The organism is Burkholderia sp. L27(2015) (assembly GCF_009765705.1).
In the GTDB taxonomy this organism is placed as follows: Bacteria; Pseudomonadota; Gammaproteobacteria; order Burkholderiales; family Burkholderiaceae; genus LMUX01.
In genome coordinates, this window is sequence record NZ_LMUX01000016.1 from 1,150,109 (window position 1) to 1,202,498 (window position 52,390).

The 52,390-nt window shown below is 60.3% G+C and carries 47 protein-coding genes; 25 read left to right on the forward strand and 22 right to left on the reverse strand.

The window, feature by feature from the left end:
• Positions 1-569 (forward strand): serine hydrolase (locus GSQ77_RS13120; RefSeq protein WP_158902695.1); only part of this gene is annotated, 569 nt, incomplete at its 5' end.
• Between the two features lie 74 nt (positions 570-643).
• On the opposite strand, the gene GSQ77_RS13125 is transcribed toward GSQ77_RS13120, so the two are convergent.
• Positions 644-1,450, reverse strand: coding sequence for an alpha/beta fold hydrolase (locus tag GSQ77_RS13125; protein WP_254067615.1), 807 nt, complete (start codon positions 1,448-1,450; stop codon positions 644-646).
• Between the two features lie 540 nt (positions 1,451-1,990).
• Here GSQ77_RS13125 and GSQ77_RS13130 point away from each other — a divergent pair.
• Positions 1,991-3,055 (forward strand): SDR family oxidoreductase, encoded by a 1,065-nt coding sequence (locus GSQ77_RS13130; RefSeq protein WP_158902701.1) that lies wholly within the window; start codon positions 1,991-1,993, stop codon positions 3,053-3,055.
• A 140-nt stretch (positions 3,056-3,195) separates the two neighbouring features.
• Positions 3,196-4,047, forward strand: a complete 852-nt coding sequence (locus GSQ77_RS13135) for an oxidoreductase (protein WP_158902704.1) — start codon at positions 3,196-3,198, stop codon at positions 4,045-4,047.
• A gap of 37 nt (positions 4,048-4,084) precedes the next feature.
• On the opposite strand, the gene poxB is transcribed toward GSQ77_RS13135, so the two are convergent.
• The 3 genes from poxB to GSQ77_RS13150 all read right to left on the reverse strand — a co-directional run bounded on the left by poxB (position 4,085) and on the right by GSQ77_RS13150 (position 7,718).
• Complete coding sequence (gene poxB, locus GSQ77_RS13140; protein ID WP_158902706.1) at positions 4,085-5,809, reverse strand: ubiquinone-dependent pyruvate dehydrogenase; 1,725 nt, start codon at positions 5,807-5,809, stop codon at positions 4,085-4,087.
• 238 nt (positions 5,810-6,047) lie between these two features.
• Complete coding sequence (locus GSQ77_RS13145) at positions 6,048-7,241, reverse strand: PHB depolymerase family esterase (RefSeq protein ID WP_158902709.1); 1,194 nt, start codon at positions 7,239-7,241, stop codon at positions 6,048-6,050.
• Between the two features lie 51 nt (positions 7,242-7,292).
• The gene (locus tag GSQ77_RS13150; protein WP_158902712.1) at positions 7,293-7,718 is read right to left on the reverse strand and encodes a CopG family transcriptional regulator; all 426 of its coding nucleotides are present in this window, start codon (positions 7,716-7,718) and stop codon (positions 7,293-7,295) included.
• A gap of 359 nt (positions 7,719-8,077) precedes the next feature.
• Here GSQ77_RS13150 and cls point away from each other — a divergent pair, with 359 nt between their 5' ends.
• The 8 genes from cls to GSQ77_RS13190 all read left to right on the forward strand — a co-directional run bounded on the left by cls (position 8,078) and on the right by GSQ77_RS13190 (position 18,644).
• The gene (cls, locus tag GSQ77_RS13155; RefSeq protein ID WP_158903025.1) at positions 8,078-9,361 is read left to right on the forward strand and encodes a cardiolipin synthase; all 1,284 of its coding nucleotides are present in this window, start codon (positions 8,078-8,080) and stop codon (positions 9,359-9,361) included.
• A 135-nt stretch (positions 9,362-9,496) separates the two neighbouring features.
• Complete coding sequence (locus GSQ77_RS13160; RefSeq protein ID WP_158902715.1) at positions 9,497-10,759, forward strand: NYN domain-containing protein; 1,263 nt, start codon at positions 9,497-9,499, stop codon at positions 10,757-10,759.
• 135 nt (positions 10,760-10,894) lie between these two features.
• Positions 10,895-12,718 (forward strand): peptidase S10, encoded by a 1,824-nt coding sequence (locus tag GSQ77_RS13165; RefSeq protein WP_254067573.1) that lies wholly within the window; start codon positions 10,895-10,897, stop codon positions 12,716-12,718.
• Between the two features lie 342 nt (positions 12,719-13,060).
• On the forward strand, positions 13,061-14,137 hold the full coding sequence (locus tag GSQ77_RS13170; protein ID WP_254067574.1) for an aromatic ring-hydroxylating dioxygenase subunit alpha: 1,077 nt from the start codon (positions 13,061-13,063) through the stop codon (positions 14,135-14,137).
• Between the two features lie 252 nt (positions 14,138-14,389).
• Positions 14,390-15,061 (forward strand): GntR family transcriptional regulator, encoded by a 672-nt coding sequence (locus GSQ77_RS13175; protein WP_158902721.1) that lies wholly within the window; start codon positions 14,390-14,392, stop codon positions 15,059-15,061.
• A 166-nt stretch (positions 15,062-15,227) separates the two neighbouring features.
• Positions 15,228-16,508, forward strand: coding sequence for an MFS transporter (locus GSQ77_RS13180; RefSeq protein WP_158903029.1), 1,281 nt, complete (start codon positions 15,228-15,230; stop codon positions 16,506-16,508).
• Positions 16,509-16,639: 131 nt separating this feature from the next.
• A complete protein-coding gene (locus GSQ77_RS13185; protein WP_158902724.1) occupies positions 16,640-17,422 on the forward strand; it encodes an enoyl-CoA hydratase/isomerase family protein in 783 nt (260 codons plus the stop codon).
• 1 nt (position 17,423) lies between these two features.
• Entirely contained in the window at positions 17,424-18,644 is a 1,221-nt protein-coding gene (locus GSQ77_RS13190) for a CaiB/BaiF CoA-transferase family protein (protein WP_254067575.1), read from the forward strand.
• A 115-nt stretch (positions 18,645-18,759) separates the two neighbouring features.
• On the opposite strand, the gene lhpI is transcribed toward GSQ77_RS13190, so the two are convergent.
• The 3 genes from lhpI to GSQ77_RS13205 all read right to left on the reverse strand — a co-directional run bounded on the left by lhpI (position 18,760) and on the right by GSQ77_RS13205 (position 21,972).
• Positions 18,760-19,677 carry a bifunctional Delta(1)-pyrroline-2-carboxylate/Delta(1)-piperideine-2-carboxylate reductase gene (lhpI, locus tag GSQ77_RS13195; protein WP_254067576.1) on the reverse strand — a complete coding sequence of 306 codons (918 nt, stop codon included), beginning with the start codon at positions 19,675-19,677 and terminating at the stop codon, positions 18,760-18,762.
• 2 nt (positions 19,678-19,679) lie between these two features.
• Positions 19,680-20,687, reverse strand: coding sequence for a trans-3-hydroxy-L-proline dehydratase (gene lhpH, locus GSQ77_RS13200; RefSeq protein ID WP_158902727.1), 1,008 nt, complete (start codon positions 20,685-20,687; stop codon positions 19,680-19,682).
• A 163-nt stretch (positions 20,688-20,850) separates the two neighbouring features.
• Positions 20,851-21,972, reverse strand: a complete 1,122-nt coding sequence (locus tag GSQ77_RS13205; RefSeq protein ID WP_158902729.1) for a branched-chain amino acid ABC transporter substrate-binding protein — start codon at positions 21,970-21,972, stop codon at positions 20,851-20,853.
• 142 nt (positions 21,973-22,114) lie between these two features.
• Here GSQ77_RS13205 and GSQ77_RS13210 point away from each other — a divergent pair, with 142 nt between their 5' ends.
• The gene (locus GSQ77_RS13210; RefSeq protein WP_158902732.1) at positions 22,115-22,849 is read left to right on the forward strand and encodes a FadR/GntR family transcriptional regulator; all 735 of its coding nucleotides are present in this window, start codon (positions 22,115-22,117) and stop codon (positions 22,847-22,849) included.
• Here GSQ77_RS13210 and GSQ77_RS13215 read toward each other — a convergent pair.
• A complete protein-coding gene (locus GSQ77_RS13215) occupies positions 22,846-23,763 on the reverse strand; it encodes a LysR family transcriptional regulator (protein WP_158902735.1) in 918 nt (305 codons plus the stop codon). The genes GSQ77_RS13210 and GSQ77_RS13215 overlap by 4 nt on opposite strands.
• A gap of 98 nt (positions 23,764-23,861) precedes the next feature.
• On the opposite strand from GSQ77_RS13215, the gene GSQ77_RS13220 reads away from it, so the two are divergent.
• Positions 23,862-24,242, forward strand: coding sequence for a carboxymuconolactone decarboxylase family protein (locus GSQ77_RS13220; RefSeq protein WP_158902737.1), 381 nt, complete (start codon positions 23,862-23,864; stop codon positions 24,240-24,242).
• A gap of 54 nt (positions 24,243-24,296) precedes the next feature.
• Here GSQ77_RS13220 and GSQ77_RS13225 read toward each other — a convergent pair whose 3' ends face one another.
• From GSQ77_RS13225 to GSQ77_RS13240, 4 genes are all read right to left on the reverse strand, one after another.
• A complete protein-coding gene (locus GSQ77_RS13225; protein ID WP_254067577.1) occupies positions 24,297-25,127 on the reverse strand; it encodes an amidohydrolase in 831 nt (276 codons plus the stop codon).
• Position 25,128: 1 nt separating this feature from the next.
• Positions 25,129-26,430, reverse strand: a complete 1,302-nt coding sequence (locus tag GSQ77_RS13230; RefSeq protein ID WP_158902741.1) for an MFS transporter — start codon at positions 26,428-26,430, stop codon at positions 25,129-25,131.
• A gap of 118 nt (positions 26,431-26,548) precedes the next feature.
• On the reverse strand, positions 26,549-27,271 hold the full coding sequence (locus GSQ77_RS13235) for a GntR family transcriptional regulator (protein WP_158902743.1): 723 nt from the start codon (positions 27,269-27,271) through the stop codon (positions 26,549-26,551).
• Between the two features lie 122 nt (positions 27,272-27,393).
• Positions 27,394-28,332: a 2-hydroxyacid dehydrogenase gene (locus GSQ77_RS13240; protein ID WP_158902745.1), complete on the reverse strand. Its 939-nt coding sequence runs from the start codon at positions 28,330-28,332 to the stop codon at positions 27,394-27,396.
• Positions 28,333-28,528: 196 nt separating this feature from the next.
• Here GSQ77_RS13240 and GSQ77_RS13245 point away from each other — a divergent pair, with 196 nt between their 5' ends.
• The 3 genes from GSQ77_RS13245 to GSQ77_RS13255 all read left to right on the forward strand — a co-directional run bounded on the left by GSQ77_RS13245 (position 28,529) and on the right by GSQ77_RS13255 (position 32,536).
• Positions 28,529-29,845 (forward strand): MFS transporter, encoded by a 1,317-nt coding sequence (locus GSQ77_RS13245; RefSeq protein ID WP_158902747.1) that lies wholly within the window; start codon positions 28,529-28,531, stop codon positions 29,843-29,845.
• Positions 29,846-29,907: 62 nt separating this feature from the next.
• Positions 29,908-31,044 (forward strand): peroxidase-related enzyme, encoded by a 1,137-nt coding sequence (locus GSQ77_RS13250; protein WP_158902749.1) that lies wholly within the window; start codon positions 29,908-29,910, stop codon positions 31,042-31,044.
• Positions 31,045-31,105: 61 nt separating this feature from the next.
• Positions 31,106-32,536 (forward strand): NAD(P)-binding domain-containing protein, encoded by a 1,431-nt coding sequence (locus tag GSQ77_RS13255; protein ID WP_254067616.1) that lies wholly within the window; start codon positions 31,106-31,108, stop codon positions 32,534-32,536.
• Positions 32,537-32,641: 105 nt separating this feature from the next.
• Here GSQ77_RS13255 and GSQ77_RS13260 read toward each other — a convergent pair whose 3' ends face one another.
• The 3 genes from GSQ77_RS13260 to GSQ77_RS13270 form a co-directional block, all read right to left on the reverse strand.
• The gene (locus GSQ77_RS13260) at positions 32,642-33,286 is read right to left on the reverse strand and encodes a DUF3304 domain-containing protein (protein ID WP_158902753.1); all 645 of its coding nucleotides are present in this window, start codon (positions 33,284-33,286) and stop codon (positions 32,642-32,644) included.
• Between the two features lie 120 nt (positions 33,287-33,406).
• Positions 33,407-34,495 carry an alpha/beta hydrolase gene (locus GSQ77_RS13265; RefSeq protein ID WP_254067578.1) on the reverse strand — a complete coding sequence of 363 codons (1,089 nt, stop codon included), beginning with the start codon at positions 34,493-34,495 and terminating at the stop codon, positions 33,407-33,409.
• 18 nt (positions 34,496-34,513) lie between these two features.
• Positions 34,514-35,848 carry an MFS transporter gene (locus tag GSQ77_RS13270; RefSeq protein ID WP_174246437.1) on the reverse strand — a complete coding sequence of 445 codons (1,335 nt, stop codon included), beginning with the start codon at positions 35,846-35,848 and terminating at the stop codon, positions 34,514-34,516.
• 404 nt (positions 35,849-36,252) lie between these two features.
• On the opposite strand from GSQ77_RS13270, the gene GSQ77_RS13275 reads away from it, so the two are divergent.
• On the forward strand, positions 36,253-37,554 hold the full coding sequence (locus GSQ77_RS13275; protein ID WP_158902757.1) for a cation:dicarboxylase symporter family transporter: 1,302 nt from the start codon (positions 36,253-36,255) through the stop codon (positions 37,552-37,554).
• On the opposite strand, the gene GSQ77_RS13280 is transcribed toward GSQ77_RS13275, so the two are convergent.
• The gene (locus tag GSQ77_RS13280) at positions 37,544-38,443 is read right to left on the reverse strand and encodes a LysR family transcriptional regulator (RefSeq protein ID WP_158902759.1); all 900 of its coding nucleotides are present in this window, start codon (positions 38,441-38,443) and stop codon (positions 37,544-37,546) included. The genes GSQ77_RS13275 and GSQ77_RS13280 overlap by 11 nt on opposite strands.
• Before the next feature lie 139 nt (positions 38,444-38,582).
• Here GSQ77_RS13280 and GSQ77_RS13285 point away from each other — a divergent pair, with 139 nt between their 5' ends.
• Both GSQ77_RS13285 and GSQ77_RS13290 read left to right on the forward strand, forming a co-directional pair.
• On the forward strand, positions 38,583-39,326 hold the full coding sequence (locus GSQ77_RS13285) for an SDR family oxidoreductase (protein ID WP_158902761.1): 744 nt from the start codon (positions 38,583-38,585) through the stop codon (positions 39,324-39,326).
• 182 nt (positions 39,327-39,508) lie between these two features.
• Positions 39,509-40,951: an MFS transporter gene (locus tag GSQ77_RS13290; RefSeq protein ID WP_158902763.1), complete on the forward strand. Its 1,443-nt coding sequence runs from the start codon at positions 39,509-39,511 to the stop codon at positions 40,949-40,951.
• 64 nt (positions 40,952-41,015) lie between these two features.
• Here the strand turns inward: GSQ77_RS13290 and GSQ77_RS13295 are convergent, their stop codons facing one another.
• A complete protein-coding gene (locus tag GSQ77_RS13295) occupies positions 41,016-42,428 on the reverse strand; it encodes an MFS transporter (protein WP_158902765.1) in 1,413 nt (470 codons plus the stop codon).
• Between the two features lie 246 nt (positions 42,429-42,674).
• Here GSQ77_RS13295 and GSQ77_RS13300 point away from each other — a divergent pair, with 246 nt between their 5' ends.
• On the forward strand, positions 42,675-43,415 hold the full coding sequence (locus tag GSQ77_RS13300) for a GntR family transcriptional regulator (RefSeq protein WP_158902767.1): 741 nt from the start codon (positions 42,675-42,677) through the stop codon (positions 43,413-43,415).
• Between the two features lie 85 nt (positions 43,416-43,500).
• On the opposite strand, the gene GSQ77_RS13305 is transcribed toward GSQ77_RS13300, so the two are convergent.
• Complete coding sequence (locus GSQ77_RS13305) at positions 43,501-43,938, reverse strand: carboxymuconolactone decarboxylase family protein (protein ID WP_158902769.1); 438 nt, start codon at positions 43,936-43,938, stop codon at positions 43,501-43,503.
• Between the two features lie 86 nt (positions 43,939-44,024).
• Entirely contained in the window at positions 44,025-44,516 is a 492-nt protein-coding gene (locus GSQ77_RS13310; protein ID WP_158902771.1) for an Lrp/AsnC family transcriptional regulator, read from the reverse strand.
• Between the two features lie 118 nt (positions 44,517-44,634).
• Here GSQ77_RS13310 and GSQ77_RS13315 point away from each other — a divergent pair, with 118 nt between their 5' ends.
• Together GSQ77_RS13315 and GSQ77_RS13320 are read left to right on the forward strand one after the other, a co-directional pair.
• Positions 44,635-45,666 carry a histone deacetylase family protein gene (locus GSQ77_RS13315; protein WP_158902773.1) on the forward strand — a complete coding sequence of 344 codons (1,032 nt, stop codon included), beginning with the start codon at positions 44,635-44,637 and terminating at the stop codon, positions 45,664-45,666.
• Positions 45,663-46,382 carry a pentapeptide repeat-containing protein gene (locus GSQ77_RS13320; RefSeq protein WP_254067579.1) on the forward strand — a complete coding sequence of 240 codons (720 nt, stop codon included), beginning with the start codon at positions 45,663-45,665 and terminating at the stop codon, positions 46,380-46,382. Before GSQ77_RS13315 ends, GSQ77_RS13320 begins: the two co-directional genes overlap by 4 nt.
• Here the strand turns inward: GSQ77_RS13320 and GSQ77_RS13325 are convergent.
• On the reverse strand, positions 46,334-47,269 hold the full coding sequence (locus tag GSQ77_RS13325) for a LysR family transcriptional regulator (RefSeq protein ID WP_158902775.1): 936 nt from the start codon (positions 47,267-47,269) through the stop codon (positions 46,334-46,336). The genes GSQ77_RS13320 and GSQ77_RS13325 overlap by 49 nt on opposite strands.
• 170 nt (positions 47,270-47,439) lie before the next feature.
• On the opposite strand from GSQ77_RS13325, the gene GSQ77_RS13330 reads away from it, so the two are divergent.
• From GSQ77_RS13330 to GSQ77_RS13340, 3 genes are read left to right on the forward strand one after another with little or no spacing between them, the layout of a single operon-like run.
• Entirely contained in the window at positions 47,440-48,639 is a 1,200-nt protein-coding gene (locus tag GSQ77_RS13330; RefSeq protein ID WP_254067580.1) for a CaiB/BaiF CoA-transferase family protein, read from the forward strand.
• A gap of 13 nt (positions 48,640-48,652) precedes the next feature.
• Positions 48,653-49,597, forward strand: coding sequence for a hydroxymethylglutaryl-CoA lyase (locus GSQ77_RS13335; RefSeq protein WP_158902777.1), 945 nt, complete (start codon positions 48,653-48,655; stop codon positions 49,595-49,597).
• A 31-nt stretch (positions 49,598-49,628) separates the two neighbouring features.
• Positions 49,629-50,954: an MFS transporter gene (locus tag GSQ77_RS13340; RefSeq protein WP_216854888.1), complete on the forward strand. Its 1,326-nt coding sequence runs from the start codon at positions 49,629-49,631 to the stop codon at positions 50,952-50,954.
• Positions 50,955-51,025: 71 nt separating this feature from the next.
• On the opposite strand, the gene GSQ77_RS13345 is transcribed toward GSQ77_RS13340, so the two are convergent.
• Together GSQ77_RS13345 and GSQ77_RS13350 are read right to left on the reverse strand one after the other, a co-directional pair.
• Entirely contained in the window at positions 51,026-51,202 is a 177-nt protein-coding gene (locus tag GSQ77_RS13345) for a hypothetical protein (RefSeq protein WP_158902779.1), read from the reverse strand.
• Between the two features lie 101 nt (positions 51,203-51,303).
• Positions 51,304-52,390, reverse strand: a 1,087-nt coding sequence (locus GSQ77_RS13350; RefSeq protein WP_216854889.1) for an FUSC family protein, incomplete at its 5' end; no start/stop codon positions are given.

Below are 52,390 nucleotides of genomic sequence, written 5' to 3' on the forward strand. Positions count from 1 at the left end.
AAACGCCCGGCACGTACTGGGAATACAACGACGTGCGCATCAACCAGTTCTCGCTGGCGCTGCTGCACCTGTTCGGCCGTCCGTTGCCGGAGGTCTTTCGCGAAGCGATCATGCAACCGCTCGGCGCCAGCGATAACTGGCAGTGGGTGGGCTACGACAATGCGTGGATCGAGCTGGGCGGGCGGCGCGTGCAGTCGGTGCCGGGCGGTACGCATTGGGGCGGTGGTTTGTCGATCAGCGCTAACGATCAGATGAAGGTGTCACGCTTGTTCCTGGATCAGGGCAAGGTCGACGGCCGTCAGATCATCTCGCGCGAGTGGTTGGAACGCATGGTGACGCCGTGTGCGCTTGCGCCGTTCTACGGCTATCTGGTGTGGCTCAACCACGAGGGCAAGGTGTTTCCCAGCGTGCCGGCGTCGAGCTACTTCGCCATCGGTGCGGGCAGCTCGTTCATGTGGATCGAACCCGAGCGTCGCTTGTCTGTCGTCGTGCGCTGGCTGGACCCGGCCCATGCGGATGAATTCTTTGGCTTGGTGTTCAAAGCGATCGACGCGAATCGGGCGGCCTGATCCGCGATCAGACAGAACGCAGAAGACAGGACCCATAGGCCGATCCCGCTCGAGCGCTAACTGAGTCGCATCGTTCAGCTCTTCAAGAACTCCAGCAGATCGGCATTGACCTTATCTTCCATGGTCGTGCACATCCCGTGCGGTGCGCCTGAATAAATTTTCAGCGTGGCGCTCGGGATGATTCTTGCTGACAGCATGCCTGCGTCGGTAATTGGCACGATCTGATCGTCATCGCCATGCATGACCAGCGCGGGCACGCGGATCTTGCGCAAGTCCTCGGTGAAATCGGTCTCGGAGAACGCCTTGATGCACTCGTACTGGGATTTCATCGAACCGGTCATGCCCATCAACCAGAACTGATCGATGACGCCTTGCGATACCTTGGCACCCGCACGGTTGTACCCATAGAAGGGCAGTGCGAAATCGCGGTAGAACTGCGCGCGGTTGCTCGCCACGGACGCGCGAATACCATCGAAGACGGAAAGCGGCAGGCCACCGGCATTGTTTTCGGATTTCAGCATGATGGGCGGCACGGCGCTGATCAGCACCGCCTTGGCTACTCGCTGGGTGCCATGTCGGCCGATATACCGGGCGACTTCGCCGCCGCCTGTCGAATGGCCCACCAGGGTCGCCTTATTCAAGTCGAGCGTGTCCATCACCGTTGCAAGGTCATCGGCATACGTGTCCATGTCGTTGCCACGACCTGGCTGGCTCGATCTGCCATGGCCGCGCCTATCGTGGGCAACGACGCGGTAACCGCGCTCGCTCAGGAACAGCATTTGCGAATCCCATGCGTCCGCGTCGAGCGGCCAACCGTGCGAGAAGACCACGACCGGGCCTTCGCCCCAATCCTTGTAATAGATTTGCGTGCCGTCCTTCATTGCGATGTGGTCGGTAAGCTGCGTTTCCTTGTGCGTCGGCGGCGGGTTTGGATGAGCCTGAGGCTTGGTCGCTTTTGTCGCAGCCTCAACGGTGAACGATACCGAGGCGGCTGCCGCTGCCACGCCTGCACCGGCAATGATGGCCTTGCGGCGTGAATTCGAGGGGGCTGAGGGTGGGCTTTTAGAGGTCACTTGAGGCTCCGTGCAGTGTTTGATGAAACCCGGCCGATCGAAAGACCGTCTAACACCATACGCCCAGGCATAACGAGGTCTGGTCGGAAGCGCACACTGCGTGTGCTTCTTGTTCGTTTCCTGACTTGTTTCCTTGAATATTGCCTTACACATTGCAAGGTGCCGCGGCCTTTGCGTATTCGGCAAGAAATCGCGTTCGCCAGTAGACTGGCGTCAGAACCTGCTGTGGATTGCAGCATCAAACCGTGCAACGTCAATGCGTGCAGCACGCGCTTCGCTGTGCACGCCGCGATATTTTTTTTCGCGCGATACGCGAGCGTTTCTGTCGCTCTTATGGAAGGTGTTTTTATGCAAAAAGGTACCGCTCTTATTGTCGGGGTGACCGGCGTTTCCGGCCACAATTTAGCGAATGTTTTGGTCGCCAGCGGCTGGACCGTTTACGGATTGGCACGCCATCCGCTCACGCAGGAGGGTGTGATCCCGGTCGCGGCGGATTTGCTCGATGCCAATTCGACCAGCGCCGCTTTGGTCGGCTTGCCCATCACGCATGTGTTTTTCTGTACGTGGACGCGGCGCGCCACCGAACGAGAGAACGTCGAGGCGAACGGCGCGATGATGCGCCATCTATGCGATGCCTTGTCCGCAGCGCCGCTGCGGCACATGGCGCTCGTTACCGGCACCAAGCATTATCTGGGCGCATTCGAGAACTACGGGAGCGGAAAGGCAGAGACGCCGTTTCGCGAAAGCGAGCCCCGTCAGCCCGGCGCAAACTTCTATTACACGCTGGAAGACTTGTTGTTCGCCGCCGCCAAGCAGCATGGTTTCGGTTGGAGCGTGCATCGCTCCCACACGATGATCGGCCGCGCTCGTGGCAGCAACGCCATGAACATGGGTGTGACCTTGGCCGTATACGCGTCGTTGTGCAAGGAGACTGGCCAGCCGTTCGTGTTCCCGGGCTCCCGTGCGCAATGGGATAGTCTGACCGACATCACCGATGCCGGATTGCTCGGCCGCCAGCTGGAATGGGCAGCACTGTCGCCGGCGGCACGCGATCAGGCCTTCAACACCGTCAATGGCGACGTGTTTCGCTGGCGCTGGATGTGGGGCGAAATTGCGGCGTTCTTCGGTCTGGAGGCTCAACCGTATCCGCAGCAGCCCGTACCGCTGGAAGCCAGGCTGAAGGACTCGGCGCCCGCACAGTGGACGAAGTTGGCCGAAAAATATGGTTTGGTCGAAGCGGATGTGAACAAGTTGGCGTCCTGGTGGCATACCGATGCCGACCTGGGGCGCGAGATCGAATGCGTCAACGACATGACCAAGAGCCGCGATCTGGGCTTCCTCGGCTTTCACGATAGCCGGGCGTCCTTCCTTGAGTTGTTTACTGCGCTAAGAGCTCAACGCGTTATTCCTTGACGTCGACTCATGTGCGGCTCATGTGCGGCTCATGTGCGGCTCATGTGTTGCTCATGTGTTGATTTTGTGCTGATTTTCTCCTCGTTTTGGCCTCATTTGGCCAATTCGGGGCCGCGACCCTAACATCAGGAAACTCAACGATGACCGTAGATACCTCCCCAGTTTGGTTTATCACAGGATGCTCGTCAGGCTTCGGCCACGAACTCGCGAAGCTCTTGCTCGCTCGGGGCACCCGAGTGGTGGTTACGGCCCGCGACAAAGCACGGCTCGCCGATCTGGTCGCGGGTGCCGAAGAACGGGCGTTGGCGCTCGATCTCGACGTCACCGACTCCAAGCAGATCGCCGCTGCCGTGCAGCAAGCGCAGACGCGCTTCGGCAGTATCGACGTGCTGGTCAACAACGCGGGCTACGGGTATCAGGCATCGGTGGAAGAAGGCGAGGATGCCGAGATCCGCGCGCAATTCGAGGCGAATGTGTTCGGCTTGTTCGCCATGACGCGTGCCGTATTGCCCGGGATGCGAGCGCGCCGTAAGGGGCACGTGATCAGCATCAGCTCGGTGGCCGGCTTCATGGGGTTCCAGGGCTCCGGCTATTACGCCGCGTCCAAGCACGCGGTCGAAGGATGGTCGGATGCTTTGGCGCTGGAGGGCAAGCCGCTCGGCATCAAGGTCACCTGTGTCGAGCCGGGACCTTTTCGCACCGATTGGGCCGGCCGCTCATTGCGGCAGACGCCCAGCCGCATCGCCGACTATGCCGAAACCGCAGCTAGTCGCATGGCGATGACCACGCAGCGCAGCGGCAATCAGCCCGGCGATCCGGTGCGTGCCGCCCAGGCGATCATAGACATCGCGGCGCTCGATAATCCACCGCGCCACTTGGTGCTCGGTGCGATCGGCATCGAAAACGTGACGCAAAATCTCAACACGAGACTGGCGGAAATCGAGGCCTGGCGCGAGGTCGGGATAGCGACCGATTTCCCGACAGCGCAGTAACCGGACCTACCGCGGGCCCGGGTTCAAAGTCTCAGGTTCAAAGCCGCAGGTTGGTCTTGGCGAGCTCCACCACCTCGTCGCCCCGGCCATTCAGTATCGCCTTGAGCATGTACAGGCTGAAGCCCTTGGCCTGTTCCATCTGGATCGCCGGCGGCGTCACGAGTTCGTACGTGGCGGTCACGACATCGACCAGCGCCGGCCCGTCGTGCGCGAGCGCTTGCCGTAGTGCCTCCTTCAGATCGTCCGAGCGCTCCACGCGCAAGCCCAGCACGCCCATGGAATTGGCCATCGCGGCGAAGTCGGGGTTCTTGAGGTCGGTCCCCGTATCGAGGTAGCCGCTCGCCTTCATTTCCATCGCGACAAATCCGAGCACGCTGTTGTCGTACACAATCACCTTGACCGGCAAGCCCAGTTGCACGAGGGACACAAAATCGCCCATCAGCATTGTGAAGCCGCCGTCGCCCGACAGCGAAATCACTTGCCGTTCCGGGAACGCCGCCTGCGCGCCGAGTGCTTGTGGCATCGCGTTGGCCATGGACCCATGATTGAACGAACCGATCAGCCGCCGCTGGCCATTCATCTGGAGGTAACGTGCCGCCCAGACAGTGGGCGTGCCGACATCGGCCGTGAATATCGCGTCGTCATCGGCTAGTTCGCTGACCAAGCGCGTCAAATACTGCGGATGAATGGGACGGTTCGCGGGCGCGGGCATGGCCAGGTCATCGAGGCCTTTACGCGCTTCCTGATAATGCTTAAGGGCGGCCGCGAGAAATTTTCGATCCGTTTTTTTCTGCAGCTTAGGCAAGAGCGCAGCTAGCGTTTCAGTGACTTCGCCCACTATGCCAAGGTCTAGCTTGGCGCGCCGCCCCAGCGATTCAGGCGCAATATCGATTTGCACGATTTTTGCATTGGTCGGGTAAAAATGGCGATACGGGAAGTCGGTGCCCAGCATGACCAGCGTGTCGCAGTTGAGCATTGCGTGATAGCCCGAGCTGAAGCCGATGAAGCCGGTCATGCCGACATCGAACGGGTTGTCCCATTCGACGTGTTCCTTGCCGCGCAAGGCGTGCACCACCGGTGCGGCCAGCTTGTCGGCGAGCGCCACCACTTGATCATGTGCGCCGGCGCAACCGCTGCCACATAAGAGCGTAATTGCCGAGCTGTTGTTCAGTAAGGAGGCGAGCAGCGCAATATCCGCGTCCTGCGGGACTACGCGCGGCTGCCTCAGTACCGGCCAATGGTCGGCGGGCACGCTCGCTTCCAGCAGTGCAACGTCGCCGGGAATCACGATCACGGCCACGCCTCGCCTGAGAATGGCGGTGCGCATGGCGCGATGCAATGCCTGTGGCATTTGCAGCGGATTCGTGACCAGCTCGACGTAGTAGCTGCATTCCTTGAATAATTCCTGCGGATGGGTCTCCTGGAAATAACTGAGCCCGATCTCCGAGGAGGGAATCTGGGCTGCGATCGCCAATACCGGCACATGATTGCGGTGGGCGTCGAACAGGCCGTTGATCAAGTGCAGGTTGCCCGGGCCGCAACTGCCCGCGCACACCGCGAGTTCACCGGTAACGGCGGCGTCTGCGCCAGCGGCGAAGGCCGCGACTTCCTCATGGCGCACATGCATCCATTCGATGGTTTCCATTTTGCGCAAAGCGTCGCTGAGCCCGTTGAGGCTGTCGCCGGTCACGCCCCAGATCCTCTTGACGCCCGCGTGCTCTAGCGTTTTCGCCAGTTGCGTGGCGATATTCTGATTTGCCATGTGTCAGCTCCGGTTGTTGGAGAATGCAATGTCGATCGCAAGGTGGATCGCGGGGTGTTCGGCTAGGCTTGCTTGCTTCTCGGCTCGATCTTCAGCTTGATGTGCGGGGGCACTCGGCTGATTCGGTTTTTCCCCCAGCTTTGTATTCTAGGAAATGCAGACACGCTCTGCCGCGTTTTACTTTACAGCGTCTTATTTACACCTGTTAATTGCGCGTGCGCAGCGCAGCGGGCATTGATTACCGCATAGGATGCGCAAGGAAGAAGCGCATCATCTCGGCACTAGCGTCGGGGCCTTTCGGGTCCGTATAGCTACCGCTCGCGCTGCCGCCGCTCCATGCATGAGGAGCACCGTGTATCACCCACAGTTCCGCATCGTAGCCCTCGGATGATGTCAGCCATTTGACAGCGCACGCGCGTTGGTTCGGCTCGGCGGGCGGTGTGGCGCTGCCGGTCGCTACTTTTTCGTCATAGCCCTCTACCAATTGCAAGGCATTCGACAGGTTCACGGTAGTGTCGGCGTCGCCGTGAAATACGATCAACGGTCGCGTGGGCGTATAGACGCTCTGCGGTTTTGTCTGCGCAAGCGCTTGCGCCATCCGCCGGCCACCTTTCATCGCGGCGAGCGCGGACGGCAGATCGTGTGCACTGCCGTAGGGCAGGCCGGAATGCACGCCCGCGGCGGCGTATATGTCGGGATAGCAACGAATCATGATGTCGGCCATTGCGCCGCCAGCCGAAAGCCCGGCCACATACACACGAGCGGGGTCGACGTTGTGATGCGCCATCACTTCGCGCGTGATACCGGCGATCAGCGAGGGCTCGCCTTTGTCGCGATGCTGATCGGCGGGCGTGAACCAGTTCCAGCACTTCGACATGTTCGCCTTCTGCGGCTGTATGGGGTAGGCGACGATGCACGGGTGGCGCTCGGCCAGCGCATTCATCTGCGTTCCGGCGGCGAAATCGTCGGCGTCTTGCGTGCAGCCGTGCAACATGACGATCAAGGGCAGCGGGCCGCCCGGGTTGGTGTCCGGTATGTAGAGCTTGTACTGGCGCTGGCCTGCTGCGTTGGAAAAGGTGTGCGTGGTGAAGTTGCCACGCTCCGGTACGTCAGGGCGAATCGGCGTGGGTGCAGGTGCGGGCGCTAAGTCGGCCACGGCGGCCATCGCCTCGGTAAAGCGGTCCAGATGCTGCTGCACTTGGGTTTGCACACGCATTTGCGCCTGCATTTGCGGCTGAGTCGACGCTGGCTTCTGTGCCTGCGTCTGGCGCTGTGTTTCTGCCGTTGTCTTTAAAGCCTCGGCATCGTCTGCAGCGTTCTTGTCGCCACACAGCGCCCGTTTGATTGCCTTCGTCGCTTCGACAGGGCCATTGTTACGAAGCAATGTCATGGCTTCGCGCATCGAGCTTAAAAAACCGTCGTTCAATTTCATCATCAGTATCCTGTTATGCGTTTTATCGGGTCCGGGGGGGGGGCTCGCGGACTAGCCGATTCGGTCGGCGAGCGCAGCCTTTACGGCGGGTGTCGCGTGAAAGGCGCCAAGCACGACAATCGAATTGATCGTCGCACGCGCCAGTTCGGGCGAAACATCGGCGGCGATGCTCGCCAAGCCCAGCACTTGAACGTCCAGTTGTTCATTTGCCGCCCGTATCGCCTCGAGGTCCGTCTTGGAAAAATGCTGCAGGCCGAGAACAAGCGCTCGGCGCACCACGGATTCCTGCACGACCTGTGCATGTATGGCTAGCTGGTTGCGAATTGCCGTGCGTATCAGATCGGTGCGATTCGAATAAAAACCTTCTTCCACGAGCAAATCGATTTGCCCCAGGTCGATCGGCCCAAGATTGATCGTGATCTTTTCAGTCTCGCCCCCCTTGGGTCGAAGCATCGCTAGAACCTGTTGTTCTTTCATAAAACACTCCATATACCATCCATATAGATGGTTATAGGCTGGTAAATAGGCTGCGTCAATGCCAACTTTAAGGGTCAAACGGGGGCGTTTTGGGTCAACGATCCTATCGCCCGAGCGCGTGCAGGCGCAGTCCGCGCCCAAGGCGCCGCGCTGGTCGGTCGATCTACGGCTGGACCGAGCGAGAAAACGTCGGCGTAAGATGTGTGCAATGGAACGAGTCGCCGATCGTGGGGTCGGACATTGCGAGAGGCAAAGACGGAAAAGGCAGATTCGAATCGAACCGTCGGCCCATGCAACGCCATACGGAACTAAGACCATGGATTTCGCCGATTTGCATTCCCAAGCCGACTGAAGTGCCTATGCTTGCGCTCACGGTTGTCGTTACGCTCACGGTCGTCGTTACGCTCATCGTCGCTTTGGTCGTCGCGAATTTTTCCAGTGGCGAGAAAAAGGTCGAGCACAACATCGATCGACTGTATTCAAGCGACGATCCGCAGTTCGTCCGCTCGATGGGTTTGCTGCTCGGGCCACCCGTAACGTCTGGGAACCGCTACGAAGTGCTTTTGAACGGCGACCGGATTTTTCCTGCCATGCTGGAAGGCATACGCTCGGCGACCCGGACCATCACCTTCGAGACCTTCATCTATTGGTCGGGAGAAATCGGTCAGCAATTTGCCGATGCACTGGCTGACCAGGCACGCGCCGGAATCGCGGTGCATGTGCTGCTCGACTGGGTGGGATGCTCAAAAATGGATCATCGCTACCTGGACCAACTCAAGCGAGCGGGCGCCGAGGTCATCCAATATCACCGGCCGCATTGGTCGGGCCTGGGGCGTATGAACAATCGCACGCATCGCAAGCTGCTGATCATCGATGGCCACACCGGTTTTACAGGCGGCGTGGGCATTGCCGAAGAATGGACTGGCGATGCGCAGGATCCGCAGCACTGGCGCGATACGCATTTCCGCGTGGAAGGTCCGGTGGTGGCACACATGCAATCGGTGTTCATGGATAACTGGATCAAGGCGAGCGGCAACGTGCTGCACGGGCCTGCGTATTTTCCGGCGATCGCGGAACGCGCCGATAGCGGCGAGGGCGTGGCGCATATGTTCGGTAGTTCGCCCACCAGCGGCAGCGACGACATGGAGTTGATGTACCTGATGTCGATCACGGCCGCCACGCATTCGATCCATTTGGCGAGCGCTTATTTCGTCCCGGACGGCCTGGCCATCAATGCGTTGGTGGAGGCCGCGCGGCGCGGCGTGAAGGTGAGGATCGTCACGCCGGGCAAGCGCATCGATACGCATACCGTGCGCGAAGCCTCGCGTGCGTGTTGGGGCGACCTATTGAAAGCGGGCGTGGAAATTTTCGAGTATCAGCCCACCATGTTCCACTGCAAATTACTGGTCGTCGACGAGTACCTCGTTTCGGTCGGTTCGACGAATTTCGACGCCCGTTCGTTCAAGCTCAACGACGAAGCCAATCTCAACATCTACGACCGCGAGTTCGCTCGGGAGCAGGTTGCGATCGTCGAAGCGGATATCGCGAAGTCGCAGCAGGTGACGCTCGAAGCCTGGTTGCACCGTCCGTTGCCGGAAAAGTTGATCGAGAAAGCGGTGCCGTTGATCGATTGGCAGTTATGATGCGGCGTGCCGGTCGGACTTTTGCGCGCAGCTTGAGAGCGGGGATTTAAAGCGGGAATTTTCGCCAGCTTTTGCGCGAGTTTTGTGGCAGGCCACGCACTGTAAATACAACGCCTGGACTTCATTGGAGACAACATGGCTTCCCCACCGGAAAAAGTCAGCATGGCGCTGTTCTGCGACTTCGAAAACGTCGCACTCGGCGTGCGCGACGCCAACTATGAAAAATTCGACATTGCGCCGGTGCTCGAGCGCTTGCTGCTCAAAGGCAGCATAGTCGTGAAGAAGGCCTATTGCGACTGGGAGCGTTATAAAGGCTTCAAGGCCGCGATGCACGAAGCCAATTTCGAACTGATCGAAATTCCGCATGTGCGACAGTCGGGCAAAAATTCGGCCGACATCCGGCTGGTCGTCGACGCACTTGATCTTTGCTATACGAAGTCGCATGTCAATACCTTCGTGATCATCAGCGGCGACTCCGACTTCTCGCCGCTGGTGTCCAAGTTGCGCGAGAACGCCAAACACGTGATAGGCGTGGGGGTGAAGCAATCGACGTCGGACCTGCTGGTGGCCAATTGCGACGACTTCATCTTTTACGACGATCTGGTGCGCGAGATGGCGCGTGAGACGGGGCGCGGTTCGGCCAAACGCGAAACGCGTGAAACCCAGCCTGCCGCCAAGCGCACGCCCGATGAAGAGAAGCGCCGCAGGCAGGAGGCGGACAACCGCAAGAGCAAAGGCGTGGATATTGCCGTGCAGACATTCGATGCGTTGCTCTCCGAGCGCGGCGATAGCGGCAAGATTTGGGCGTCGGTGTTGAAAGACGCGATCAAGCGACGCAAGCCGGATTTCAACGAGTCGTACTATGGCTTCCGCGCGTTTGGCAATCTGCTTGAAGAGGCTCAGCGGCGAGGGTTGCTGGAGATCGGGCGCGACGAGAAATCGGGAGCGTTTGTTTTTCGCAATAGCGCCGGGGATGCGCAGAGTGAGGACAGGGCTGAACAGCGCGTGGCGCTAGAAACCGTATCCGGCACGTACAGCTTGGACGCTGCGGAGGTCGCGAATGGCTCGGACGCTTCGGCGCCTGGGTCGTCGACATCTGTGTCATCGGCGCCCGGTGCATCGAGCGCAGCGGAAGGCCAGCAGAAGGCGGCTCGAAAAACGCGCGGGGGCCGCAAACCGGCCGTGAAGAAGCCAAAAGCGGGTGGGGCGCAGGAGAGTGGTGTGCCGTCGCAGGAGCTGCAGGCACCTACGCCTGCGCTCGCACCTGCGTCTGCACCCACAGCCGAATTAGCGGCCGCGCCGAAAGCGCCCGCTGAAGGGGCTGCCGCCAAGAAGCCACGGACCTCTGCTGCGCGTAGCCGTCGACCACGCAAGGCAGCGCCACCGCCAGAGGCTTGACGGGCCAGGGCGGTCGGACTGTATTCGTTGGGCCACGGCGATTGGGCTGCAGCGATCGGAGTGCAGCAGATAGGCCGCAATGAAAGGGGAGCTGTCGCGCACTAGCGCGATGGCGTCATCGACACTGGAGGTTCGATGATGAAACGACACACGTCAGAGGGGCCGCGCAATAACATGCAGCGGCGCTTCTATCCTCGCTTCTATCTTCATTTCAATCTTCCTGCGCATCGCTTGATCATGACGGCGCTGCTAAGCGGCTTGTTTGCGGCTGGCGCTCAATGCGCCGCTATGGCCCAAACTCCCGGCACGCACGATGCCGCGGAGCCCAGCGATGCAATCGGGGACGCCGCCGCGTCGACGCCTGCCGCACCCCGCCGCCCGCGCGGCGACACGGCCAACAATCCCCATGCCGAGGCGCGGGCGGACACCGCCAACAATCCTCATGCCGAGGCGCGGGCGGACACCGCCAACAATCCTCATGCCGTGGCGCCAGCGGACACCGCCAACAATCCCCGTGCCGAGGCGACGGCGGATACCGCGATACCCGTGCCGCCGGAGACCACGTCGGTCACCCGGCACGCGATCCACGTAGGCGGACACAAGATCGACTACACCGCGACCGCCGGCAACTTGCTTCTGCGCAACACCTTGGGCCAACCTGAGGCGAGCGTGTTCTATGTCGCCTACACGGCCGACACGAAATCCCCGGCTGGCCGGCCTGTGACATTCCTCTTCAATGGCGGCCCCGGCGCGGGCACGGTCTTCCTGTTGATGGGCTCGATCGGGCCCAAACGCACGCTTACGTCCAGCCCGGCTATTACCGGCCCTGCACCCTACGTCGTCACCGATAACCCGGAGAGCCTCATCGACAAGACCGACCTGGTTTTTATCGACGCGGTCGGCACGGGTTATTCAAAGATCGTGGGCCATGGGACTGCGAAGCGTTTTTTTGGCGTCGACGAAGACCTCAGCGCGTTCGAGCGCTTCATCGAGCGCTATCTGACGGACAATCAGCGCTGGAATTCCCCCAAGTATCTGCTGGGCGAATCCTACGGAACCGCGCGCGCGGCCATGCTGGCATATCGCTTGAGCGAGGACAACATCGCGCTCAATGGCGTGATACTCCTGTCTTCCGTGCTGAATTCAGCCGGCCAGGCGCCGGGCTACGATTTGCAATATGAACATTACCTGCCGACCTATGCGGCCATCGCCTGGTATCACGACAAGATCGTGCCCAAGCCGCCCAGCTTGCCGGCCTTGCTCGACGAAGTACGCGCCTACGCAATGGGGCCTTACGCCCATGCGCTTGCCGCGGGCGATGCGCTATCCGATGCCGAGCGCGATGCCGTTGCTGCCCGCGTCGCACACTACACTGGCCTCGATGAATCGTACGTCAAGCAAAGCCGATTGCGCATTTGGCCGGCGCGATTTCGCAAACAATTGCTCAGAGACGAGTCGCGCAATGTCGGCCGCTACGATGCACGCTTCGAAGGCATCGACTACGACGACATCGCGGACCGTACCGACTACGATCCTTCGGTGACCAGCGTGGCAAGCGCATTCGACGCGGCGCTGCATCAATATCTTGCGCAAGACTTGCACTTCACCACGCCGGACCGGTATCGCGTATTCAACGACGAGGCGCTGAGGCAATGGAATTGGAAACATCGCGAGTGGTGGGGCGAGGAGCTCGCCGAACCGTATGCGGGCGGCGACCTCGCCGAGGCGATGCGACAGAATCCACAGCTACGCGTACTTTCGTTGAACGGCTATTTCGATGTGGCGACGCCGTTTTTTTCCACCGAATATGATGTGTCTCATATGGGACTTGATCCATCGCTACGCGCCAATGTGCAACTCAAGTATTATCAAACCGGGCACATGGTTTATCTGGACGATGGCGCATTGAGCGCTTTGAAAGCGGATTTGGCGCGTTTCTTTGATACGGGAGCACGCTGATTCCATCATGACGATCCGCTGCGATAGTTGGGCGGGATGTAGCGCATGGAACGCGGCGCACGCGATGCAGCGCATGGAACGTAGCGCAGGAATGTTGCGCATGCGTGGCGGTCTGATTCGATTTTAGGCGTATAGTCGTGCTGGATATTTGCTGCATCATGGATATCGCGCGACCCACAGATTACCCCAACCCGTTCTGAAATTGCCTGAACCGCGGGAACCCGCCGCAGTCTCTGCTTGTCAGCAAGGTACGGGCGGGTCCACCAGGCAGACCAGTCAGCGTAACCGGAGGTGCGAATGCATGCAGATTTACCCCAAGCTGTCACAAACGATTTATCCGACATGGATGCCGAAAGCGCGCCCAAGCATGACTTGCGCCGCGTGGATGCTCACCCCGATCATTGGTACCCGGTTGCCTGGTCGCGCGAAGTAAAGCGCGGCAAGGCAGTCGGCGTGCGCTTTGCCGGGGACCCTATCGTCCTGGTGCGAACGGAGTCGAATGCGGTCTTCGCGCTCGAGGATCGTTGCGCACACCGACAGGTGCCGCTGCACGCGGGCGTGGTGGAGGGCGAATCGATCAAGTGCTGTTACCACGGTTGGACGTACGACTGCAGCGGCCGTTGCATCGACGTGCCTTATCTCGGTCGCGAGCGTTTGCCCAACGGCGTGCGTGCCTATCCGTGCCGCGAAGAGGAAGGGTTGATCTTCGTGTTTCCGGGTAATGCCGCGCTCGCTGCCGAGGTGCCGTTTCCCAAGCTCGGTTCGGTCGGCAACAAGGCCTACAAGACGCGTCGCTTCGGGCGTGAGGTGCAGTGTCATTACACCTTCATGCACGAGAACCTGATGGACATGAACCACCAGTTCATGCATCGCAAGCAAATGGGTCAGATGCGCGCGCGCATGCTCGCGCGCCGACGCGGCGACGGATGGCTGGAGGTGGACTACACGTTCGCGCGCCTGGGCGGCAAGCAGCCCATCGGCGAGGCGATCGTCTTTGCCAAGAAGCCGAACGAGAACCAGAACGACAGCGATGTCATGACGGTGCGCACCGAGTACCCGTACCAGACGCTGAAGATCGTCACTTCCTCGGGCAAGATGGTGATGGATCTCTGGATTGCGTACGTGCCGCTCGACAAAGCGCAGCGGACCAATCGCACCTTCGGTCTGTTGTCGATTCAGCGGCCGGGCATACCCGGTTTGCTCGATATCGCATGGCCTTTGTTGGTGTGGTTTACCGAACGTATTTTCAAGGAAGATCGGTGGATCGTCGAACGCGAGCAGGAAGCGCATGATCGGCAAGGTGGCGACTGGAACCAGGAAGTCTTTCCTATCATCAAGGAACTGCGCAAGTTGCTTGGCGAATGCGGTGTGCCGAGCGTGTCCGATCGTAGCGCCACCATACGCATAACCCCGATATGAAGGCTGGATACCGGCACTAGAGCAGCGGCATTCTTTCCGACGAGCGCGCCATCCTTCGGCGCGCTCCATTTCTCTCCTGTACCTCATACCTTCTCCGTGAATCTCCCAGTAGGAGCCATCGCGTTGATGAATTCCGTTCCTCTTTTCTCCGGTACTTCGTGTATTTCCCAATAGGGTAGTCACCACATTGACGCGTCGAAAGCTGTCGTCTATTGTCTACAAACCGAATACATACACGAAAGCGTCGCTCCGATGTCGAAACTTAGCCCCGCGTCGCTGGTCGATCTGGCAGCGGATGCCTTGCGCGAGCGCATCCTTTCCGGTGCCTTGAAGCCCGGTGAGCGTTTGCTCGAAGAGCAACTGGCGGCCGAGCTCGGCATTAGCCGGCCGCCGCTGCGTGAGGCATTAAGACTGATCCAGAGCGAAGGCCTGGTGCAATCGCTGCCGCGTCGAGGCATGATCGTGGCGCCTTTGGACGAAAAAGACGCATGGGAAATCGCGACGCTGCGCTCGGCTCTGGAGCGTACCGCCATAGAGCTCGCGTTGCCGATTCGACAGCCCGAGCAGTTGACCGAGTGTCGCCACGCCTTGAGCGCGATGTCTGCCGCAGCCGCATCGAATAGTCGGGGGCCGTTTATAGAGGCGTCGTTCCGCTTTCATCTGGCGGTCGTTCAGCTCGCGCGTCACGACCGGCTCACGGCGGTCTTCAAGTCACTGTCTCTGCAGATGCACTTATGCATGGCGCTCAACGTGCGCACGCGAGAAGAGCAGTTGGGGGAATCGTTGAAAGCCAACGTACAACGGCACGAGGTGCTGTTGGACTTGATCGAGGTCGGCAATCTGGAAAAAGTTTTGGCGGCATTCGTGGCGCACGGCGAACGGTCTTTTTTGACTGAAATAGCCCATGCAGGTGCGCGCACGTAAGGACGTTCCGTACGGATGTAGCACGCACGGATGTAGCACGGACGTAGTCGAAAATAGGATAAGTAACCCGCAAGAGAAAGAATCGATGTCTAAACGTTAGATCTTGGATCAGCGGACGTTCGAGCCGCGCACACGGAGACAGGCCATGACAGCCATGAAGATCCCGATGTTCCGTCGGGCCACCACGCGCGTGTTGTTTCTGCTATGCGCGATGTATTTCATCACGTATATCGATCGAGTCAACGTCAGCACGGCCGCGAGCCAGTTCGGCGCGGAGCTCGGGCTGTCGCATACGCAGATCGGCTTTGTGTTTTCGGCATTCGCCTATCCCTACCTGATCTTCCAGATCATCGGTGGATGGGTCGGCGACCGGTTCGGTCCGCGCCGAACCTTGGCCGTATGCGGGGTGATCTGGGCGGGAGCGACAGTCATGACCGGGTTGGCGGGAGGGTTCACTTCGCTGATCCTGGCGCGCTTACTACTGGGCCTGGGTGAGGGCGCGACGTTCCCGACCGCCACGCGCGCCATGTCCAACTGGATGCCTGCCGACAAACGCGGCTTGGCGCAGGGCACGACACACGCGGCATCGCGCATCGGCAACGCCGTGGCGCCGCCGCTGATCGTATGGATGATGGTCGCGACCAGTTGGCGTGGCGCATTCATCATCACGGGGATCATCAGCTTCATGTGGGCGCTCGTCTGGATCTGGTATTTCCGCGACGATCCGCGTCAACACTCGCAGATCACCAGCGAAGAGACCGTCACGCTGTCTGCCTACTCGGGTATCAAGGAGCGCCTGCCCGTACCGTGGCGCGCGCTGCTGGCCCGCATGGCACCGGTCACGGCTGTGTACTTCTGCTACGGCTGGGTGCTGTGGCTGTTCCTCGGCTGGATTCCGCAATACTTCCTGCACAACTATCACATGCAGCTGGGCAAGTCCGCGCTGTTCGCCTCAGGCGTGTTCTTCGCCGGCGTGATCGGTGACTGGCTCGGCGGCATCGTGACCGACCGGCTGCTGCGCAAGAGTAAGCGCCTGCGGCTAGCACGCAACGTGATGGTCGGCGTGTGCATGTTGCTTACGCTGCTGTCGCTTGCACCGATCATGTTGATGTCGGATATTTCGATTCCGATGGCGGCGGTGTGCCTGAGCTTAGGATTTTTCTTCAACGAAATGACGATCGGCCCGATGTGGGCTGTGCCTATGGACATCGCCCCCAAGCATGCAGGCACGGCGAGCGGGATCATGAACTCCGGCTCGGCGCTTGCCGCGATCATCAGCCCTGTCGTCGGCGGCTGGCTGATCGACCGCACCGGTAATTGGAATCTGCCCTTCGTGGTGTCGATGGCATTGATGGCGGCGGGCATTGCGCTGTCGTTCACCATGCGCCCCGATCGCGAGTTGGGCGCAGCTCCGGCACAGAACGAGCCCGCGACGAAGTTCGTCTGAGATCGCACCCGGCACTGCATTGCATCGCATAGCAGTGCTGGAAGAGAGGCGAACGACAGCTGCAACATGGCAGTGGCAAAACGGTAGTGACACAAACAACGCTACCAACCCTACAAGCCTCAGGAGACAACGTGAGCGAACCCTCCATCGTGGTCGAACGCGACGCGTCGATCGCCACCGTCATCATCGATCGGCCGGCCAAGCTGAACGCGATGACCAAGCCATTGTGGCGCTCGCTTGGCGAGACCATCGAGGCACTCTCCGCCGACGACACGGTGCGCTGCATCGTGCTGCGCGGCGCGGGCGAGAAAGCGTTCTCGCCAGGCAACGACATTGCGGAATTCCAAACCGACCGCTCAAATGTCGAGCAGGCACGCGCATACGGTGCGGTCATGCACCGCACGCTCGATGCGCTCAAGCGTTGTCGGCATCCCATCGTCGCGATGATTCATGGTATCTGCGTAGGCGGAGGGCTTGAGATCGCCGCGATGTGCGACCTGCGCATCTGCGGGGAGTCGAGCCGCTTTGGCGTGCCGATCAAGAACCTGGGCTTGGTCATGGCGCACGCCGAACTGGAAGGGTTGGTGCGCCTCGCGGGGCCTGCAGTGGCGCTGGAAATACTGCTCGAAGGGCGGATCTTCGATGCGCAGGAAGCATTGAGCAAGCGCCTGGTCACACGCGTGGTGCCCGATGGCGAGGTGAGTGCCGAAGCGCTCGCAACGGCCACGCGCATCGCGGATGGCGCGCCGCTGGTCGCGCGTTGGCACAAGCAGTTTGTCCAGCGCGTGATGAACCCGGCGCCATTGAGCGAAGCGGAGCACGAGCAGGACTTCGCCTGTTTCGGTACCGAAGATTTTCGCACGGGCTACCAGGCCTTTCTCGAGAAGGTCAAACCGAACTTCAAGGGGCGTTGAGATGAGTACCAATGGAAACGGACCTTTGAGCGGGATGCGCGTGATCGAACTCGCGCACATCATGTCCGGCCCGATCTGCGGCATGATGCTCGCCGACATGGGCGCAGATGTCATCAAGGTGGAAAAGATCCCGGGCGGCGATGATTGCCGGCGCTTTGCGCCCATCCTGCCCGGCGGCGAATCGGCCTCGTTCATGATCGTCAATCGCAACAAGCGCGGGATCGGGCTGAACCTCAAGACCGACGGCGGCCGCGAGGTATTGCGCAAAATGCTCGCCACCGCAGACGTGGTGACCGAGAACTATCGGGGTGGCACGATGGAAAAGCTGGGCATGGGCTACGAGGTGCTCAAAGCGGCCAACCCCGGTTTGATTTATTGCGCGATTTCCGGTTATGGGCGCAGTGGTCCGATGGCGGACAAAGGCGGCTTCGACCTGATCGCGCAGGGCATGAGCGGCTTGATGAGCATGACCGGCGAACCGGGGCAGGCACCGATCAAGGCGGGGTCGCCCGTAACAGACATCAACGCGGGCATCCTTGCCGCGCTGGGTATTTGCGCGGCCTACGCGGGCAAGCAAAAGACCGGCCTCGGTCAGATGGTCGATACGTCTTTGTTCGAAGCGGGCTTGCAGCAGATGTACTGGGCATTCGCGAATTATTTCGCCGATGGTACCGTGCTGCCCAAGGCGGGGTCGGCCAATCCGACCAGCTCGCCGTACCAGGCATTTCGCACGCGTGATGGCTGGGTGAATATTGGTGCGGCGAACCAGAGCAATTACGACCGGCTGGTCGGGGTGCTGGAGATTCCCGGTCTGGCTGCCGACGAGCGGTTCCAGACTAACGCCGGGCGCATGAAGTATCGCGGTGCGCTGGTCGAGATCCTGACAGCGCGACTGATCGAGCGCACGACTGCCGAATGGCTTGCGACATTCGACGCGATCGGACTGCCTTCAGGGCCCGTGCTCGAAGTGCCGGAAGCTGTGGCCCATGAGCAGACCGTTGCGCGTGGAATGATAGTCGAGACCGAACATTCCACGCTGGGGCGCGTGCGAGGGCTCGGGTTGCCGATTCATTTTTCCGACGGCCGCACTCAGGAGTCCTTGCCAGCGCCGTTATTGGGCGAGCATACGGAGGACGTGCTGCATGAGTATGGGTTTACCGACGCGCGTATCCGTCAGTTGCGGGACGAGGGCGCGATCTTGGAGGCGGTTGCGGTCGAATAGCGATGGCGCTAGCGGTAGCGGTAGCGGTAGCGGTGGCCTGGCGGGTGGCCGGTGATGACACCGTCGCCGCGGCTGCCCCCATTACCGCTGCGCCGTTCTGCCGCGCTTATCTAGCCTACCGGGAGCCGGAGGAGCGAATATCGCGCGCGACTCGGCAGGCAGCCAGATCCCACGCCGCGCATCCCACGCTTTTGAATAGCAGGGGTTTGTGCACTGGCACAGGGTGCTCAATAGCATGTGCCAGCGATCCCACATTCGCCCAATCCATCTTGGCCTGGATCAAGTCGCCGGCCTCATGCTTCGCCCCGAGCGGATCGTCGACAAATACCGTACTTGCCAGCACGATGTCCGCCGCAATCTCGGCCGCGTCGGGCGTGAAGGCGCCAACACCGATCACGAGCCGCGCAGTACTCGGCGGCTCTTTGTACACCGGGGTTTTACTGGTCGTGAGCGTAACGACGACTTCGACATCGTCCGGCGTGCCGCTTACGGGTACCGGGCGCAGATTCGGTGCTGCCGCGCGATTGCGCTCACAGAACGCCGCCGCGCTGCTGGGCGTCGAGCCCTGTACATACAAGATCGCCGCGGGAAATAGCTCAGCCAGAACTTCTGCGTGATTGACAGCCTGCTTACCGGTGCCGATCAGCAGCATCGCTTTGGGTGACGTGGGCCACAAGGTCTGGATGCCTAGCGCCGTTATGGCCGCCGTCCTGCGGCCGGTCACGGTGGGCCCGTCGAGCACGAAAAGCATCTCGCCGGTCACCGGGTCACAGGCCATGACTTGTCCATGTATGGTCGGCAAACCCAGCGCCTTATTGCCCGGGCACACATTGACGAGCTTATGGATCGCGATATCCTGCGCGCTCGCGGGCATCGACAACATGACGGCACCGCCCTGTAACGGCACCACGAGCCGTTCCGGGCTGACGATACGTCCGGCGGTATAGTCCAGAACCGTTGTTTTCAGATTGGCTACAAGCTGTCTATACGGCAAGAGCGCAATGGTCTCTTGCTCGTTGTAAATCTTGGTCACACTTACCTCACTAAGAAGCCATATGTCAGTGGGTCACGCTCGTCGATGATCCAATTTCCAAAGCCGCAAATATAGGCGTTTCCTTCAACCTCAGGAATGACCGCATCGAATTCGCCGAGCTTCACTTCTTTCAGCACGCGGCCTTTGAAGATCGTGCCGATCACGGACTCGTTGACTAGCGTCTCGTCGCGGCCGAGTTCGCCGCGTAGGTAGAGCTGCGCCACGCGACCGGCGGTGCCGGATCCGGTCGGCGATCGATCGACCTCGCGGTCTGCGAACACGCAGCAGTTAGCCTGCGTGGAACCAGGGTGACGCGGTGCATTGGCAATGATCGTCCCGTAGATATGATTGATCTCGGGGATTTCCGGATGTACGACCTTGAAGGCGTCGTTCGCGGCGATCTTCACTTCGGCGCCGAAGCGGATCAACTGTTCGATCGACGATTCGCGCACCGGCAGGTTGTGCGGTGCGCCGTCGGTATAAAAGTAAAATGCGCCACCGAAGGCGATGTCGCCGGTCACGCTGCCAAACGATGGCGTGTGCACTGTCACGTCGCGTTTCCAGATGAAGGAAGGCACATTCACGAAGCGGACGTTGCCGGCGTGGTCACCGTCCCATTTGACAAACGCCTCGATGAAGCCACACGGTGCATCGATGCCTACGCGAGTTTCCGGGGAGGTGCGGGGCACCCAACCGAGTTCGACAGCGGCCGTTGCGAGCCCGATCACGCCGTGGCCGCAATGGTCGCTGTATCCCTCATTGTGTACGAAGATCACGCCGAAATCGGCGGTTTCGCTCACCGGTTCGGTCAGGTAGCCGCCGTACATGTCGGCGTGGCCACGCGGTTCGAACATCAATGCTCGTCTGATGTCGTCCGCGTTTTCCCTCAGCCACGCACGCCGTTCGACGATCGTTTTGCCCGGCATGCGGGGCAGGCCGCTGGTGACAATGCGAAATGCCTCGCCACCGGTGTGAACCTCGACGGTACTAATCGCCTTGGTGATCTTCATTCCTACTCCGATTGATGCTTGAAACTTTCCGTTGCCGGCTGGCTGTTGGCAACGGTATTGCTTGTGCTGTTAGCTGCGCTGTCGCCGGCGCAGTGGCCTACTCAGTTACTGACACGGTTGCCGACGTGGTTGCCAGCGCAGTTGCCAAAATCACTCGCCCGAGTCACTCTCCATAAGGCGTGGGCAAACCATTCTTGATCACGTAGACCGAAGTCGGTGCACCTTTGAGGTCGCCATGCGCGTCAAATGAATAGGTTCCCGCGATGCCCTTGTAGCTGGTTTTGGCGAGTTGCGCAATGAGCTTGGCGCTATCGGTGGTGGTGCCGGCTTTGACCATGGCGTCCGCCAACAACATCATGCCGTCGTAGTAGTTCACGCCATACACTTGCGGGTCGGTGTGATAAGTCGCTTTATAGCGCTGCAGGAACTCGCGTCCGGCCGCAGTCTTTTCCAGCGCCACGCCACCTTGTGCGCAGTACACGATCGATGCAGCGTCGCCCGCCACATGCCCCATGTCGGCCGAACAGATGCCGTCGCCACCGAGCAGTTTCGCTCTCACGCCGCGCTCTTTCATCTGCTTGGCCATCGGTGCGCCCTGTGCGGCATAGCCACCGAAGAAGATCACGTCGGGATTTTTCGATTTGATCGTGGTCAAGATGGCCAGGAAATCGGTAGCGGTCGAATTCGTGAACTCGCTCTCGACGACCTTCAGGCCACGCTCTTTGGCCACGCGCGCGAACTCCGCCGCAACGCCTTGTCCATAAGCGGTGCGGTCATCGATGATCGCGGCCGTCTTGGCGTGCAGCGTACCCACGGCAAATTCGGCCATCGTGCCGCCGAGCTGCACATCGCTCGCGCCGATACGGAAGATATTGTTGAAGCCTTGTTGCGTCAGCGTCGGGTTGGACGCCACCGGCAGCATCGGGATGCCCGCCGCGTTGTAGACGCGCGATGCCGGAATGGCCACGCCGGAGTTATAGGGCCCAAGCACGGCGACCGTCTTGGCATCGGCCAGCTTTTGCGCGACTTGCACACCGACCTTCGGGTCGGCCTGGTCGTCTTCCGAATCCAGTTTGAAGGTCACTTTCTTGCCGGCGACCACAACGCCCTTTTTGTTCAGGTCTTCGATGGCGAGCCGGGCGCCATTTTCATTGTCTTTACCGTTTGCCGATTGCGGTCCGGTCAGGGGAGCCGAGTGGCCGATAGAAACTACTTCTTGCGCGTTTGCAGTGGCAAACGCCGAAGCCGCCAAGGCGACTACAAAACCAGTGACTACCTTGCTCATCATGGAACTCCTGGGTGGGTGAACTATAGTGGTGCCAAATGTAGACCAATATCGTTTTCGTGTGCAACAATTATTTAAAATATTGCGGCAATTGGTTTAATGGAAAACCAGTACATGCAAAAGCCAAGCAAAAGGGCAAGCCATGGGATCCAGTTTTGTCGAGCTCGATAACTCGTTTCGGCCGCAGCAAATCTATGAGCAGGTTTCCGAAAGAATCCGTGCCGAGATCCAGAGCGGCCGATTCGCGGCCGAGTCGCGCCTGCCGTCCGAGCGCGATCTGGCGGGGTTGTTCGGGGTAGGCCGGCCGGCGGTTCGAGAAGCCATAGGGGCGTTGCAAAACGAGGGGCTGGTCGTCACAAAGCGCAACTCGGGCACGTTCGTGTGCGCCAATGCGCTCGATCTGCTCTCGCACGCACGTTCGACGCCATCGAGCACGCCGCGGGTGGCGGACTTCAGTCCCATGTCGACCCTGGAGGTGCGCTTGGTGCTGGAGCCGGCGATCGTGCGCCGCGCGGCAGTCAGGGCGCAGCGCGATCGTCTTGCGGAGCAATACCTCACGCAGATGGAAAGCGTGCACGACATCGACGATTTGGCGCAGCGGGACTTATGGAACACCAGCGACCGGCTGTTCCATCGTCAACTGGCCGTGATGACCGGCGACGGGTTGATGGTCAAGATTGCCGACGAGGTGGCGAAGACCATGGACCAACCGCTGTGGCGGCGGCTCAAGGATGAGGCGATCTATGAAGCGGGGCGCATCAGGTTGTATGTGGCGGAGCATCGCTTGATCTATGAGGCGGTCGTCAACGGCGACGCCGATGCGGCAGCGTTCTATGTGGAGCAGCACATCAAGCGCGTGTCGAGAGATCTCACCTAGGGCTCGCGGGCGATTGTACGTGCACTTGCGCGTGCAAGTGCCAGGAAGGTAGAGAGTACCGGGGATGGGTTACGTTCGGAATAGACCACTGCGATACCCATAGCCAGAGTCCTGGATTCGGCCTTCAGCGCGCGAAAGGCAACGCCGCTGCGCTTGACCGCCGTCAAGGAGGCAGGGATCAGTGCGACGCCTTGTCCTTGCGAAACCAATCCCAGCAATATGTGATGGTCTGCCGGTTCAGGCACGACGTTCGGCTGAAATCCTATCTGCTCGAAAAACGCTAGACAATAGTCGTAAAAACCAGGATTGAGCCGTCGTTCGAACCAGAAGAACGGTTCGTCCTTTAGATCGTCGAAACCGATGCGCCGTTTTCTGGCCAGGCGATGACCTGCGGGTAGTGCGACGACGAAAGGCTCCTCGCGCAAGGTCTCGGTAGCCAGACCTTTGACTTCCGTGTGCAGACCGACAAAAGCCGCGTCCATCGCGCCATTTTTAATCTCTCGAACCAGGTTGATCGAATGCTTGCCTTTGACGGCAATTCGCCAGCTTGGGAAGCGACGACGCAGCTCATCGAAAATATCGGGAAAAGCGCTTCGGTCGAATACCGTCGTATAGCCCACGACGAATTGGCCGCCGTCGGAATCCCTGCAAGCCCTGGCCACGGCGACCGCCTTCTGCGCTTGTGCAAGCGTACGCCTGACCTCCGGCAAAAACGCCGTGCCAGCCGCGCTCAGCATCACCCCCGCTTTGCTACGCAGAAACAGCTCGACGCCGAGGATGTCTTCCAACTGACGAATTTGCCGACTCAAAGGGGGCTGCGAAATGTGTAGGCGTGCCGCCGCTCGCCCAAAGCTGAGCTCCTCGCTGACGGCAAGGAAGTAACGAAGCTGCCTGAGATCGATGGACGTGGTCATACCGAAAAGGTATCACATATAAGGTATTGGAAATCGTTTCAGACGGCGCGGAAGATGCGAGAACGCTAATTCAAGCGCAACGCAGAATGGAGTCTGAAATGAACAACGAACGCTTTCGACGAGGTTTGGAAAAATTGCGGGAGATCGATGGAGAGGGGGGCGAAAAGGTCGTAGAGAGCCTGCGCGATATCGCTCCCGATTTTGCGCAGTACCTGATTGAATTTCCTTTCGGCGATATTTACTCGCGGCCTGGCCTCGATTTGAAGACCCGGGAATTTTCCGTGATAGCGGCACTCACCGCCCTAGGCAACGCGACGCCGCAACTGAAGGTGCATATACAGGGCGCGTTGAATGTCGGATGCTCTCGGCAGGAGATTGTCGAATTGCTTATGCAAATGGCAGTTTACGCAGGCTTTCCCGCAGCGTTGAATGGTTTGTTCGCCGCGAAGGAGGTATTCGCAGTATGCGACGCGCAATAGTCTAGACAGCGCTTCTGAAGAACGACTGGTCTATGCCAGCCATTCCTCGCACGTTCATACAAATTTGAACAACGCCGCCGCCGTATCGACCAGCACGGCCCGGCGTTCTTGAGGATCCGGCAACAACGCGCGCAGCAGTGTCACTGCCCGTGCGTAGTCCTGGGCTTGCTCGAATTGCGTATGTGGCCAGTCGCTGCCCCACACCAGCCGGTCGGTCCCAAACGCCGCCTTCAGCAGCGGGACCGCTGCGATCGCCGTGACTTCGCCGTGGGCGCCGTGGCCGATCCGATAGGCGCCGGAGAGCTTGACCCACACATGGCGCGTGACGCCCAGCGTCAGAAGATAGTGGAAGCCCGGGTCCGCGATGCCCAGCGCCGGATCGGGCCGACCAAAGTGATCGATCACGACGTTGATGCCCTTATCGAGCAACGGCGGCACCACGTCTTCGAGTCGTCGCGCCTCGACATGCACTTCGACGTGCCAATCGAGCCTAGCGATTGCTGCAAGCGTTTGCTGCCAGTCGGCACGCGTGAAGTCGGGATTCGGCAGATCGAACAGGTTCAGGCGGATGCCCACCACGCCCACATGCTGCAATGCGTCGAGTTTTGCGCAGTCGGCTGCGGGGTCGATCACCGCGACGCCGCGCAGCCGCTGCGGTTCCCGCGCGAGCGCCGCCAGCAAATAGCTGCAGTCGGTACCGAGGAAGCTCGGTTGCACGAGCACGCCATGCGATATTGCGTGCGCGTCCAGTTGTGCGAGATAGTGCGGCAGCGTTGCGTCGTATTGCGGGGCGTAGCGACGTTGGGCGGCCAGGGGCAGGCCTTGTGCAAACACGTGCGCGTGCGTGTCTATGGCGGCGATCGCCGTTGCAATCGGAGTCTCCACTTTAGCCACGTGCTCCGCTGGTCGTGAGAGTGGTGTCGCGCTGGGGCAGTGTCTCGCTCAAAGAGCGGCCGCGCGTTTCAGGCAACATCAGCACCGCGACCACAACGATCGAGTAGGCGATGGCCGCGTCGATACCGATTGCCGCGCCTAGCGACATATTGGTGGACATGTGTCCGACCAGCACCGGAAAGCCTGCCGACACCACGCGCCCAAAGTTATAGCAAAAGCCCACGCCTGTGCCGCGCATGCCGCGCGGATAAAGCTCGTTGAACAACGCGCCCATGCTGGCTGGAATGCCCGCCGCGAAAAAGCCCAACGGAAAGCCCAGCACCAGCATCTCGGTGTTGCTCAGCGGCAGGAATACATACATCAACACCATCACGACACAACTGATCGCGAACAGCAATATGGTGCCGCGTCGGCCGATGCGGTCGAGCAGATACGCGGCGGCGATGCAGCCGCAAAAAAACGCGGCGATGATCACGGCCAAGTAGCCGCCGGTACCGAGCACCGAGAGGTGGCGCTCCGTCTTCAAATAGGTGGGTAACCACGTGGTCAGCGCGTAGTAACCGCCGTGCGCGCCGACGCCGAGCAAGGCGCCGGTGAGCGTCATGCGCAGCACTTGCGGGGAGAAGATACCGAGCACCGGCACTTTCGCCAACGCATCGGCCGCGGTGCCCGTTTCAGCCACTGTCTTGCTTGCCACGACAACCGGCGCGGCGGGTTCCTGCACACCACGGCGCACATAGAGGATCAGCAAAGCCGGCAGGATGCCGATGCCGAACATCACGCGCCACGCGGTTGTCACCGGCATCACCGAGAACATCAGCGAATACAGCAACACGGCGGCGGCCCAGCCGACGGCCCAGGCGCTTTGCACGGTGCCCATTGCCTTGCCGCGATGCTCAGGTCGTATCGTCTCGGCCATCAGCACGGCACCGGCTGCCCACTCGCCGCCGAAGCCCAGACCTTGCAAGCTCTTCAAGATCAGGAACTCGGGGTAATTTTGTGCGAACGCGCATAAGAACGTGAACACGGCGAAGAACGCCACCGTCAACTGCAGCGTCTTGACGCGTCCGATCCGGTCAGCGAGCACGCCGGCCACCCAGCCGCCGATAGCCGAAGCCACAAGCGTCGCGCCACCGACCAAACCCGCTTGGGTCCGGGTGATGGCCCACTCGGCGATGATGGCCGGAATCACCAGACTGAACATCTGTACGTCGAGCGCATCGAGTGCCCAACCGCCGAAGCATGCCCAGAACGTGCGTCGCTCGTTGGGAGAAATATCCTTGAACCAGCTCATTGCTTGTCTCCTGATCTGACCCGGGCCGCGTGAACCTTGGGTAGTGCCTGATGGAACGTGCGGCCGGGCGATGTTTTTAGTGGTGTTGAGTGGTGCCCGTCGTTGAGCACATGTCGGTCTAGCGAATTTCAGCCTGGTAGATGAATTCGCTGGCGGGGCCGCGCGAGCGCCGCCATTCCAATGGACGCCTGTCGTAGCCGAACGCGAGGCGCTCGATGATGACGACCGGCGTGGCCGGTGCAATGCGCAACATGCGCGCGTGCATCGGGCTGACCGTTTCGACCGTCAGCGTTTCGGTGGCCGATGCCACGACTTCATTGCACTGCGCTTCATACACGGGGTACAACAGATCGCCGATGTCTTCGATCTCCATTTGAGCGAAGGCCGCAAAGCGATCGGCGGGCAGCCAGATTTCCTCGGCGAGTACGGGGTTGTCTTCGATCATCCGCAGGCGCGACATCCGGATCACCGACGCGTTCGGCGCGATCTGCAGGATGGTCGACACCGCCGATGGCGCCTCGATTACGTCACGCTTGAGGATGCGGCTTTGCGGAATGCGTCGCTCGCCGGTCAGGCTCTGGAAGCGGAAAAACCGGAATAATGAGCCATCGAAGCTGGCTCGGCGCACGAAGGTGCCGCGCCCCTGAAAACGTTCCAGCATGCCTTCGGCTACCAGCAGATCGACCGCTTTGCGCACGGTGCCCACGGCGACGCTATAGCTGCGTGCCAATTCCTGTTCGGTAGGAATCGCTTCGCCGGGCCGCCAATGGCGCGTCGCGATTAGCGCGAGGAGTTCGTCGCGCAACTGATGGTATCGAGGGAGTCGGCTATCGAGGGGCATGAAAGGGCTCAGCGAGGTGAATTCATACACATGTTTGCATGTATGTATGTTTTGCGCCTCCCGCGTTTACCCTTAATTCTGTGGCCGGCGACTCCGAGCACGGCCAGATCCGGCCCTGCGTCCTATAGCGGAATGGGGGTCAACAAGGGCTGACCCGAGAAATGCGCGTGCAGGTTGTCCAGCACCAAACGCACCATCGCGTCGACCGCTTCGGGGGAACGTCCCGCCACATGCGGGGTCAGGATCACGTTGTCCAATTGCAGGAGGGCGGCCGGCACATTCGGTTCGCCTTCGACCACGTCGAGCGCCGCTCCCGCGATGCGATGGTGCGCGAGTGCTTCGATGAGCGCACCAGTGTCCACCACGCTGCCGCGAGCGATGTTGATCAGAAAGCCTTGCTCGCCGAGCGCATGGAGCACTGCGGCACCGACCATGTGGCGGGTGGCCGCGCCGCCGGGTACCGCGACCACCAGGAAATCGCACCATGCGGCCAGTGCTACCGGGTCGTCGAAATAGCGATAGTGCTCGATGTCATGAGGATGCCTGCTGACATAGCCGATCTGCATGTCGAAGCCGCCGACAGCGCGGCGGGCGATGCCCTGGCCAATGCGGCCCATGCCGAGAATGCCCAGTTTTTTCCCCGACACGGACGGGCGCTCCTCGCGTGACCAGTCGCCGCGGCGAACAGCGGCGTCGGATTGCGGTACATGTCTTGCCGCCGCAAGCAGCAGCGCCAGCGCATGATCGGCCACAGACGAGTCGTTGGTGCCGGGCCCGTGGGTTGCAGCAATGCCACGCGCGCGTGTCGCATCGAGATCGACCTGATCGTAGCCGACACCTTGAGCGCAGACGATCTCCAGATTGGGCAGTGCTGCGATCATGTCGGCACGCAAGCCAGTCGAACCGTTGGTGAAGACGGCCTGGATTTCAGGCGCTTGCGTGGCGAGGATCGCTTCGCGTTGCTGTGCGGTGATCGCCAGACGCAGCGCGAAACCTGCCGCCTCTATCATTGCCAGATGCTCTGGGGTTTGCTCCACAAGCACGAGAAGACCATGTTTCATCAGATTGCCCTAAAGAGAACACGCACAGACGCGCACCGAACCGCGCGTGGATAGCTTGCGTGATCGAATGTTTGCCGGATTTACCCCTAGATTTACCCTTATTTAAGCACGCTAAATAGCGGCGACGCAGCCATCCGGGCGATAATTACCCGCCCGGCGCGTCCTTTTCTACCCACACCGATCACGGAGTTGCCGCATGCAACCGACATCGAGCACCAAGCGTAGCGCCATCGCTGCCGTTCTGGGTAATTCCATGGAATGGTATGACTTCATGATTTTTGCTTTCATGACGCCGGTGATCAGTAAATTATTCTTCCCTGTCGATCCGGCGTTGCCGGGCAGCGAATTGAACGCGATCCTGTTGACGACGGCGCTGTTCGGCACCGGGTTTTTCATGCGCCCGGTCGGCGGCGTGGTGCTTGGCTTGTACGGGGATCGCAAGGGCCGCAAGGCGGCCATGACGCTGGGTATGTCCATCATGGGCCTCTCGGCGTTGCTACTCACGTTTGCGCCGACCTATCAGACCGCGGGTATTTTCGCGCCGCTTACGGTGTTGGTTGCGCGGCTGCTGCAGGGGTTTTCGGTAGGCGGCGAGTTCGGCACCTCCACGTCTTTCCTGATCGAGCTCGCTCCTCCTGGCAAAAGCGGCTTCTTCGGCTCATGGCAAATCACGGGCCAACTCGGCGCGCAGATCCTTGGCGCAAGCCTGGGCTTGCTGCTCACCGACCTATTCACGCCCGAGCAACTGGCGGCCGGCGCATGGCGTATTCCGTTTGCGGTCGGTTTGGTGATCGTGCCGATCACCTTGTATATGCGTAGCAACCTGATGGAGTCGGACGCGTTCGTGAGCGTGCGCACCAAGCTCGGTTCGCGCGTGCGGCAGATGGGTGCGGAGTTGCGGCAGCCTGGTTTCAAATACCTGATCGGCATGGGGATGGTGGTGGCAAGCGCCGTATCGTTCTACGTGACGTTCGGCTACACCGTGACTTACGCTAAACAAGTGCTCAAGCTGCCTTTGCACGACAGTTTCATGGTGCAGATGATCGCGGCTATCGCGATGCTGATCGTGGTGCCGCTCGCCGGCATCGCCTCCGATCACTACGATCGCAAGAAACTGCTGCTGGTTTCGCTGGGCGGATATCTGGTGGTTCTGTACCCGTTGTACACGTGGGTGACCGGCGCGCCATCGATCGAGAAGCTGCTGGTCACGCAACTGGTGGCGGGTGTGCTCAGCGCATTTTTCCTCGGTGTGTATTGCACGGTGCTGGCGGAGATGTTCCCGGTACGCGTGCGCTCCACCGCGCTGGGGATCGTGAACAACGTCGCCGTGCTGGTGTTCGGCGGCTTCGCGCAGTTCTTCGTGACGTGGCTGATCAAGCTGACGGGTTCGCCGCTGGCGCCGGTGTACTACGTCATGATAGGGCTGAGCCTGGGATTCATCGCCGTGATCTGCATGCCGCGCGAGAGCGCTTATGCGCGCGTGGGCGACGCACTGGACACCGCGAAACCTTGAACCTATACCGTTGCCCGCATGCCGCGTCGGGCATTCAGAACAAACCGTAAGAGAGGCTTACTTTGACGATCTCCCAGACCGTATTCGACGTAATCGATCGCGTGGCGATACCCACCGATCCTGTTGCCGCACAAACGATACGCCAGCACCGCGTGAAGATTTCGGGTTTTATCCAGACCGCGTACGACGCGATTTTTGTCGACTCGTCCACCGTCATGGACATCGCGCTGCGGCTGACGAGTGCGACGCAAGTGGCCACGCTCACAGGCGAGCCGGATCTGGCGACGTTCTACGACGACGAACTCAGGCGTTATACCTGTGGGCGTGTCGGGGCGGCGAGCGATGCGCAGCGCGCAGCGGTGGCGGCTCACGTGAAGCGCGTGACGCTTGCGCCTGAAACCTGCGATCGCGCGGCGCTCGATGCGTTGCGCAGTGCCGGGGTGAGCACGGAAGACATCGTCACCTTGTCGCAATTGATCGGCTATGTGGCGTTCCAGGCGCGCGTGATCGCCGGTGTGCGGGCCATTGCCGGTGTAGAGAAATCGCCCGTGGCCCTCGATACGCCGGTAGCGCTGGTTCGACACGATGGCTTTACCACCGATTCGCTCGACTGGGCCTCGTGGTTGATGCCGGTCGATGTGGCCAGCGCTACACCAGAGCAACTTGAGATACTCGACGAAAGCGGTCCGATCGCGCGCAAGTCGGCCTATTACTTGACGCTGATACACGATGCCGATGTCTTGCGCCAACGCAGCGCCGCTTATAACGCCATCATGTATGCGCCTGGAGGCCTGGACCGTGCGGACCGCGAGCTGGGAGCGCTGGTGGTCTCGACGTTGAACGGTTGCTCTTATTGCGCATCGGTGCATGCGCAACGACTCATCCAGTTGAGCAAGCGGGCGGAGCTGGTGCGCGCGGTGTTTACCGACCCGATGTCGGCTGGCGAGTCGGACCCCGATCGAGCACTGATCCTGTATGCGCAGCGCCTCACGCTATACGCGAACGAATTCTCGACGGCCGACGTGGAGCGTTTGAGGGCGGTTGGTTTGAGCGATGGAGAGATACTCGACTTCACGCATGCGGTCGCGATTTTCGGCTGGGCGAATCGGTTGATGCAGACCTTGGGGGAGCCAGTTCATCGGCAGGCGAAATCTGGACAAGAGAGCGCCTCGCGTGGGGATGGGGCAGACCGTGCTTGAGTTGGATAAGCGGGAACTCGACGTCGGTAAGCTCGACGCACCCGGATTCGATCCGCTTGAAATCGGAAAAGCCGGCCTCTCGTCGCTCGCCGATCTCGACGCGCGGCTAGCGCAGGATCTCGAATGGTTGTGTCTGCCGGCGGCGCCGTGGTCGGCGCGCAGAGAGGTGGAGGGCCGGCCGGTGACCGACGTGTTGATCGTTGGTGGTGGCATGTGCGGACTTGCCGCTGCTGGCGCGCTGAAACTGCTGGGCGTGGACAACATGCGCATTGTCGACCAGGCGCCGGCAGGCTTGGAAGGGCCCTGGATCACGTTTGCTCGTATGGAAACGCTGCGCTCGCCGAAGGAACTGACAGGCCCGTGCCTGGGTTTGCCGGCGCTGACGTTTCGAGCATGGTATGAGGCCCAGTTTGGTCTTGCAGCGTGGCGCGCCGTGGACAAAATTCCACGTCCTCAGTGGATGGAATATCTGGTCTGGTACCGCCGTGCGCTGGGCCTGTCGATTGAGAACGACGTCGTCGTCAAGCGCATTGATCCGGCTGGCGAAATGCTGGACGTGCTGCTTGCCACCACTGCGGGCGAAGAGCGCGTGTTGGTGCGGCATGTGGTGTTGGCGACGGGCCGCGATGGCGGCGGCCAACAGTATGTGCCGGAGTTCGCCAAAAAGCTGAACCGTCGCTATTGGGCGCATTCGGCCGATACGATAGATTTCGCCGCTTTGTGCGGCAAGCGTGTGGCCGTGGTCGGCGCAGGCGCTTCGGCGATGGACAATGCGGCCGCGGCGCTTGAAGCGGGTGCTGCACGGCTCGATCTGTTCATTCGTCGGCACGATATTCCGCGTATCAACAAGCTGACGGGGATTGGGAGTCCAGGTCTGTCGTATGGCTTCACCGAATTGCCCGACACTTGGAAATGGCGCTTCAATACGTATTCGATGACATCGCAAACGCCACCGCCGCGTAACAGCACGTTGCGTGTGTCGCGCCATGCGCAGGCGCATTTTCATCTGAGTAGCCCGTTGGTGAAGGTGGTCGAAGGCGATGGCGAGTTGATGGTGGAAACGCCACATAGCAGTTACAAGCTGGACTTTCTGATCTTCGCGACGGGCTTTCGTACGGACCTGAGCGTGCGGCCGGAACTGGCGTCGGTGGTCGACAGCGTGCGACTGTGGAAGGATACGTTCGAGGCGCCCGCGTCGGAGCCGAACGAGGAATTGGCGAATTCACCTTATCTCGGAGCGGCTTTCGAGTTCACCGAGAAGACGCCGGGGGCGTGCCCGGCGCTGAGTCGTATTCATTCGTTCAATTTTTCGGCGATGGCGAGCCTTGGAAAGCTTTCGGGTGATATTCCCGCTGTGAGTATCGGGGCCGAACGTTTGGCGCAGGGGATCATTGCGCGCATGTTTGGCGACGATTGCGACGCGCACTATGTGGCGTTGCAGGCGTTCTCGAAACCCGAGTTGTTTGGGGACGAATGGACTGCGGAGGCTTAAGCGCTCGCGGCGCGGTAAAAGAGCGTGGGGACTATGTGAGTGGGAAGCAGACCTTGTTGTATGTAATCAAGATGAAGGCGGCGTCGTGACGAAATACGATCTCGTTCACCGGTGCCTCGCCCCGTTCAATTTTTCATCGGCTAGGCCGTGTGCAATGTAGGCGTCGTTGGGGAGCGGTTTGCCGTGCACGGTGCCGTCCCCAACTTGGACTTTTATGCGGTCACCGTCCAGGAAGTAAACCCAAAATCCGTACGTATCCCTGCCATGTGGAGGTACCTTCGCGACAGCGGTAAACCATTGATCGCTGGCCGGGTCTTCCTGGCCGCGGGGATCGGTGCGCCGCTGCCAGGAAACGGTCACCGTGGTGCCCGCGGTCCATGTCTGTGGGATCATCAGGCAGCACTGTTCGACGTCACCGCCGGCGGGTTTGCTGCCGCCTTTGGACGGATGGATGCTCGGACCGCCACCGCTGCGCCCGTGTGTATCGGTCACTGAAAATCCGACGATGTAGTACGCACTGTAGTTCAACCCCAGAACGCTCGCCGGTACCAGCCCGTCATAGTCCTGCTCGCTATGGGAGGCGGATTTCCGAGCTCGGCGCCTGGAGGCGATGGAACCCATTGGGTGTTCGTTATCGAGACCGGCGTCCTGGGCGAGCGGCGTTGAAGCTTGCTCATGACAGCCTGAAATACCGAAGATAAGGCAGAGATAACAAGGGATCGCGGCGAGCAAGTTGGTACGGTAGGTCACGAAGGTCGTCCTGAGTAGTCCGACGTAACCGTACCGTGCTTGGCTCACTGCATCTATAGGACGATTCTTGTTTTTAGGTTAGACAGCGAAGATTCAGCAATCCGGAATCAATAGGTGACGTTAAAATTTCGCTTTGGATTGGGAGCCGGTCTTTTCCGCCGAGATTTCACGCTCGGCTGGGGCAACTGGGGCAGCCGGAGTGGCATAGCCCGCGCCGAAAAGCGCTGCAATACCTTGCGCAGAGCCGAACATCCCAGCGCCATCGTGACCCACTCCAGCGATTTCGAATGCGCGGTGCTGCACGTCGGCGTGCCGTGAGCGCATGTAACGCATGTAAGCGAGGCCGCGCCCTAGCCGATGCTCGCCCTGGGCCCGTGCCGCGCATGAGGTATCCAGTGCGGGATGTGAAGGATCGCAGTCCTCACTACCAAGCAACGTGATTACCTCGCGCCGCATGTAAGCCGACTCAAGCGCGGCCGCCGAGTGCTCGCCGTTTCCTGCGCGTACATAGGCCGGCAGGTCGTCCAATCCATATTTCCAGCGATTGAACTGCGGACAACTCGTCTCATCGAGCGCCGCAAAATCACCCGATGCGTCCGGTCGCTTTTCGTCGAAATACACGTACGACGACGGATTCGCCACCACGTAACGCACCGCGATACCGCGCTCGACCAGCGGTGCTTCACCGCGAGTCACCACCGCGTAGCGCTGCGCGACTTGCGCGCCACCCGAGTGTCCGGCGATCACCACGCTGGATAAAGCGGGAAAGCGCTCTCGCGAAGCCAGCGTCTGTAAGATGGCGTCGAGCGCGTCGAACGAACTGATCGGCGCAGGTCCTACGGCGTTATCGCCGCCCATCCAGCCGACCCAATCCCAATGCAGCGTGGGCGGCGGCAAGCGGTGTGCCTCTACATCGGCGCTCGCGAGAAATTGCGGCACGATCAAGACGGTATCGAGTGCGTCGCGGCCCGCCGCGGCGCGCGCCCGATGCCCGAGGTTGAAGTACGCGTCGGCGTTGCGCAGGCGGCCGTGGAGCAGCACGACTGCCCGTGTTACGTGGGACTGCGGCGCATCCCAGGCGCCTGTTGCGTAGAGCGGCAACAAGCCACTACCGGCTTGGGTTGTCACTGTCATGTATTGCGGCGCGATGGCCGAGACGGGGCGTTCGTTAGGGGCGCGTTCGTCGTCCTGGTCGAAAAGCTGGGGCATGCAAAGTACTCTTGGTGATCAATTAAGCGAATGCTGCGCCGAAGGCGCATCCTGGGCCAGACGTCCTGATTTTGTGAAGAACACCATGGTCAGCGAAACCAGGCCGGCAAAAATCAAATAAAACGCCGGCGTCAGGCTGCTGCCGGTCAGTTGCGTCAACCAGGTAATGGTCAACGGCGCGAGGCCCCCGAACAGCGTGACGGCGATGTTGTACGAAAGCGCCACGCCCGTCGAGCGGCTGCGTACCGGGAACAAGGTGGCCAGCATGCCGGGATGCGCGCCCGACATGGCGGCGAGGAACAGCGTGGCCACCATCTGCGCGATGAATAGGTGCGTGACTGTCGGCTGCGACACGACGAACCAGAACAGTGGGTAAGCGCAGACAATCCAGGCAATCACGATCGGATAGAACAGTCGATACGCCCCATAACGGTCAGCCGCCTTGCCTGCAATCGGGAACAGGAATAGGTTCAGCGCGCCCGATGCGAAGGTGCCGATCAGTGCACTCGATAGCGGCAAATGCAGTTGCCGCTCGACGAACAAGGGCAGGTACGAATGCCAGACATAGTTGGTCGCAGCGCCGACGATGATGACGCCCATCGCACAGATCGATGCGTCGCCATTGTCACGAAAGAATTGCCGTACCGAAACCTGCGGGGCCTTACCGGTCTGGCTGCGCAAGCGCTCGAACTCGGGCGACTCCGCAACCCGGTGGCGTATGTAGAAGCCCAGCGGCCCCGCCAGCGCGCCGAGCAGGAACGGCAATCGCCAGCCCCAGCTGACGAGTTGATCGTGGGTAAGGCGAGTGGTCAGCACATAGCCGACTATCGAGGAGAGCAGCAAGGCGAACGCTTGCGACGACATGTTGAAGCTGCCGTAGAACATCTTCTTGCCTGGCGGTGCGTATTCGACCAGCATTGCCGATGCCGTGGCGAATTGACCGCCGACGGAAAGTCCCTGCAGCAGCCTGGCCAGCACCACTAGCAGTGGCGCCGCGATACCGATGCGTGCGTAACCCGGCGCGAGCCCCATCAACAACGTGCTGGCCGCCATCGCGATGATCAGCAAGGACAGCGCGCGTTGTCGCCCGAGGCGGTCGGCGTAGATGCCGAACAACACACCGCCCAGTGGGCGCACGAAAAAGCCCAGCGCAAAGGTGGCGAGCGTGAGTGTGATCGATACGAAGTTGTTGTCGGCAGGGAAGAACACCTGGGCGATGATCTTCGAGAAATAGCCGTAGATCAAAAAATCGAACCATTCGAGCCCGCTGCCGAGCACCGAGGCGAGGATCGCGCGGCGCACCATCTGCGGGCTTAGCCGAGTAATGCCGGTTTGGGCTTCGGCGTTAGCCATGTCGGTGCGGTTCATACGGTGTAGCCGCCGGCGACTGAGGACGCTGCCAGCGTGTTAGCCCTTGCGCAAAATGTGATCACCTCGGTCTCCTTCATCTAATTATTTTGTGATGAGCAGAATCGTAGGTCCAACTCTGCTAAATGTAAAATACTTGATTAAGAGCTCGTCCATATTATAAAAATATGGGTCACGGGGGATCACGCCTCTCCCACACAGTGGCCCATCCTCGCCATGGCCTGTTGTTATCGCCGACCATGCTTTTTTGGCATGACTTGCTATCGTGAAAAAGCTTTGGTCAATATTTCGCCGTGAGTGCAAAGTGGGGCACAGGAGACAAAACGGTGAATGGGGAGTCACGCCTCATATCGGCGCGGCGGATAAAAAAACAAAAAAAGGAGACATCCATGGCACAACTAAAAAAACTCCATATTCAGGTTTTGATCGCGCTGATCGCCGCGGTGGCGCTGGGCCTTACTGCGCCGTCGACGGCGCTCGCGATGAAACCGCTCGGCGATGGCTTTATCGCTTTGCTGCGCATGTTGCTCGCCCCGATCGTGTTTTTTACGGTCGTGCATGGGCTCTCGCACGCGCAGGACCTGAAGCGGCTGGGGCGCCTTGGTGTCCGCACGCTGCTCTATTTTGAAGTGGTCAGCACAATTGGGCTCGGCTTCGGACTGGTGCTGGTGAACGTGTTCAAACCCGGCGTCGGACTCCATGCGGTCAATCTGGAGAGCACCGCGAAAATCGCACAAGTCGCGGCCACGGCCGCGCATCTCACCGTGATCGATTTCCTGCTCGGCATCATCCCGCATACGATCGTCGGCGCGTTCGCGACAGGCGATATCCTTCAGGTATTGCTGATCGCGATCCTGACCGGTATCGCGCTCAATCTCGCCGTCGGGCGTGACTCGGTGCTCCTGCGCGGTATCGACGAAGGTCAACGGGTCGTGTTCAGGATCCTCGGCTTTGTCATGAAGCTTGCACCGATCGGCGCGTTCGGCGCCATGGCCGCAGCGGTGGGCAACTATGGCGGCGTGACCCTGCTGTACCTGATGAAATTGGTCGTGCTGTATTGGGTGGGTTCGATCCTATTCGTGGTAGTAGTGCTGGGCGGCATTCTCATGTTCTGCGGCATTTCTCCGCTGGCCGTGTTGCGCTTGATTCGCGAAGAGCTATTGCTGGTGTTCGGAACCGCGTCGGGCGAAGTGGCTTTTCCGCGGCTGGTGCAAAAGCTGCAGGAAGCCGGATGCGACGAGATGGTTGTCGGTTTCGTGCTGCCCGCCGGCTATAGCTTCAATCTCGACGGCACCAGCATCTACATGGCGATGTCGGTCGGCTTTATCGCGCAGGCTACCGATACGCCATTCTCGCTGTGGCAGCAACTCGGCCTGCTCGGCGTGCTGAGCCTCACGTCCAAAGGTGGCACGACCGTGGCCGGGGGCGCTTTCATCAAACTGGCCGCAACCATGGAGTCGGTGCGCGCGTTGCCGCTGGGCGGCTTGGGCTTGCTGTTCGGCATCGATCGGCTGATGGCGACCGCGACCGCGTTGACCAACATGGTAGGCAACACGGTGGCTGTGTTCGCGATGTCGAAATGGGAAGGCACACTCGATACCGCGAAACTGGGCGCGTATCTGGATTCAAAGCGCGATTCAAAGCGGGACTCGAAAGAGCATTCAGCGCGCGACGCTCAGCCTACACGTTAGCCGTCTCGAAGATGATTCTGAGCCACTGCGTAAAAACGCGCACACGCGCCGAAAGCTGTCGATTTTGCAAATAGAGTACGGATACCGGCAGCGGCGGGGGCGGCATATCCGGCAATATCATTTTCAACCGTCCGCTCGCGAGCTCGTCGACCACTCGATAGCGCGGCACTTGAACGATGCCCAAGCCCGCGATGGCCGCTGCGGTATAGAGATCCGCGCCGGTTACTGACACGATTGCGTCGGGTTGCACATGGGTCGCCGTGGCGGAGCCCGGCACCATGAATTCGAGCGGCACCGCCTTGCCCGTCGCGCTCGACAGATAGTTGACCGCTCGATGTGTCGACAAGCCGTCGATACTCAGCGGCTCGCCATATTTCGCCAAATAGTCCGGACTGGCGCAGCTCACCTGCGGGAGCTGCGCGACACGCCGTCCCACCATCGATGAGTCCTGCAGCGTACCGGCTCGTAACACGCAATCGACCCCTTCGCGCACCAGATCGACCAATCGATCATCTTCGCCGATTTGCAGTTCGAGTCCCGGATACTGGGAGAGAAAACCCGGTAACGCCGGCATCACGAAGTGCCGTGCCAGCGTGCCTTGCAAATTGACTCGCAACAAACCCTTGGGCGCTACGTCGCGAAACGAATTTTCGGCTTCTTCGATATCCGCCAGCAGGCGCACGCAACGGCGGTAATGGGCATCGCCGTCATGCGTCGGCCGGACCTGGCGCGTGGTGCGCTCGAGCAGACGTGTGCCCAACCGTTGCTCCATGCGTTTCATGGCATTGGTCACCGTCGCGCGTGGGATCTGCAAGTCTTCCGCGGCTTGCGTAAAACTGCGCCGCTCCAAGATGCGGACAAAAATTTGCATTTCCTGAATGCGATCCATGATCTGGCGCCCGAGGCTGATTGTTAATGTATATGGAACTAACATAACAATTTTAAGATAATTATCTACTTTTTGGAATGATTCATCATGGACCTCTCATCATTTAGCCCGTTAGCCACTCCACTGTGAGGAAGAAATCATGACCACGATCAACACCAAGCAAGTCGCGATAATCACCGGCGCTTCGCGCGGCATCGGCGCAGCGGTCGCGCGGCGCCTCGCCCATGACGGCTTCGCCGTCGTCATCAACTACGCGACGAGTTCGACTGAAGCCGATAAGCTCGCCGCCGAATTGAAGGCCGGGGGCCACACTGCCATCGCGGTGAAGGCCGACATTGCGAAGGCTGACGAGGTGCGCGCGATGTTCGACGCGACCGAGCAACAACTCGGCAAAGTGGATGTCCTGGTCAACAACGCCGGCGTGCTTAAAACCGTGCCGCTCGCGCAAACCAGCGATGCGCTTTACGACCAGACCTTCGATGTCAACGTTCGTGGCACGTTCAACACATTGCGCGAAGCGGCAACACGCTTGAACGAAGGCGGGCGCATCGTGAATTTTTCCAGCACCACGCTGGGTTTGAATATGCCGGGTTATGCAGTCTATAACGCTACCAAGGCAGCGGTCGAAGCGTTCACTCATGTGTTCGCGAAGGAGCTGCGCGGGCGCAACATCACCGTGAACGCCGTTGCCCCGGGCCCGATCGCCACCTCGCTGTTCCTCGATGGAAAGACTGAAGAGCAGATCCAGACCTTTGCAAAAATGCCGCCGTTGCAACGGCTCGGCCAACCCGACGATATCGCATCGGTCGTGTCGCTGCTCGTGAGCGCCGATGCCGGCTGGATCAACGGCCAGATCTTGCGTGCGAATGGTGGCATAGCCTAAGTCCTCTTTCTGACCTGGAGACAGAGCCGGTGAGGTGGGCGGTCAAAGAGAGTGGTGAAGGGGAGTGGCCGAAGAGAGCGATCGAAGGGCGCAGTCAAAGGGGGGCAAAGGAAGCGGTTAAGGGCGAGGGCTGTGGCACAATTCGCCAGACTTCCTCCCTGACAGAGCCTCGATCCCAGCCCATGCAACAGTCGAACGACGGTTCCGCTTCGCACCTACGCGTATTGCCGTATGTCGTCGCGGGCACCTTCTTTATGGAGTATCTCGACACCACGGTGATTGCAACGGCACTGCCGCAGATGGCGCACACGTTCGGGGTGGGTGCGAATGCGCTGAGCTTCGGCATGACCATCTATATGCTCGCGCTGGCCATCTTCATCCCGGTCAGCGGGTGGGCGGCGGATCGCTTCGGCTCGCGCACCGTATTTTTCAGCGCGATCATTGTGTTTACTTTGGCGTCGATGCTGTGCGGCTTGTCGAACACCGTGGGTGAATTCACCGCCGCGCGCCTGCTGCAAGGCGTGGGTGGCGCGATGATGGTGCCGGTGGGCCGGCTGATTGTGGTGGGCACGACGGAAAAGAGCCGCTTGATGCAGGCGATTTCGACCATCACCTGGCCGGGAATCGCCGCGCCTGTGGTGGGGCCGCCGATCGGCGGCTTCATCACGACCTATGCTTCGTGGCGCTGGATCTTCCTGCTCAACGTGCCGATGGGCATCGCGGCGTTGGTGGCGGTGGCGGCCTTTGCACCCAACCTTCGCGGCACCAAGCGCAAGCCGCTCGATGTGGTCGGCTTGGTGCTCAGCGGTGTGGCGTTGACGGCGATGCTGTACGGCGCCGAACTCGCGAGTCAACCCAACTCGGATCCCTGGATTGCGGTTGCGATCATGGGCGCCGGTTTTGTGTTCGGATGGCTCACACTACGTCACTCGAAATCGCACGCGCATCCGTTGATCGATTTCTCGACGCTGAAGATCCCGACATTTTCCGTAACGGTGGTGACGGGTTCGCTCACGCGTATCGGCATCGGCGCGGTGCCGTATCTGATGCCGCTGCTGTTCCAGATCGGCTTCGGCCTGTCTGCGTTCAAGTCGGGTTTGTTGCTGCTGGCCAGCGCGGTCGGCAACTTCGGCATGAAGGCGCTGACCACGCGCATTTTGCGGCGCTTCGGCTTCAAGCGGGTTTCCATTGTGGACGTGGCCGTCGCATTCGCGGCTATCGTCGCATGCGGGATGTTGACGCCGCAGTCGCCGCTCGCCTGGGTGTTGATCGTGGTGTTCGTCTATGGCCTCGCACGCTCGATGCAATTCAGCACGTTGGCCACGCTGGCCTATGCGGACGTCGAGCCCGCGCAGATGAACGGGGCGAGCACCTTATGGAGTTCGGCCGCGCAGATGACGATCGGGTTGGGCATTGCGTTCGGCGCCGTTTCGCTGCGAGCGGGCGCGTTCTTGAACGGGGGAACGAACCAGCACGATGGTTTGCATTTCACGCTGTCGGATTTCCGACTCGCATTTCTGTTCGCTGGTGTTCTGACGTTGATGTCGATGTTCGGCTATGTGCGCATGGCCGGCGATGCCGGGCAAAGCCTCGGAGGGCAGGCCAGCCGGCAAAGCAGAAATTGAGCGATACGGTGGCGTTACCGTATCGCTGTACCTCGATTGCCACACCCCAGGTTGTGGCCCTAGCTTACTTCGACAGATGTTCGAGCCGCACGCCGTTGCTCTTCGGACCCATCACACCGACCATGACGACGATAACGAGCATGGCAGAAGAAATCAGCACGAAGACAGCGGGCACACCCGAATGCTTCAGCAACGCGGCCACCCAGAAGCCGACAAAAATGGAACTGACGCGGCTCCAGCTAAACACAAAGCCGACCGCGCGGGCACGGATGCGAGTGGGATAAAGCTCGGCCTGGTACGTGTGGAAAATGCCGATCAGCCAGTTGTTGGCAATCGTGACCAGGCTACCGAACACGAGAATCAGTGCAGGTTCACGCACTTGCCCGAACATCAGACCGGCCGCGGCCACTACGATTGCGCAACCCACCAACTGCCATTTGCGCTCGAACCGCTCCGCGCAGATCATGGCGCCGACCGCACCCAACGGCGTGGCGAACGCGATCACCATGGTGTAAAGCAGTGAGTGTGTCAGCGTAATGCCCTTGGTGAACAGCAGAACCGGCACCCAGGCGCCAAAACCGTATACGCCGAACGTCTGGCAGAAATTGAAAACCGAGAGCATTACAGTACGGCTCAGATAGGGGGCCTTCCACATTTCCCACCACGACCCTTGAACGTGTTCGCGCGGGTCTGCCTGAGTGACTTCCGGCTCGGGCAGCGGGCGTCCCGTCTCAGCCATCACGCGCGCTTCGATCTCGGCAACGATGGCGCGTGCTTCCTCGACACGGCCTTTGCTTTCCAGCCATCGTGGCGATTCGGGCAAACCACGGCGCAAGAACCAAATCAGTATGGCGCCGGCCGAACCGATGATCATGACCCAGCGCCAACCGTCCAGGCCTAGGATCTGATGCGGCACGAGCAGATACGACAACACGGCGACCACAGGCACAGAGGTCAGGATCACCAACATGCTGAATGCCATGTAGCGCCCGCGTGAGCGGTTCGGTGTCAGCTCCGAGATATACGTATCGACGGTAATGAGCTGAACGCCAATACCCACGCCGGCGAAGAAACGCCAGAGATCCAGCGATTCCGGGGTCGTTTGGAACGCGGCTACGAAGGTCGCGACCGAGTAGATCAGCATCGCCGCTGTAAACACCGAGCGCCGACCGAAGCGATCGGTAAAGCCGCCGAGTGCCACGGTGCCGACGAACATGCCACCGAAAAATGAGCCCAGGAAACTCGCAAAGCCGTTCACGTCGAACAGGCCTGTGGTGGTTGCGCGGTATAGACCGCTACTGATCAGACCCAGCGCGACATAGGCCGCCATGAACATTTCGTAGAACTCGAACCACCCCCCGGTTGCGATGCGCGCGACCAATCCCTTGAAATAGCGCGTCGGCGGCAAGCGGTCCAGCCGCGCCGACACCGATGGCTCTACCGACTGCGCCATAGGCAATACTTTTTCCACGTACATCCCGTCTCCTCTGTTTGGTGAAACCCTGGCCGCGCATTCTATATGTCGACACTTGGTGTTATTTTATGGTGTATACGGTCGTTTTGAAAGTTAACGTAGGTATAAGTGTACACATTTTGGTGGCATGATTAGTCTGGCCCGCTTTGGTGGCCAGTGCGCGGCGCGAGGGGCGTCTTCGCATTGCGCGCCCTTTGATAAAATGCGTGCCCATACCCGTCACTGTCGGGTTCGTGTTCAAGGACAAATATGAGCGAGCAGTTCGATGAGCGCAGCCTCGGCGCTGTGGGTGACGCTGGCGGCGTTGGCAGCGTTGGCAGCGTTGGCAGCGTTGGAGAGGACAGCGATTTGTCGGCGGTCGAGGCAATCGTCGACTGGGTGGCGCGCGGCATTATCGAGGGCCGGCTCGAAGCCGGAGACGACCTGAATTCGGTCGATCTAGCCAAGCGCTTCAACGTGAGCCGTACGCCGGTGCGCGAGGCCTTGTTTGTGCTCAGCCATGAGGGTCTGGTGGACTGGTCGCCGCGCCGGCGCCCGCGTGTCTCGGCGATGGAGCTGAAGGAAGCGCAGGAGTTGTATCAACTGCGTGCAATCTTATATGCACAGGTGTCGATGGCGATCGTCGAGCGTGCGACTGCCGACGACATCGACGCCTTGTGGCGCGCGCACAAGCGCTTGGCCGATGCGGCAGCATGCAAGGACGTGGACGGTTACTTCTGGGCGAACGTCGCGTTTCGCGACGAAGAGCTGCGCGTAAGCCGCAACGGTATATACAAGGAAGTGCTGGATTCGATGCGGCTGCGTACCAATCGACTGCGCCACTTGAGCACTTCGCTGCCGGGGCGTCTTGCCAAGTCTTGCGCGGATCACGAACGCTTGTGCGAGGCTTACGCGGAAGGGGATGGCGTGCTGGCCGCAGCGTTGAATCGTTCCATCGTATTGAGCGCATTGCAGGCAATCGAACTGGCTTGGGGAAAGCCGACGCGCTGATACCCGGCGGGCATTTCTTACGATGTGACCATCGAGGCGTTTGGCTGTGTCAGGATGCTTGGGCTACCACGCTGACCCAAACTCCTCAAACAGGCATCTTCCTGAAGGCGATCGCAAAGCGATTCCAACTATTGATCGCCGCGACCAGCAAGGTCAAATTGACCAGCTCTTCGTCAGTGAAGTGCGGCCTGACCGCGTTCCATACCCTGTCCGGCACCTGGTCAACCGAAACCAGCGTGACGGACTCGGTCCAATCGAGCGCTGCGCGTTCACGGTCAGTGAAGAAGGGGGTTTCGCGCCATACCGATACGGTTGCGAGGCGCCGGTCCGTTTCGCCAGCCTTGCGCGCATCGGCGGTGTGCATGTCCACGCAATAGGCACAGCTGTTGATTTGCGAGGCACGCAGGCGTACCAACTCAGCGAGAGGCTTTTCTACCCCGGATTTGGCAATTTGATCTTCCAGCCCAAGCAGGGCTTTGATAGCGGACGGACTAGCCTTGTAAAAGTCGAGACGCGGTTCCATATCGAGCTCCTTCAAGTGCACTTCGGGCTAACAAAAAAGTAGATAGTCCGAAGCATAGTCCCCGTAGCGGATTTAAAACATAGACATTAACGCGCATCCGGCAACGGAATTCGGCTGGTCGCCTTGACTTCGCGCAAGGCCAAACTTGACTGAATCGAGAGTATACCCGGCAGCTTGCGCAAAACCTGCTCGACAAACTCGCCGTACGAGTCGAGGTCGATGGCCAGCACTTGCAACAGGTAGTCCGCGTCGCCGGTGATCTTATGGCATGAGAGCACTTCAGGCAAATCGCGCACCACCTGCTCGAAACGGTCCGGCGTGGCGTCCGTATGCGCGCCGAAGCGCACGTGCACGAAGGCGAGGACGTCGAAGCCCAGCATGCGCCGGTCCAGGTTGGCCTGATAGTCCTTGATGAGTCCTTGATCCTGCAAGCGCTTGCGCCTACGCCAGCACGGCGTAACGCTCAATGCCAGAGTCTCGGCGAGCGCGGCATTCGATAGGGCGCCATCTTCCTGGAGAAGGCGCAACATCTCTCGATCTGTTGCATCTATTCCAGAATTTAGTTTGTTCGTTCCCATATTTAGATATATTTAAACGATTTGTGCGCAATGATAGGAGCCAGCAAGCTGACAAAAAAGCAAAGCAATTTCGGGTGCGGTGAGTAGACTGGAGGCTGTTCTTGCCACTGACAAACTTATGCTTACTGTATTTAACCCGGGCCACCGCTTACATCACGGCATCGAGCTAAAGGACGGCGCATTGACGCCGTCATTCGAGAGTCCGAGCCGTGCCGATACGGTTCTAGCTCGGGTTCATACGAGTGTGCTTGGCGCGGTGATCGCCCCCGCCGAACACGAAAGATCCAGCTACGTCAAAGCGCATAGCGAGCGGTATGTCCGCTTCCTCGAGACTGCCTGGACGGCTTGGGCAGATACAGGTAGGAAGCATGATGCACTGCCGCTCGTGTGGCCAGTCCGTGGACTACGCGACGATATAGAGCCGTTTTCGATAGATGGGAAGCTCGGTTTTTATGCCATGGATGCCGGCGCACCGATCGCAGCGGGCACCTGGGACGCCGTGAGAGGCAGCGCCGACGTGGCGCTAACCGGTATGGACGCATTGGCCGCAGGCGCGCGCGGCGTATTTGCGCTGTGCCGGCCGCCGGGCCATCACGCGGCGCGCGAAACCATGGGCGGCTATTGTTATTTGAACAATGCGGCGATTGCGGCACAGCGGTGCATCGACGGCGGCGCCAAACGCGTCGCGGTGCTGGACGTCGATTTTCATCACGGCAACGGGACGCAGGACATCTTTTATGAGCGATCCGATGTGCTGTTCGTTTCGTTGCATGGGGAGCCCACCGTCTCTTATCCGTTTTTCTCGGGCCATGCGGACGAGCAGGGCGCGGGAGCCGGTCTCGGTTTCAACCTGAATTTCCCCTTACCCCAAGGCACCGCGTGGGATGTCTACGGCGCGGCGCTCGCGCAAGCGTGCCAGCGAATTCGGTCGTACGGGCCCGATACTCTTGTCGTATCGCTAGGCGTGGACACGTTCAAGGACGATCCGATCAGCCACTTCAAGCTCGAAAGCGGTGATTTTGCGCGCATAGGCTCGGCGATTGCGGCGATTGGGGTGCCTAGCCTGTTTGTGATGGAAGGCGGGTACATGGTCGAGGAAATCGGCATCAATGCTGTCAACGTATTGCTCGGTTACGAAGGGCGCCAATGACGAACACAAACGATACGATGGCACCGGCTCGCGCCGATGTGCTCGACGAGACGATCTCGCGCAAGCAGATGAGCGCGCTGATTACCAATGCGACCCAGGCGGGCAAGCCGCTCGTTTTCGAAGGATGCGATTTCGAGGGGGAGGACCTGTCGCGGCTCGACATGCGTGGGTTCGAATTCAGGAACTGCACGTTCCCGGAAACCACATGGTATGCAGCGATTTTGTCGCAAAGTATCTGGACACGCTGCCGAGGCCGTCAAGCCAACTTCGAGGCCGCTGAGCTGATCGATGCGCAGTTCGAGCGCTGCGACCTGAACAACACGAACTGGCGACGGGCCAAACTGGCCTGCGCTTCATACAAAGGGTGCAAGCTCACCGGCGCAAGCTTTGAAGAGGCGGCATACCTCGCGCTATCGTTCGAGGACACGCTGCTCGTAGGTGCCGATCTGCGCAAGATGTCGTTTCGCAAGATGCGCCTGCAGCAGCTCGATTTTTCCGACGCGGACCTGTCGGGATGCGATTTTCGCGAAACGGTTTTCGAAGGCGGCAGTCTGCGCGATGCCCACTTGAAGTCGGCGCGTTTCGACGGCGCGGACCTGCGTGACGCCGATATCGGCGGTCTCAAGTTGCTCGATGCCAAGCTGTTCCGCGGCGCCACGATCTCTCATCAGCAAGCCGCGGAACTGCTGGGGGAACTGGGATTGACGGTGGCTTGAAGGTGTCCAGCCCGCAGATGCTCCACCAGCAGGCGCGCCGCGACCGGCAACGAAGCGTACGCGCGCACGCAGATCGCCAGTTCCCGCTTGGCCCACGGTTCAGCCAACGTAATGCCGCGCAGCTTGAGCGCCTTCAGATACAGGCTCGCGCTTTGGCGCGGCAGCACGCCGATCCCCAACCCCGCCGCCACCATCAGGCATAGCGCATCGTAGCTGGTGACTTGGATGCGCATTCTCAGCGGCAAGCCCGCTTCGGAAGCGGCGCGCCCGAGCGCGTTGTTGATCGCGCTGCCGGTGTGGGCTCCCACGAATTCATACTGCAACGCTTCCTCGAATCGGATCGTGCGTTTCTTCGCCAACGCGTGACCGCTCGGCACCACGACCATCAGATTATCCTGATGATAGGGCAGGTACTCCACCTCTTGACCGTAATCGCCGACCGCGATCAGTCCCACATCGGCGGTGTTCTCGGCCACGGCCTTCACGATCGCTGAACTGATACGTTCTTCCAGCCGTACTTCCACTTGGGGATGCACGGCCAGGAACGATTCGATTTCGTTGGGCAGGAACTGCGTAATGGCCGATATATTGGCAAAGATGCGTACATGGCCGCGCGTGCCAGCCGCGTAGCTGCGCATCTGTAGCGCTATTTCGTCGAGATCCTGCAGTACGCCGCGCGCCATCCCGACCAGCGCATAGCCCGCTGCAGTAGGCGCTATGCCACGGTTGCTGCGGCTGATCAGGCTCACGTTCAGTGCCGCTTCCAGCTCACTGATGCGTTTGCTCACGGCTGAGGTCGCGAGGTACTCGCGCGCAGCCGCATCGGCGATCGAGCCTTCCTCGATCACGGCGACGAAGAGCTTCAGCGAGACGGGGTCCAGTTTCATTCGGTATCCCTTGCAGCAGCCATCGCAGAACGCGATGGCAGGATCGTATCTTACGGCTTTACACCATTTTGTGCACCCGCCATTCTGCAATTACGCCAGCGCCACGCACTCACGCGATGGTTCCGCTGCAACTCAATAGCTAATACAAACTCAGTATCGGGAGACAGGTTTTGTCTACACAGGAATTGCCCCTCAAGGGCGTCAAGGTCGTCGAGTTGGGCACCCTGATTGCCGGTCCCTACGCCGGCGCGCTGCTTGCGCAATTTGGTGCCGAAGTCATCAAAGTGGAGTCGCCGGGAATCGGCGATCCGCTGCGCAAATGGCGCAAATTGCACAACGGCACGTCCTTATGGTGGTACTCGCAGAGTCGCAACAAGAAGTCGTTGACCGTCAACCTGAAGTCGCAGGAGGGACAGGACATCGTCAAGGATCTCGTCAAGCACGCGGACATCGTGATCGAGAACTTTCGTCCCGGCACGCTCGAAGGGTGGGGGCTGGGTTGGGAGCATCTGTCGGTCATCAATCCGGCGCTTGTCATGGTGCGTATTTCCGGCTACGGCCAGACTGGCCCCTACAGCGATCGGCCCGGTTTTGCCGCGATTGCCGAATCGATGGGTGGGCTGCGCTATGTATCGGGCTACCCGGATCGGCCGCCGGTGCGTTCGGGGGTAAGTATCGGCGACACGCTGGCTTCGCTCTACGGCGTGATCGGCGCGTTGATGGCCATGCACCACCTGAACCAGAATCGCGGGCGCGGCCAATTTATTGACGTTGCGCTGTATGAATCGGTATTTGCGGTCATGGAAAGCCTGATCCCTGAGTACTCGCTGTTCCAGCATGTGCGAGAACGAAGCGGGGCAAGCCTGCCTGGCATTTCTCCATCCAACACTTACCCGAGCGGCGACGGGCAATACGTCATCATCGCCGGCAATGGCGACGGCATCTTCAAGCGTTTGATGCTGGCGATCGATCGGCCCGACCTGGCCGACGATCCGCGTCTGGCCCACAACGACGGTCGTGTTACGCACAACACAATGCTGGACGACGCGATCGGCAACTGGACGCGCCAGCACTCGCGCGAGCACATCCTGGCAGTGCTGGAAAAGGCCGACGTGCCCTCGGGAAAGATCTATACCGCTCAAGACATCGTCGAGGACCCGCAATATAAGGCCCGCGAAATGATAGAGCGCGTGGCGCTCGATGATGGCACGCCTGTCGATTTCCCGGGCATCGTGCCCAAGCTTAGCGCCACGCCGGGCGCAACACTCACGCCAGGGCCGGCGCTGGGTCAGCATACCGACGAGATCCTGGCTTCGCTGGGCTACGCACAGGAAAGAATCGCCGCGCTGCGCGAACGCAGCGTAATTTAACCGGAGTTTAAACATGCTCTTTTCCCCGCAGGGACAGCGTGTCTTCATCAACGACGTGGCGGTGCGTGATGGTTTCCAGATCGAAGCGAATTTCATCCCGACGGAAGAAAAAATTCGCCTCATCGATCAGCTCTCGCATACCGGCCTCAAGAAGATCGAGATCACGTCCTTTGTTTCGCCCAAGGCGATTCCCAACCTGCGCGATGCCGAAGCGGTAGCGCGCGGCATCGAGCGGGTGGCCGGCGTCACCTATGTGGCACTGGTGCCCAATGAACGTGGCGCTGAACGCGCATTGGCATGCGGGCTCGATGAAGCGAATCTGGTGCTCTCGGTCAGCAAGACGCACAACCTGGCGAACATGCGCATGGAGCCGGCGCAATCGCTGCAACGCTTCAGGAACGTGATGGACTTGCTCGCGGGTAGCGCCCTCAAAGCGCATGCGACGATCGCAACGGCGTTCGGTTGTCCGTTCGAGGGCGCGCAAAGCGAGCAGGCTGTGCTCAGCGTTGCGACCGAGTTGCGTGAGATGGGGATTACTTCGATCACACTGGCCGACACCACCGGAATGGCGGCGCCGTCGCGAGTTTATGCGCTGACGCAGGCATTCATCGCGGCGTTTCCTGACGTTGCGTTGACGCTGCATTTTCATAACACGCGCGGTATGGGACTGGCCAATGTGATGGCCGGACTTCAAGCCGGCGCCACGAGCTTCGACGCGTCGTTGGGTGGCCTCGGCGGTTGTCCATTCGCACCGGGTGCGACCGGCAATATTTGTACCGAAGATACGGTGCACATGCTGCAGGCCTGCGGCATCGACACCGGCGTCGATCTCGCGCGCTTGCTGGCAGTGGCTCGGCAGTTGCCAGCCATCGTCGGTCACGACGTTCCAGGGCAAATCATCAAAGCCGGCACCAGCCAGGATACCCACCCGGTACCTGCTGGTGTGCTGTGCGCGTAACACCTATAAAAAATAATTCGAGGAGACACAATTGGATACTCACGCCCAAGCCTATGCGCCTGCCGCTCAGACCCTCACGGAATCGCAGGTGTTGCGCAAGATAGCGTGGCGCCTGATACCGCTGATCATCATTTGTTACCTGTTCGCGTACTTCGACCGGATTAATATCAGCTTCGCCAAATTTCAGATCCAGAGCGACCTCGGTTTCAGCGATACGGTCTATGGTCTGGGCGCCAGCATCTTTTTCATCGGCTATGTGTTGTTCGAAGTGCCCAGCAATTTGCTGCTGCACAAATTCGGCGCGCGCAAATGGATCGCTCGCATCATGGTGACCTGGGGTATCGCCACGGCCGCCATGATGTTCGTGCATAGCGTGGGGGCCTTTTACCTGCTGCGCTTTTTGATCGGGGCGCTGGAAGCGGGCTTTGCCCCCGGGGTGCTTTACTATTTTACCCAGTGGTTTCCGGCGAGTTTTCGTGGCCGTATCCATGGGTTGTTCTTCCTGTCGATTGCCTTTGCCGGGGTGCTCGGTGCGCCGGCGTCCGGCCTGATTCTCGCTCACATGGATGGGGTTGCAGGCATCAGCGCCTGGCACTGGCTATTTCTCGCGGGCGGCTTGCCCTGCGTGTTGCTGGGCATCGTGGTGTTCTTCTATCTTGAAGACAATGTACGCGACGCGCGTTGGCTAAACGATCAGGAAAAGGCCATGATCGTCAGGCAGCTCGACAACGACACCCGCCATATCGCCAGCCATACGCTGCTCAGCGCGTTCAAAAGCCCCGCGCTGCTTGCACTTGCACTAGTGTACCTGCTGGTGCAGATCGGCTCGTACGGCCTGAACTTCTGGATGCCACACCTGATCAAGATGTCGGGCGCTACCAATCCTGTCCATATCGGGCTGATTACCGCGATTCCCTATCTGGCTGCGGCTATCGGGATGGTGGTGGTGGGTCGGCTGTCGGACCGCACGGGCGAGCGGCGTGCATTCCTGGGCGGCCTGATGTTGCTCGCCGGCGCAGGTTTTGTCGGGGCGGGCATATTCGAACACTCGACCGTTGCGTTGGTCGTCTCGCTCACGGCCGCAGGCGCGGGGGTGATGGTGTCTATCCCCATGTTCTGGACGTTGCCGGCGCGTTTCCTGACCGGTGCGGGTGCCGCAGGTGGTATCGCATTGGTCAACTCACTGGGCCAGCTCGGCGGCGTGATCAGCCCTTATATGGTGGGCAAGATCCACGATGTCACAGGCAGCACCACGCCAGCGGTGTATGCGATCGGCGTGCTGTGCGTCATCTGCGCCGCCATTGTGTTCTTTGCATTACCCAAGACCTTGCGAGGGCGCGACCGCGTTTCTGATTGAGCGGGAGGCGCGGGCCGAGATCAATAACACGGCGGATCGATAACCCGCGGACGGCCCGCGTGCTCCAACCCTCAGGCTTGGGGCGCCACCTCGATCTCGCCCGAACCCGCTGGAATTTGTTCGCACATCGCCGCATACGACACGTACCCCGAAGCCTGCGCCATCAACTCCAGCGCTTCAGCCTCGGACGAGGCCTCGAAAGAACCCAGTACCGTGCCAGTGATGATATTGGTAATCGTGTAGGTCATGGGCTTCCCCTTAAAGTTCTTCGTTGTCGATGTATGAGGTATAGACAACGATTGACGGTAAGAGTTACATCCGTTTGCTTTGGTAGGCCTACCGCAGGCATTTATCGACGCCGCAAGAATCGAGCAGGCAGACGCGGAATCGACATGACGAGCGCGAGCACGGCGATACCCGCGATAATGCCCATCAGGCGTTCGAAGGCTAGGCCGAGGTCGGAGGCCCAAGGGTGATCTTGAACAAACACCATGATGAAGGCCACGGTGAACTGGGTGCCGATATAGCTGGTTTGCGGGCCGGCCTGTATATACGATCCCAGCCAAACGCCTCCCGCCAGCATGACCAAGCTCCATCCCGGATAGGGTCCGGCGATATGCAGCAGCGCAAAAGCCAACAGGCCCGCCAGCAGACAGCCTAGAAAGCGGTGCATCATGCGCGTGGTTACCGCGCTGGTGATCGCATCAGGCGCTGCTTGCAACGGCACGATGAGGACGGCGATTACGCTGACCATCGCCTGGGGGAAAATGCTCAGGCGCAGATAAATCGCGAGCAGCGATAACATCACCACGGCAATCGCAGCCTGAGATGCAAGCAGGGCGCCCGCGGCGTACTGCGGTGAGACCAGGCGTGGATCGGCGTTTTGTGCGATGGAGGGTGCTGCCGCTAAACCCGCAGCAGCAGATGCCGTCGAACGCCCAAGAGCCCGACGTACAGAACCTCGAACGACGGGATCGAAAACTGCCGCGACAGCGACACACGTGAGCGTCCCAACGGCGACATCGACGACGCGCGAGATCGCGAAATGTGAAAGAGGGGTTGTGCTACGAAATCCTTCGAAGAAAATCATCACGAAAGTGACCGTCATGAGTGTCCAGGCGTAGCCATAGCTGAAGATCAATGACGCGAACATGCCGGCCCAGGTGGCCACGCACAGCACCACGACGAACCCGAGAGGATGGCCCGCGGACCATGGTGCAATCCAATAGCCGAGCAGTGCACCGCACACGGTGCCCACGACTCGATGCACACCGCGCTGCACGGAATCGCTCCAGCCGCTGCGCATGACCATGAAGGCACTGATGGCCACCCACCATTTGTCGTCGCAATCCAGTAGATGCGCGACGGCCACGCTTAGCGTGACCGACAACACACGCTTGATCGATTCAAGCGTCAAGAATCTGCGCCAGACGATG

Bases quoted from the DNA above. Each gene is read 5' to 3' on its own strand.
- GSQ77_RS13280 (WP_158902759.1), bottom strand. From the start codon at position 38,443: ATGGATCGCATTCAGGAAATGCAAATTTTTGTCCGCATCTTGGAGCGG.
- GSQ77_RS13270 (WP_174246437.1), bottom strand. From the start codon at position 35,848: ATGGCTAACGCCGAAGCCCAAACCGGCATTACTCGGCTAAGCCCGCAG.
- GSQ77_RS13170 (WP_254067574.1), top strand. From the start codon at position 13,061: ATGGATGCCGAAAGCGCGCCCAAGCATGACTTGCGCCGCGTGGATGCT.
- GSQ77_RS13245 (WP_158902747.1), top strand. From the start codon at position 28,529: ATGCAACCGACATCGAGCACCAAGCGTAGCGCCATCGCTGCCGTTCTG.
- GSQ77_RS13310 (WP_158902771.1), bottom strand. From the start codon at position 44,516: ATGGGAACGAACAAACTAAATTCTGGAATAGATGCAACAGATCGAGAG.
- GSQ77_RS13235 (WP_158902743.1), bottom strand. From the start codon at position 27,271: ATGCCCCTCGATAGCCGACTCCCTCGATACCATCAGTTGCGCGACGAA.
- GSQ77_RS13285 (WP_158902761.1), top strand. From the start codon at position 38,583: ATGACCACGATCAACACCAAGCAAGTCGCGATAATCACCGGCGCTTCG.
- GSQ77_RS13160 (WP_158902715.1), top strand. From the start codon at position 9,497: ATGGCTTCCCCACCGGAAAAAGTCAGCATGGCGCTGTTCTGCGACTTC.
- lhpH (WP_158902727.1), bottom strand. From the start codon at position 20,687: ATGAAGATCACCAAGGCGATTAGTACCGTCGAGGTTCACACCGGTGGC.
- GSQ77_RS13275 (WP_158902757.1), top strand. From the start codon at position 36,253: ATGGCACAACTAAAAAAACTCCATATTCAGGTTTTGATCGCGCTGATC.
- GSQ77_RS13315 (WP_158902773.1), top strand. From the start codon at position 44,635: ATGCTTACTGTATTTAACCCGGGCCACCGCTTACATCACGGCATCGAG.
- GSQ77_RS13145 (WP_158902709.1), bottom strand. From the start codon at position 7,241: ATGAAATTGAACGACGGTTTTTTAAGCTCGATGCGCGAAGCCATGACA.
- GSQ77_RS13130 (WP_158902701.1), top strand. From the start codon at position 1,991: ATGCAAAAAGGTACCGCTCTTATTGTCGGGGTGACCGGCGTTTCCGGC.
- GSQ77_RS13325 (WP_158902775.1), bottom strand. From the start codon at position 47,269: ATGAAACTGGACCCCGTCTCGCTGAAGCTCTTCGTCGCCGTGATCGAG.
- GSQ77_RS13295 (WP_158902765.1), bottom strand. From the start codon at position 42,428: ATGTACGTGGAAAAAGTATTGCCTATGGCGCAGTCGGTAGAGCCATCG.
- GSQ77_RS13230 (WP_158902741.1), bottom strand. From the start codon at position 26,430: ATGAGCTGGTTCAAGGATATTTCTCCCAACGAGCGACGCACGTTCTGG.
- poxB (WP_158902706.1), bottom strand. From the start codon at position 5,809: ATGGCAAATCAGAATATCGCCACGCAACTGGCGAAAACGCTAGAGCAC.
- GSQ77_RS13125 (WP_254067615.1), bottom strand. From the start codon at position 1,450: ATGAAGGACGGCACGCAAATCTATTACAAGGATTGGGGCGAAGGCCCG.
- GSQ77_RS13215 (WP_158902735.1), bottom strand. From the start codon at position 23,763: ATGACCACGTCCATCGATCTCAGGCAGCTTCGTTACTTCCTTGCCGTC.
- GSQ77_RS13175 (WP_158902721.1), top strand. From the start codon at position 14,390: ATGTCGAAACTTAGCCCCGCGTCGCTGGTCGATCTGGCAGCGGATGCC.
- cls (WP_158903025.1), top strand. From the start codon at position 8,078: ATGCTTGCGCTCACGGTTGTCGTTACGCTCACGGTCGTCGTTACGCTC.
- GSQ77_RS13320 (WP_254067579.1), top strand. From the start codon at position 45,663: ATGACGAACACAAACGATACGATGGCACCGGCTCGCGCCGATGTGCTC.
- GSQ77_RS13150 (WP_158902712.1), bottom strand. From the start codon at position 7,718: ATGAAAGAACAACAGGTTCTAGCGATGCTTCGACCCAAGGGGGGCGAG.
- GSQ77_RS13205 (WP_158902729.1), bottom strand. From the start codon at position 21,972: ATGAGCAAGGTAGTCACTGGTTTTGTAGTCGCCTTGGCGGCTTCGGCG.
- GSQ77_RS13135 (WP_158902704.1), top strand. From the start codon at position 3,196: ATGACCGTAGATACCTCCCCAGTTTGGTTTATCACAGGATGCTCGTCA.
- GSQ77_RS13220 (WP_158902737.1), top strand. From the start codon at position 23,862: ATGAACAACGAACGCTTTCGACGAGGTTTGGAAAAATTGCGGGAGATC.
- GSQ77_RS13210 (WP_158902732.1), top strand. From the start codon at position 22,115: ATGGGATCCAGTTTTGTCGAGCTCGATAACTCGTTTCGGCCGCAGCAA.
- GSQ77_RS13335 (WP_158902777.1), top strand. From the start codon at position 48,653: ATGCTCTTTTCCCCGCAGGGACAGCGTGTCTTCATCAACGACGTGGCG.
- GSQ77_RS13240 (WP_158902745.1), bottom strand. From the start codon at position 28,332: ATGAAACATGGTCTTCTCGTGCTTGTGGAGCAAACCCCAGAGCATCTG.
- GSQ77_RS13345 (WP_158902779.1), bottom strand. From the start codon at position 51,202: ATGACCTACACGATTACCAATATCATCACTGGCACGGTACTGGGTTCT.
- GSQ77_RS13305 (WP_158902769.1), bottom strand. From the start codon at position 43,938: ATGGAACCGCGTCTCGACTTTTACAAGGCTAGTCCGTCCGCTATCAAA.
- GSQ77_RS13190 (WP_254067575.1), top strand. From the start codon at position 17,424: ATGAGTACCAATGGAAACGGACCTTTGAGCGGGATGCGCGTGATCGAA.
- GSQ77_RS13290 (WP_158902763.1), top strand. From the start codon at position 39,509: ATGCAACAGTCGAACGACGGTTCCGCTTCGCACCTACGCGTATTGCCG.
- GSQ77_RS13300 (WP_158902767.1), top strand. From the start codon at position 42,675: ATGAGCGAGCAGTTCGATGAGCGCAGCCTCGGCGCTGTGGGTGACGCT.
- GSQ77_RS13180 (WP_158903029.1), top strand. From the start codon at position 15,228: ATGTTCCGTCGGGCCACCACGCGCGTGTTGTTTCTGCTATGCGCGATG.
- GSQ77_RS13165 (WP_254067573.1), top strand. From the start codon at position 10,895: ATGATGAAACGACACACGTCAGAGGGGCCGCGCAATAACATGCAGCGG.
- GSQ77_RS13265 (WP_254067578.1), bottom strand. From the start codon at position 34,495: ATGCCCCAGCTTTTCGACCAGGACGACGAACGCGCCCCTAACGAACGC.